This is a genomic window from Microbacterium nanhaiense, assembly GCF_014646015.1.
GTDB classification, from domain to species: Bacteria; Actinomycetota; Actinomycetes; order Actinomycetales; family Microbacteriaceae; genus Microbacterium; species Microbacterium nanhaiense.
The window spans coordinates 226,129-272,022 of sequence record NZ_BMMQ01000005.1 but is presented as its reverse complement, the minus strand read 5'-3'; the positions used below and the strand labels follow the sequence as shown (position 1 = coordinate 272,022).

Annotated in this window: 46 protein-coding genes (1 of these 46 only partly in view); 10 read left to right on the top strand and 36 right to left on the bottom strand. The window is 68.9% G+C overall.

All coding sequences use genetic code 11. The features are described from left to right. Window positions 1–202 precede the first annotated feature (202 nt). The 24 genes from IEX05_RS10155 to infC form a co-directional block, all read right to left on the bottom strand. Entirely contained in the window at window positions 203–964 is a 762-nt protein-coding gene (locus IEX05_RS10155; protein WP_188701474.1) for a hypothetical protein, read from the bottom strand. Window positions 965–1,011: 47 nt separating this feature from the next. Further along, the gene (gene tyrS / locus IEX05_RS10150) at window positions 1,012–2,313 is read right to left on the bottom strand and encodes a tyrosine--tRNA ligase (RefSeq protein WP_188701473.1); all 1,302 of its coding nucleotides are present in this window, start codon (window positions 2,311–2,313) and stop codon (window positions 1,012–1,014) included. Window positions 2,314–2,324: 11 nt separating this feature from the next. Then, window positions 2,325–3,770 (bottom strand): argininosuccinate lyase, encoded by a 1,446-nt coding sequence (gene argH / locus IEX05_RS10145; RefSeq protein ID WP_229661248.1) that lies wholly within the window; start codon window positions 3,768–3,770, stop codon window positions 2,325–2,327. Between the two features lie 59 nt (window positions 3,771–3,829). Further along, on the bottom strand, window positions 3,830–4,753 hold the full coding sequence (gene argF, locus IEX05_RS10140; protein WP_188701471.1) for an ornithine carbamoyltransferase: 924 nt from the start codon (window positions 4,751–4,753) through the stop codon (window positions 3,830–3,832). After that, window positions 4,750–5,946: an acetylornithine transaminase gene (locus IEX05_RS10135; RefSeq protein ID WP_188701470.1), complete on the bottom strand. Its 1,197-nt coding sequence runs from the start codon at window positions 5,944–5,946 to the stop codon at window positions 4,750–4,752. Before IEX05_RS10135 ends, argF begins: the two co-directional genes overlap by 4 nt. Continuing rightward, a complete protein-coding gene (argB, locus tag IEX05_RS10130) occupies window positions 5,943–6,848 on the bottom strand; it encodes an acetylglutamate kinase (RefSeq protein WP_188701469.1) in 906 nt (301 codons plus the stop codon). The genes IEX05_RS10135 and argB overlap by 4 nt, the downstream gene beginning before the upstream one ends. Continuing rightward, window positions 6,845–8,002 (bottom strand): bifunctional glutamate N-acetyltransferase/amino-acid acetyltransferase ArgJ, encoded by a 1,158-nt coding sequence (argJ, locus tag IEX05_RS10125; RefSeq protein ID WP_188701468.1) that lies wholly within the window; start codon window positions 8,000–8,002, stop codon window positions 6,845–6,847. Before argJ ends, argB begins: the two co-directional genes overlap by 4 nt. Beyond that, complete coding sequence (gene argC, locus IEX05_RS10120; protein ID WP_188701467.1) at window positions 7,999–9,042, bottom strand: N-acetyl-gamma-glutamyl-phosphate reductase; 1,044 nt, start codon at window positions 9,040–9,042, stop codon at window positions 7,999–8,001. Before argC ends, argJ begins: the two co-directional genes overlap by 4 nt. Before the next feature lie 207 nt (window positions 9,043–9,249). After that, complete coding sequence (locus tag IEX05_RS10115; RefSeq protein WP_188701466.1) at window positions 9,250–9,771, bottom strand: GNAT family N-acetyltransferase; 522 nt, start codon at window positions 9,769–9,771, stop codon at window positions 9,250–9,252. Window positions 9,772–9,949: 178 nt separating this feature from the next. Further along, window positions 9,950–10,297, bottom strand: a complete 348-nt coding sequence (locus tag IEX05_RS10110; protein WP_188701465.1) for a hypothetical protein — start codon at window positions 10,295–10,297, stop codon at window positions 9,950–9,952. 84 nt (window positions 10,298–10,381) lie between these two features. After that, a complete protein-coding gene (locus IEX05_RS10105) occupies window positions 10,382–10,645 on the bottom strand; it encodes a hypothetical protein (protein WP_188701464.1) in 264 nt (87 codons plus the stop codon). Between the two features lie 109 nt (window positions 10,646–10,754). After that, window positions 10,755–13,259, bottom strand: a complete 2,505-nt coding sequence (pheT, locus tag IEX05_RS10100) for a phenylalanine--tRNA ligase subunit beta (protein ID WP_188701463.1) — start codon at window positions 13,257–13,259, stop codon at window positions 10,755–10,757. Then, a complete protein-coding gene (gene pheS, locus IEX05_RS10095; protein WP_188701460.1) occupies window positions 13,259–14,299 on the bottom strand; it encodes a phenylalanine--tRNA ligase subunit alpha in 1,041 nt (346 codons plus the stop codon). Before pheS ends, pheT begins: the two co-directional genes overlap by 1 nt. A gap of 37 nt (window positions 14,300–14,336) precedes the next feature. Continuing rightward, window positions 14,337–15,722 carry a LasA N-terminal domain-containing protein gene (locus IEX05_RS10090; RefSeq protein WP_188701459.1) on the bottom strand — a complete coding sequence of 462 codons (1,386 nt, stop codon included), beginning with the start codon at window positions 15,720–15,722 and terminating at the stop codon, window positions 14,337–14,339. A 53-nt stretch (window positions 15,723–15,775) separates the two neighbouring features. Then, window positions 15,776–16,693 carry an amino acid ABC transporter permease gene (locus IEX05_RS10085; protein WP_188701457.1) on the bottom strand — a complete coding sequence of 306 codons (918 nt, stop codon included), beginning with the start codon at window positions 16,691–16,693 and terminating at the stop codon, window positions 15,776–15,778. Beyond that, window positions 16,690–17,346 (bottom strand): amino acid ABC transporter permease, encoded by a 657-nt coding sequence (locus IEX05_RS10080; RefSeq protein WP_188701455.1) that lies wholly within the window; start codon window positions 17,344–17,346, stop codon window positions 16,690–16,692. Before IEX05_RS10080 ends, IEX05_RS10085 begins: the two co-directional genes overlap by 4 nt. A 62-nt stretch (window positions 17,347–17,408) precedes the next feature. After that, complete coding sequence (locus IEX05_RS10075) at window positions 17,409–18,308, bottom strand: glutamate ABC transporter substrate-binding protein (RefSeq protein WP_188701452.1); 900 nt, start codon at window positions 18,306–18,308, stop codon at window positions 17,409–17,411. Window positions 18,309–18,367: 59 nt separating this feature from the next. Beyond that, entirely contained in the window at window positions 18,368–19,108 is a 741-nt protein-coding gene (locus tag IEX05_RS10070; RefSeq protein ID WP_188701450.1) for an amino acid ABC transporter ATP-binding protein, read from the bottom strand. A 129-nt stretch (window positions 19,109–19,237) separates the two neighbouring features. Next, window positions 19,238–20,050: a TrmH family RNA methyltransferase gene (locus IEX05_RS10065; protein WP_188701448.1), complete on the bottom strand. Its 813-nt coding sequence runs from the start codon at window positions 20,048–20,050 to the stop codon at window positions 19,238–19,240. Between the two features lie 4 nt (window positions 20,051–20,054). Beyond that, window positions 20,055–21,107 (bottom strand): lysylphosphatidylglycerol synthase transmembrane domain-containing protein, encoded by a 1,053-nt coding sequence (locus IEX05_RS10060; RefSeq protein WP_188701446.1) that lies wholly within the window; start codon window positions 21,105–21,107, stop codon window positions 20,055–20,057. Continuing rightward, window positions 21,104–21,856 (bottom strand): glycosyltransferase family 2 protein, encoded by a 753-nt coding sequence (locus IEX05_RS10055; protein ID WP_188701444.1) that lies wholly within the window; start codon window positions 21,854–21,856, stop codon window positions 21,104–21,106. Before IEX05_RS10055 ends, IEX05_RS10060 begins: the two co-directional genes overlap by 4 nt. A 112-nt stretch (window positions 21,857–21,968) precedes the next feature. Further along, a complete protein-coding gene (gene rplT, locus IEX05_RS10050; RefSeq protein ID WP_114117917.1) occupies window positions 21,969–22,352 on the bottom strand; it encodes a 50S ribosomal protein L20 in 384 nt (127 codons plus the stop codon). Window positions 22,353–22,389: 37 nt separating this feature from the next. Then, window positions 22,390–22,584: a 50S ribosomal protein L35 gene (rpmI, locus tag IEX05_RS10045; protein ID WP_114117918.1), complete on the bottom strand. Its 195-nt coding sequence runs from the start codon at window positions 22,582–22,584 to the stop codon at window positions 22,390–22,392. 82 nt (window positions 22,585–22,666) lie between these two features. Continuing rightward, window positions 22,667–23,239 (bottom strand): translation initiation factor IF-3, encoded by a 573-nt coding sequence (gene infC, locus IEX05_RS10040; RefSeq protein ID WP_229661247.1) that lies wholly within the window; start codon window positions 23,237–23,239, stop codon window positions 22,667–22,669. Window positions 23,240–23,542: 303 nt separating this feature from the next. Here infC and IEX05_RS10035 point away from each other — a divergent pair, with 303 nt between their 5' ends. Then, a complete protein-coding gene (locus IEX05_RS10035) occupies window positions 23,543–23,956 on the top strand; it encodes a DUF1844 domain-containing protein (RefSeq protein ID WP_188701442.1) in 414 nt (137 codons plus the stop codon). 55 nt (window positions 23,957–24,011) lie between these two features. Here the strand turns inward: IEX05_RS10035 and IEX05_RS10030 are convergent, their stop codons facing one another. From IEX05_RS10030 to IEX05_RS10005, 6 genes are all read right to left on the bottom strand, one after another. After that, window positions 24,012–24,815 carry an SseB family protein gene (locus IEX05_RS10030; protein ID WP_188701440.1) on the bottom strand — a complete coding sequence of 268 codons (804 nt, stop codon included), beginning with the start codon at window positions 24,813–24,815 and terminating at the stop codon, window positions 24,012–24,014. Then, window positions 24,799–25,545, bottom strand: a complete 747-nt coding sequence (gene priA, locus IEX05_RS10025) for a bifunctional 1-(5-phosphoribosyl)-5-((5-phosphoribosylamino)methylideneamino)imidazole-4-carboxamide isomerase/phosphoribosylanthranilate isomerase PriA (RefSeq protein ID WP_188701438.1) — start codon at window positions 25,543–25,545, stop codon at window positions 24,799–24,801. Before priA ends, IEX05_RS10030 begins: the two co-directional genes overlap by 17 nt. Before the next feature lie 91 nt (window positions 25,546–25,636). After that, entirely contained in the window at window positions 25,637–26,272 is a 636-nt protein-coding gene (hisH, locus tag IEX05_RS10020; protein WP_188701435.1) for an imidazole glycerol phosphate synthase subunit HisH, read from the bottom strand. Then, a complete protein-coding gene (gene hisB, locus IEX05_RS10015; RefSeq protein WP_188701434.1) occupies window positions 26,272–26,877 on the bottom strand; it encodes an imidazoleglycerol-phosphate dehydratase HisB in 606 nt (201 codons plus the stop codon). Before hisB ends, hisH begins: the two co-directional genes overlap by 1 nt. 9 nt (window positions 26,878–26,886) lie before the next feature. Further along, window positions 26,887–27,969, bottom strand: coding sequence for a histidinol-phosphate transaminase (locus IEX05_RS10010; protein WP_188701431.1), 1,083 nt, complete (start codon window positions 27,967–27,969; stop codon window positions 26,887–26,889). A gap of 25 nt (window positions 27,970–27,994) precedes the next feature. Continuing rightward, window positions 27,995–28,411 (bottom strand): LysM peptidoglycan-binding domain-containing protein, encoded by a 417-nt coding sequence (locus IEX05_RS10005; protein WP_188701429.1) that lies wholly within the window; start codon window positions 28,409–28,411, stop codon window positions 27,995–27,997. A 197-nt stretch (window positions 28,412–28,608) separates the two neighbouring features. On the opposite strand from IEX05_RS10005, the gene lexA reads away from it, so the two are divergent. The 3 genes from lexA to IEX05_RS09990 all read left to right on the top strand — a co-directional run bounded on the left by lexA (window position 28,609) and on the right by IEX05_RS09990 (window position 31,954). Continuing rightward, window positions 28,609–29,289, top strand: a complete 681-nt coding sequence (lexA, locus tag IEX05_RS10000) for a transcriptional repressor LexA (protein WP_188701427.1) — start codon at window positions 28,609–28,611, stop codon at window positions 29,287–29,289. A gap of 62 nt (window positions 29,290–29,351) precedes the next feature. After that, a complete protein-coding gene (locus IEX05_RS09995) occupies window positions 29,352–31,340 on the top strand; it encodes a S9 family peptidase (RefSeq protein ID WP_188701425.1) in 1,989 nt (662 codons plus the stop codon). Beyond that, on the top strand, window positions 31,337–31,954 hold the full coding sequence (locus tag IEX05_RS09990; RefSeq protein WP_188701423.1) for a 4'-phosphopantetheinyl transferase family protein: 618 nt from the start codon (window positions 31,337–31,339) through the stop codon (window positions 31,952–31,954). The genes IEX05_RS09995 and IEX05_RS09990 overlap by 4 nt, the downstream gene beginning before the upstream one ends. An 11-nt stretch (window positions 31,955–31,965) precedes the next feature. Here the strand turns inward: IEX05_RS09990 and IEX05_RS09985 are convergent, their stop codons facing one another. The 3 genes from IEX05_RS09985 to hflX form a co-directional block, all read right to left on the bottom strand. Continuing rightward, entirely contained in the window at window positions 31,966–33,324 is a 1,359-nt protein-coding gene (locus IEX05_RS09985; protein WP_188701421.1) for a M1 family metallopeptidase, read from the bottom strand. Then, on the bottom strand, window positions 33,321–37,214 hold the full coding sequence (locus IEX05_RS09980; RefSeq protein WP_188701419.1) for a Pls/PosA family non-ribosomal peptide synthetase: 3,894 nt from the start codon (window positions 37,212–37,214) through the stop codon (window positions 33,321–33,323). Before IEX05_RS09980 ends, IEX05_RS09985 begins: the two co-directional genes overlap by 4 nt. A 97-nt stretch (window positions 37,215–37,311) precedes the next feature. Beyond that, a complete protein-coding gene (gene hflX, locus IEX05_RS09975; RefSeq protein WP_188701418.1) occupies window positions 37,312–38,799 on the bottom strand; it encodes a GTPase HflX in 1,488 nt (495 codons plus the stop codon). A gap of 75 nt (window positions 38,800–38,874) precedes the next feature. Here hflX and IEX05_RS09970 point away from each other — a divergent pair, with 75 nt between their 5' ends. Further along, window positions 38,875–39,486, top strand: a complete 612-nt coding sequence (locus IEX05_RS09970) for a class I SAM-dependent methyltransferase (protein ID WP_188701416.1) — start codon at window positions 38,875–38,877, stop codon at window positions 39,484–39,486. 10 nt (window positions 39,487–39,496) lie between these two features. Here the strand turns inward: IEX05_RS09970 and IEX05_RS09965 are convergent, their stop codons facing one another. Then, the gene (locus tag IEX05_RS09965) at window positions 39,497–40,381 is read right to left on the bottom strand and encodes a LysR family transcriptional regulator ArgP (RefSeq protein WP_188701414.1); all 885 of its coding nucleotides are present in this window, start codon (window positions 40,379–40,381) and stop codon (window positions 39,497–39,499) included. 75 nt (window positions 40,382–40,456) lie between these two features. Here IEX05_RS09965 and IEX05_RS09960 point away from each other — a divergent pair, with 75 nt between their 5' ends. After that, window positions 40,457–41,149: a LysE/ArgO family amino acid transporter gene (locus IEX05_RS09960; protein WP_188701412.1), complete on the top strand. Its 693-nt coding sequence runs from the start codon at window positions 40,457–40,459 to the stop codon at window positions 41,147–41,149. Window positions 41,150–41,237: 88 nt separating this feature from the next. On the opposite strand, the gene dapF is transcribed toward IEX05_RS09960, so the two are convergent. Continuing rightward, window positions 41,238–42,077, bottom strand: coding sequence for a diaminopimelate epimerase (gene dapF, locus IEX05_RS09955; RefSeq protein ID WP_188701410.1), 840 nt, complete (start codon window positions 42,075–42,077; stop codon window positions 41,238–41,240). Between the two features lie 104 nt (window positions 42,078–42,181). Here dapF and IEX05_RS09950 point away from each other — a divergent pair, with 104 nt between their 5' ends. From IEX05_RS09950 to IEX05_RS09935, 4 genes are read left to right on the top strand one after another with little or no spacing between them, the layout of a single operon-like run. Further along, window positions 42,182–43,087 carry an ATP-binding cassette domain-containing protein gene (locus IEX05_RS09950; protein WP_188701408.1) on the top strand — a complete coding sequence of 302 codons (906 nt, stop codon included), beginning with the start codon at window positions 42,182–42,184 and terminating at the stop codon, window positions 43,085–43,087. A gap of 17 nt (window positions 43,088–43,104) precedes the next feature. Continuing rightward, window positions 43,105–43,944, top strand: a complete 840-nt coding sequence (locus IEX05_RS09945) for an ABC transporter permease subunit (RefSeq protein WP_188701406.1) — start codon at window positions 43,105–43,107, stop codon at window positions 43,942–43,944. Window positions 43,945–43,955: 11 nt separating this feature from the next. Then, complete coding sequence (locus IEX05_RS09940; RefSeq protein ID WP_188701404.1) at window positions 43,956–45,218, top strand: sensor histidine kinase; 1,263 nt, start codon at window positions 43,956–43,958, stop codon at window positions 45,216–45,218. Next, complete coding sequence (locus tag IEX05_RS09935; RefSeq protein ID WP_188701403.1) at window positions 45,215–45,865, top strand: response regulator; 651 nt, start codon at window positions 45,215–45,217, stop codon at window positions 45,863–45,865. Before IEX05_RS09940 ends, IEX05_RS09935 begins: the two co-directional genes overlap by 4 nt. A gap of 27 nt (window positions 45,866–45,892) precedes the next feature. On the opposite strand, the gene IEX05_RS09930 is transcribed toward IEX05_RS09935, so the two are convergent. Further along, window positions 45,893–45,894 carry a 2-nt sliver of a fumarylacetoacetate hydrolase family protein gene (locus IEX05_RS09930; RefSeq protein ID WP_188701401.1) on the bottom strand. Its footprint extends 1,171 nt past the window's final position, so only 2 of the gene's 1,173 nt are visible here; its start codon lies beyond the right edge, outside the window; the stop codon is cut by the window's right edge — 2 of its three bases fall inside, at window positions 45,893–45,894.

Here is a 45,894-nt window from a genome sequence, read left to right as displayed (position 1 = left end):
CCGGGGCAACTTCCCTACGCCACCACCACAATCTCTCGTTTAGGCGACAAGAGACAAACTTACCGGCCCATTCTGAATGAAACCTGAAGATCATCTCTTCCGAAACCCATCTCCTCTGAAGAGGATTTTGATTCCGTGTCGCCGTCTTGGGATGGGAGCCTGTCGGCTCAACCTCACCGCTTGGCGGCGACAAGGAATTACATTACGCGGATCCCGGGGGCCCAGCAAGCAGCCCCCACACCGGGCGTGTCGCGATCGCGTCGACCATCGCGGACGCGTCCCCTCCCCCGGCCTGGAACAGCCAGGACAGGATCGCGACCCCGCCGATCAGCACGAGCGCGAGCACCACGAGCAGGATGATCGCGCCGACGACGAGACCCTTGCCCGCCTTCTTGAGCGTGCCGGTCACCTTGTCGTTCTTGAGCAGCGAGCCGACGAGCTCTCGCCGATCGTCGATCGAAAGCGACCGGTCGTGGAGCCTCGCCATGAGGTTCTCGGCGTCGACGTTGCCGGCGTACTGCGCGAGAAGACTCTGCCTTCCCTCGCGCGTACGCAGGGCGCGCGACGATTCGAGCAGTTTCTGCGCCTCGGCGTCTTCGACGCCGTAGCGCTCCGCGAGACGCCCGGACATGTGCACGCCCAACTCCCGCATCGCGGCTCGTCGGCCGTCCTCGGTCGCGAGAGTCTGTGCGGATTCGACGACCTTGGCCGCTTCGGGATCGACCCCGTACTTCTGCGCGAGCTGAGCCGCCGCGCCGGCGCCCGCGTTCTCGAGCGTGCGCTGGCCTCCGTCCGCCGTGCCGACGTGCTCGGTGAACGTCTCGGGAATCTCGATCGCGACGCCGGCGTCGGCCGCCTTCTTCTCGAGACGGGCACGCATCGCTCGCGCCGCGCCGCGCCGCGGATCCTGTTCGGGTGCGCCGGCGGGTGCCGCCGGGCGCTGCGGTTGCTGGTTGTTGCTCATTCTCAGATCTCCCCTTCTTCCGCTCTCGCCCGGCGCAGCCGTGACGGTCAGCCGACGAACAGTCCCGCGAGCGCTTTCTTGCCGCGGCGCAGCACCGCGACACCGCCCGGCAGCGCGCCCTCGACCTGCGCCTCGTCTCCGGCGACCTTCTCGCCGTTGATCGTGACGCCGCCTTGCGCGATCGCACGCCGAGCCTCCGACACGGACTTCACGAGGCCCGTAGCCACCAGCGCATCGATCACCGAGGTACCGCTCGCGACATTCGCGTGCGGAAGCTCGCCCAGCGCCGACGCGAGCGTCGCCGCGTCGAGCGCGGCCAGCTCACCCTTGCCGAAGAGCGCCTCCGACGCCGCAATCGCCTTCTCCGTCGTCTCGAGACCGTGGACCGTCGCGGTGACCTCGAGCGCGAGGCGCTTCTGGGCGGCGCGACGGAACGGCTCCTCCTCGACCAGACGCGCGTACTCGGCGATCTCTTCACGGCTGAGGAAGGTGAACACCTTGAGGCGGTCGATCACGTCGCGGTCGTCCGTGTTCAGCCAGAACTGGTACATCGCGTACGGGCTGCACATCTCGGCGTCGAGCCAGATGGCGTTGCCCTCGCTCTTGCCGAACTTCGTGCCGTCGCTGTTCGTGATGAGGGGGGTTCCGAAGGCGTGAACGCTCGTTCCCTCGACGCGGTGGATGAGGTCCGTGCCGCTCGTCAGGTTGCCCCACTGGTCGCTGCCACCCGTCTGGAGCACGCAACCGTACTGGCGGTACAGCTCGAGGTAGTCCATGCCCTGCAGGATCTGGTAGCTGAACTCGGTGTAGCTGATGCCGGCGTCCGAGTTGAGCCGCGCGCTGACCGCGTCCTTCTTCAGCATCGTGCCGACTCGGAAGTGCTTGCCGATCTCGCGCAGGAAGTCGATGGCGCTCATCGGCGCCGTCCAGTCGAGGTTATTCACCATGCGTGCGGCGTTGTCGCCCTCGAAGCTGAGGAAGCGCTCGATCTGCGCGCGCAGCTTCGCGACCCACTCCGCCACCGTCTCGCGCGTGTTGAGCGTGCGTTCGGCGGTCGGGCGGGGGTCGCCGACGAGCCCCGTGGATCCGCCGACGAGGCCCAGCGGCCGGTGACCGGCCAGCTGGATGCGGCGCATCGTGAGGAGCTGGACGAGGTTGCCCAGGTGCAGGCTCGGCGCGGTCGGGTCGAAGCCGCAGTAGTAGACGATCGGCTCGCCCTCGAGGAGCTCCTTGAGCGCCTCGGCGTCGGTCGAGACGTGCACGAGGCCACGCCAGTTGAGTTCATCCCAGAGGGTGTCGAAGGAGTCGTCGAGCTTCTGTTCGGCCACGATCAGGTCGGAAGTCGTCATGGTGTCCGATCCTACTTTCCGGTGAGAGCGACGATCGCCTGCTGGGCGCGCTCGATGAGTTCGGCGCGCTGCTCGGCGACCCGGACGGGCGCGGTGCCGCCGGCGCCGGCGCGGCTCGCTACGGATCCCTCGATCGAGAGAACCTCGCGGACGCCGGGAGTGAGGTGCTCGGAGACGCTCGCCAACAGCTCGTCGTCGGCGTCCTCGAGACCGATCGAGCGCTCCTCGCAGGCGCGAACGAGGGATCCGGAGATCTCGTGCGCATCGCGGAACGGAACGCCCTGCTTCACGAGCCACTCGGCGACATCGGTCGCCAGCGAGAAGCCCTCGGGGGCGAGCTGCGCCATGCGCTCCGTGTTGAAGCGCAGCGTCGCGACCATGCCGGTGAATGCCGGAAGCACGAGCTCGAGAGTCTCGACCGAGTCGAAGATCGGTTCCTTGTCTTCCTGCAGATCGCGGTTGTAAGCCAGAGGCAGCGCCTTGATCGTCGCGAGCAGCCCCGTCAGGTTGCCGATCAGGCGACCCGCCTTGCCGCGCGCGAGTTCAGCGATGTCGGGGTTCTTCTTCTGCGGCATGATGCTCGAACCGGTGGAGTAGCCGTCTTCGAGCGTGACGAAGTCGAACTCTCGCGTGTTCCAGAGGATGATCTCCTCCGAGAGTCGCGACAGGTCGATGCCGATCTGCGCGGCGATGAAGGCGAACTCGGCGACGACATCGCGCGACGCCGTGGCGTCCATCGAGTTCTCGGCCGGCCGGTCGAGCCCGAGCTCGCGGGCGACGAGCGCCGGATCCAAGCCGAGCGTCGACCCCGCGAGGGCGCCGCCGCCGTATGGCGACACTCCCGCGCGCACGCGCCAGTCGCGCAACCGCTCGAGGTCGCGCACGAGCGGCCAGGCGTGCGCCTGAAGGTGGTGAGCGAGCAGCACCGGCTGGGCGTGCTGAAGGTGCGTGCGTCCGGGAAGGATCGCATCCCCGTGCGCCTCCGCCTGCGCCACGAGGGCGTCGATCAGCTGGAGCACGCCGTGCGCGATCACGCCCGCGTGGTCGATCAGGTACATGCGCACGAAGGTGGCGATCTGGTCGTTGCGGCTGCGGCCCGCGCGGAGGCGTCCGCCGAGCTCAGCCCCGACCTCGGCGAGGAGCGCCTGCTCCATCGCCCCGTGCACGTCCTCGTCACTTTCGCGCGGCAACAGCTCGCCCGAGCGCACCTTCTCCGCGAGACGGTCGAGGCCTTCGTGCATCTCGCGGGCGTCGTCGGTCGACAGATATCCGGCCGCCTCGAGCGCGCTGGCATGCGCGTGGGAGCCGCGGATGTCATACAGCGCGAGCTTCCAGTCGAAGTGGGTGGACTTGCTCAGCGCCTGAAGCGCGGGGCTCGGCCCCGATGCGAAACGGCCACCCCAGAGGGCGCCCTCGTTCGTGCCGTGCGGGGTCGATGCGGGATCCGTCGTACTCACGCGTTCCAGCCTATCCGGTACAACGCGTCGCGTCGGAGGCCGCATCGGCCCCGGCACCGTTACTGCTGGCGAAGCAGCCAGACGAGCAGCGCCTTCTGGGCGTGCAGGCGGTTCTCCGCCTCGTCCCAGATGACGCTCTGCTCGCCGTCGATGACGTCGGCGTCGACCTCGTATCCGCGATCGGCCGGGAGGCAGTGCATGAAGATCGCGTCGCTCGCGGCGCGCTTCATGAGGTCGGCCGTCACCTTGTAGGGTCCGAGGTCGGCGAGGCGGCGCGCCTTCTCCTCTTCCTTGCCCATCGACACCCACGTGTCGGTGATCATGACGTCGGAGCCCTCCGCCGCCGCGGCGATGTCGGAGGTGATCGTCACGGATCCGCCGGTCTGCTCGGCGATCGCCCGCGCGTCGGCGATGACGTCCGCGCGCGGCTGGTATCCCTCGGGGCTCGCGACGCGCACGTGCATGCCCGCCATCGCGCCCGCGAGAACGTACGAGTGGCCCATGTTCGACTCGCCGTCGCCGAAGAAGCTCATGGTGAGCCCCTGCGTCGAGCCCTTGTGCTCGCGGATCGTGAGCAGGTCGGCGAGCAGCTGGCAGGGGTGGAAGTCGTCGCTGAGCGCGTTCACGACCGGGACCCGCGAGTTGTCGGCCATCTGCTCGAGCCCGGACTGCGCGTAGGTGCGCCACACGATCGCCGACACCTGGCGCTCGAGAACGCGCGCCGTGTCGGCGGGCGTCTCCTTGCCGCCGAGCTGGCTCGACGCGGTGGTGATGATGAGAGGCGATCCGCCGAGGTCGGCGATTCCGACGGCGAACGAGACGCGCGTGCGGGTCGACGACTTGTCGAAGATCACGGCGACGGTCTGCGGACCTTCAAGTGGCTTCTCGCTGAAGCGATCCTTCTTCAGGCGCTCGGCGAGGTCGAGGATCTCGGCCTGCTCGGCCGGTGTGATCGAGTCGTCGCGGAGGAAGTGGCGGGTCATGAGGCGTTCTCCTGGCTGTGTGCGACGGCGTCGAGCGACGCGGCGAAGATGTCGAGGAATTCGGCGATCTCGTCGTCACCGATCGTGTACGCGGGTGCCAGACGAATGACGTCGGCGGCCGGTGCGTTGATGATGAGCCCGCGCTCGAACGCCGCCGCCGCGACCTCGGCCGCGACGGGGCCGTCGAGCACGATGCCGATCAGCAGGCCCGCGCCGCGCGTGTGCGACACGAGCGGCAGCTCCTGAACCTTCTCGCGGATCTCGGCCCCGCGCCGGGTCACGTTCTCGAGCAGCCCCGTGTCTTCGATGTGCTCCAGCACGGCGTTCGCGACGGCGCTCGCCAGCGGGTTACCGCCGAAGGTCGAGTTGTGCGTGCCCGGGTAGAACAGCGAACTCGCCTCGCCGAAGGTGATCAGGGCGCCGATCGGGAATCCGCCGCCCGCCGACTTCGCGATCGTGATCGCGTCGGGCGTGATTCCGAGCGCCTGGTGCGCGAACCACTCGCCGGTGCGACCGGATCCGGTCTGCACCTCGTCGAGGATGAGCAGCGCGTCGTGCTCCGTCGCGAGCTCGCGGGCGCGGGCCAGGAATCCGTCGGGAAGCGGAACGACGCCCGCCTCGCCCTGGATCGGCTCGGCAAAGATCGCTGCCACATCGTCCGTGAACGCGCGTTCCAGCGCCTCGATGGTCGGGTCGATCGCGACGACGCCCGGCAGGAGCGGGGCGAACGGATCCTGATACGCGGCCTTGGGCGTCAGCGCGAGCGCGCCCGTGGTGCGCCCGTGGAAGGCGCCGTTGAGGCACAGGATCGTGCCCTTGCCGCGCTTGTTGCCGTGCAGGCGCGCGAGCTTCAACGCGGTCTCGTTCGCCTCGGTGCCCGCGTTCGCGAGGAACACGCGGCCCTCGTCGCCGGTCTTCGCGAGGCGCTTGAGGCGCGCCGCGAGTTCGAGCTGCTGCGGCGTGGCGAAATAGTTCGACACGTGCGCGAGGCGCTGGGCCTGCTGCGTGACGGCCTCCACGAACACCGGGTGGGCGTGACCGAGGGCGTTCACGGCGATGCCGCCGAGGAAATCGAGGAAGCGATTGCCCTCGGTGTCCCATACGTGGGAGCCCTTGCCGCGTTCGAGGTTCGCGAGGCGTCCGCCGAGGCTCATGAGGTCGCGGGCGGCCTCGTCCTTCCAGTCGTGCGTCATGATGCCGAGACCTCCGTTCCGATTCCGTTGCTGGTGAAGAGTTCGACGAGGACCGAGTGCGGAACCCGACCGTCGATGATCGATGCCTTCTTCACGCCGTTCTGCACGGCGTCGAGGCAGGCCTGCATCTTCGGGATCATGCCCGATTCGAGACGCGGCATGAGTTCCGTCAGCTCGTCGGCCGTGAGGTGCGACACGAGAGAGTCGCGGTTCGGCCAGTCGGCGTACAGCCCCGGTACGTCCGTGAGGATGACGAGCTTCTTGGCGCCCAGCGCCCGCGCGAGCGCGCTCGCTGCGGCGTCGGCGTTGATGTTGAGCGTGTGCCCCGGGTTGTCGAGGTCGGGGGCGACGCCCGCGACGACGGGGATCCGGTCGGCGCGCAGGTGGTCGAGCACCGGCTTCGGGTCGACCTTGACGACGTTGCCGACGCGGCCGAGGCTCTCCTCGACGCCGTTGATCATCACGCCGCGGCGGCGGCCGCCGAACAACGCGGCGTCCTCACCGGAGATGCCGACCGCGAAGGGGCCGTGGGAGTTGATCTTCGACACGAGCTGCGGGTTGATCTGTCCCGTGAGCACCATGCGCACGACGCTGATCGCCTCGGTCGAGGTCACCCGATAGCCGCCCTTGAACTCGCTCGGAATCGCCAGGCGGTCGAGCATGTTCGAAATCTGCGGCCCACCGCCGTGCACGACGACGGGCTTGATGCCGACGTAGCGCAGATAGGCGATGTCGGCCGCAAAGGCGTCCTGAAGCTCCTCGGAGATCATCGCGTTGCCGCCGTACTTCACGACGACGATCTCGTCGCGGTACTGCTTGAGCCACGGGAGGGACTCGATCAGCGTCGAGGCCTTGAACTCCGCCTCTTCGGGGCTCGTCTTCTGAAGATCGATCGGTGTCATGAGGAATATGCGCTGTTCTCGTGGACGTAGGCGTGCGTGAGGTCGTTCGTCAGGATCGTCGCCGTCGCCTCGCCGACGAGGAGATCGATCACGACGTGCGTGTCCCGCGGGGTCAGGTCGACCTCCTCGCGCGGGCGGTCGGGGCCGCCCTGCGTGCACACCCGCACACCGTTCATGGTGACGTCGACGTTGTACGGGTCGAATTCCGCATCCGTCGTGCCGATCGCAGCGAGCACGCGGCCCCAGTTGGGATCGTTGCCGAAGATCGCCGTCTTGAACAGGTTGTTGCGGGCCACCGAGCGTGCAACCGTCAACGCGTCGTCTTCGTCGGCGGCGTGGCGCACCTCGATGCGGATGTTGTGGCTCGCGCCCTCGGCGTCGCCCATGAGTTGTTCGGCGAGGTCGAGGCAGAGCGCGGTCAGCTCCTCCTGGAAGGCGTCGAGGTCGGGCTCGATGCCCGTCGCGCCGCTCGCGAGTAGCGTGACCTGGTCGTTCGTCGACATCGCGCCGTCTGAGTCGAGCCGGTCGAAGCTCAGCGTCGTCGCGCCGCGGAGCGCGGCGTCCGACTGCTCGGCGGTGAGCACCGCGTCGGTCGTGATCACGACGAGCATCGTGGCGAGGCCCGGCGCGAGCATGCCCGCACCCTTCGCCATTCCGCCGATGGTCCAGCCGTCGCGCGTGCGCACGGCCTGCTTCGGGATCGTGTCGGTCGTCATGATCGCGTGCGCCGCGCGATCCCCGCCGTCATCTGAGAGTTCGGCTACCGCCGCGGCGGCGCCGTCGAGCACCTTCCCGCGGAAGACCTCGTCGCCCGTGCCGATGAGGCCGGTGGAGCACACCACGACATCGCCCGCCGAGACGCCCAGCGCCTCGCCGACCGTCTCCGCCGTGAGGTGCGCGGTCTGGAAGCCGAAGGACCCCGTGAAGCAGTTCGCCCCGCCCGAGTTGAGCACGACCGCCTCGATGACGCCGTCCTTCACGACCTGCTGCGACCACATGATCGGGTTCGCCTTCGCGCGGTTGGAGGTGAACACCGCCGCGCCGGTCTTCTGCGGACCACGGTTCACCACGAGCGCGACGTCGGGCTTGCCGGTTGACTTCAGGCCCGCGACGACACCGGCCGCCTCGAACCCCTGTGCTGCTGTCACACTCACGGCGCAACTCCGTTCACGGTCAGCGCCGTCGTCTCTTCGAGACCGAGCGCGATGTTCATCGACTGAATGGCGGCACCTGCGGTGCCCTTGGCGAGATTGTCGAGCGCCGTGGTGATCACGACACGATTCGCCGCGCGATCGATCGCCACGCTCATGAGCGCGGTGTTCGCCCCCACGACGTCCGAGATCCTCGGCTGAACGCCCGCGGGAAGGAGGTTCACGAAGACCTCGTCGCCGTATGCGCTCTCCCAGGCGTCCCGGATCTCGGCATCGCTCACGCCCTCCGCGATCTTTGCCGTCGTCGTCGCGAGGATGCCGCGCGCCATGGGCACGAGCACGGGTGTGAACGACACCCGCGGATCCACGGCGCCCGCGCCGCGGAGCGCCTGCTGGATCTCCGGGATGTGCCGGTGCGTGCCGCCCACGCCGTACGCGCTCGCGGATCCGAGCATCTCGCTTGCGAGAAGGTGCGGCTTGAGCGACTTGCCCGCCCCGGATGGGCCGACCGCGAGCACCGTGACGATATCGTCGGCGTCGATCACGCCGGCTGCGATGCCGGGCACGAGGCTCAACGACACGGTCGACGCGTTGCATCCGGGCGCCGCGATGCGGGTCGCACCCACCAGGTTCTCGCGTTGCTTCCAGCCGTCGACCAGGAGCTCCGGAACACCGTAGGCCCATGGCGTGTGGAATTCGCCGCCGTAGAACTGGTCCCAGGCGTCCTTGCTCGTGAGACGGTGGTCGGCGCCCGCGTCGACAACGAGGCCGACGTTCTCGAGCGCATCGGTGTACTGGCCCGACTGCCCGTGCGGGAGGGCCAGGAACACGATGTCGTGGCCGGCCAGCACCTCGGGGGTGGTGGGCTTCAGTTCCAGGTGCTTGAGAGAGCGGAGGTGCGGCTGATGCGCCGCCAGCGGATCCCCCGCATTGGAATGCGCCGTGACCGTGGTGATCTCGACATCGGGATGATTCGCGAGAAGCCGAAGAATCTCGCCGCCCGCATAACCAGAGGCGCCGGAAACGGCGACCGAATACGTCATGTTCTCTACCTTATTGCGCGATGAGCGGATGTCCGTGACGGCGGACCGCTCACGCGGCGCAGTCTATGCGCGCGCTGGCCGGCGGCCCGCCGAGATTCGGCGGCCGCGTCGGGTCTCGATGGCGCAGGACATGGGAGCGAGAATAGCACGGGGTGGGCGGTGAGGCGGGTGTGGACGCGCTCCGACTCCGACGTTTCGCTCCTCTTCTCAGAAAGTCGGCTGCGTGACGTACTTGAACCCAATGTGCGAGCCGACGAATCCGAGCCGAGTGTAAAAGCGGTGGGCGTCCTCGCGCGCGGCATCGGACGTGAGTTGGACGAGCGTCGCCTCGAGATCGATCGCGGCCTCCTCGACCACCCAGCGCGTCATTGCCGAGCCGATCCCGGATCCGCGCTCGGCGCTCGCGACACGGACGGCCTCGACGAGCAGTCTCGTGCTTCCGCGCCGAGCCATGCCCGGGATGAGCGTCAGCTGGAGCGTGCCGACGATCGCACCATCCGCCTTCGTCGCCACGATGAGTTCGTTGCCCGGGTCCTGCAGGACCCGACCGAGAGCGGCGGCGTAGGCCGGTTCGTCGGCGTCGAGGGCGAGGTCTCCACGCCCGGCGCTGATCGGATCGTCCGCGAGCAGGCGCATGAGGTCGCGCAAGTCGTCGAGCGTTGCCCGGCGGATCGTCACCTCGGCGTCGCGAACAGCTACGGATACCGGAAGGTTCAAGAGTTCGAGCACGGTTCATTGTCTCCTGCCGGGATCAGACGTACGGCTTCGTTTGCCGCAGATCGTGGAACGGCGGTCCGGCGCACGGCATTTACTCCCGTGGTCGAATTTTCGGCTCGCGTCGTCGCATTGGATGTGCTGCCCCAAGAATGGCGGCGACGATAACGACCGCGTGGATCGATGATCATCGCTAGACAAGGCTTCGAGGGACCGTCGACAGCACGATCGTCAGCCCTGTCAGCACGAGTATGGTGCTCAGCCCTGCGCTGATCCAAACCACCGCCCGCCGCGCACGCCTGGGTCTGCCTCCCCTGATCCCGACGATCACGGCCGCCACGATCAGGAGGAACCAGATAGTCAATTCAATGAGTCCCACGACGATGCCGCTCGATCTCTCGAAGTCATCCGAATCCGGGTACTCGATGACCATGAGGCCGGGCCCCGCCAAGGTAAGCCCCGACAGACCGAGCGACATGACGCCGAACAACCCGGCAAGCGTCGCGATGATCGCGAGGATGATGACTCCGAGTGACCTCACCCACTAATCATGACAGAGGGGGTAAGAGTGGCGGGCATACAGGCATGCCAACCGCCGCGCGCGGGAATACCCTCTCGCCCGGCTCTACGACGGGCTTCTGTTCTCGGATGCCTCGTCCGTATCGTCGGCCCGCCGAGGCGAAATCCGCGGCATCACCAATCCGACCGACGCCGACGCAAAGCCGAGACCTGCAACGACTATTGCCGGGATGACGTTGCCTCCCCGCATCTGCGCATCTGCCGCGTAGCCCTCGATAATGGCAGTGACTCCAGCGATAACAACAAGCAACGCGCCGGCGCACAGGAGCAGGGTCTGCAGATAACGCGGATGTCTTCTCTTCGTCGTCATGCGTCTTATCGTTACTCAACGGCCGACGTGTGTCATCGTTCGGGAGATGTACACCCGGAGGGGGCGAGGGATCCGTGGATCCCTCGCCCCCTCCGGGCAAAACGCGAGCTCAGTCGCGGATGTGCGCGCCGAAACGCTCCTCCGCGACGGCGACGCCTGCGAGCTTCGCCTCGGTCGCCTCGGCCGCCGTCAAGGTGCGGTCGGTCGCACGGAAGCGGAGGGCGAAGGTCAGCGACTTTTGGCCCTCCTCCAGGCCTTGGCCGCGGTAGTCGTCGACGAGGCGGGTGCTTTCGAGGAGCTCCCCCGCGCCCTCCACCAGCGCCGCGCGGACCTCGGCGGCCGGAACGGCCCGGTCGACGACCAGGGAGACGTCCTGCGTCGCCGCCGGGTAGGTCGACAGGCTCGCGACCGTCACACGCTCGCCCGCGAGGGCGATGACGCGATCGAGGTCGAGCTCGGCGACCGTCACGCGGCCGAACAGGTCGGCGTCCTTCGACACGTCCGGGTGGAGCTCACCGACGTAGCCGACCTCGACGCCGGCCGCGACGAGCGCGCCCGCACGACCGGGGTGCAGGGCAGCGCGCTGGGTCTGAACGACGTCGATCGCGATACCCGCGGCTTCACCGACGGTGCGCACGGCGTCGAGCGCGGCGTCGAGCCCCGCCGCCTCCGCGGCACGGCCCGGCTGCTTCGGCGCGATGTCGCCCGCAAAGAGCATCGCCACATGACGCGGCTGCGGCGGGATCGACGCATGGATCTCCGCGATCTCGGCGTCCGACGGGCGCTGCGCGCGCGGGTAGTTCGTGTCGGTGCCGTAGCTGATGCCCCCCTCGGGGAGGAAGACGCTGCCCATCTCGAACAGCGACAGATCGGTCGTGCCGCGCGACAGGTTGCGGTGCGCCGTGGCGACGAGGCCGGGGATCAGCGAGCGGCGCATGTACGGCGCCGTCTGGTCGAGCGCGTTCGCGAGGCGGACCATCGCGACCTTGTGCCCCGATGCGGATCCATAGAGGGTGTTGGCGTCCTCGGACACGAACGGGAAGGCAATCGTCTCCACGAGCCCGGCGGCGGCGAGGGCGTCGGCGACGCGGCGCCGCGCCGACTGCTCGCGCGTGTATCCCCGGCCGGCCGGGGCGGTCGGCAGGATCGACGGCACCTTGTCGAGGCCGTCGACGCGCGCGATCTCCTCGACCAGCGTCCACTTGTCGGTGAGGTCGGGGCGCCACGACGGGGTTACGACGCGGAAGCCGCCGTCGATGCGCGTGACGGCGCAGCCGATCTTCTCGAGAATCTCCTGCTGGCGCGTGGTGTCGTACTCGACGCCCACGAGACCGCCCGCGAAGCCCTCGGGCAGGTCGATCGTCTCGCCCTGGAACTCGTAGTCGAGCTCGGCACCGACGGTGCCCGCGGTGCCGCCCGCGAGTTCGACCATCAGGTCGACGACGCGCTGCGCGGCCGCGTGCGCGATCAGCGGATCCACACCGCGCTCGAACCGCTTGCTCGCCTCGCTCGGCAGCTTGTGCCGACGAGCAGTGCGGGCGATCGACACGGACTCGAAGGCCGCGGCCTCGATGACGACGTTCGTCGTCTCGTCGTTCAACTCGGTCGAGGCGCCACCCATGACTCCCGCGAGGCCGATGGGGCCCGATGCGTCCGTGATGAGCAGGTCCTCGTCGCTGAGCGTGCGCTCGGCGCCGTCGAGGGTCGTGAGCTTCTCACCCTGCTCCGCGCGGCGCACGGTGATGCCGCCCGTGAGGCGGTCGGCGTCGTAGCCGTGGATCGGGTTACCGAGCTCGATCATCACGTAGTTGGTGATGTCGATGAGCAGGCCGAGCGAGCGCACACCCGCGAGCTGCAGGCGCGAGCGCATCCACGGCGGCGTCGGACGCGACGCGTCCACGCCGTTGACCGTGCGCACGACGAACTGCTTGACGCCCTGGTTGCCGCGGATCGGGCGCCGATCGTCGATCACGAGGGGGAACCCCTCGCCCGCGGCGACCTCCGAGGCCGGGCGTGCCGCGGGATCCGTGAACGATGCGCCGGTGGCGAGCGCGTACTCGCGCGCCATGCCGCGGATCGACAGCGCGTATCCGCGGTCGGGCGTGACGTTGACGTCGACCGCCTCGCCATCAAGACCGAGCAGCGCGATCGCGTCGGTGCCGACCTCCGGGTCGAGTCCCCACTCGACGAGACGGATGATGCCGTCGTGATCGTCACCGAGGCCGAGCTCCTTCGCGGAGGCGATCATGCCGTCCGAGGTGTGGCCGTAGGTCTTGCGCGCCGAGATCGGGAAGGGACCGGGGAGCACCGCGCCGGGGAGGGACACGACGACCTTGTCGCCGGGGTGGAAGTTCTGGGCGCCGCAGATGATGCCGCGGACGCCGCCGTTCGCCTCACCGACGTCGACCTGGCACCAGCGGATGTTCTTGCCGTTCTTCTGCGGCTCGACCTCGAACGAGACCACCTGTCCGACGACGACGGGCCCCGTCACGTCGAAGCCCAGGGCCTCCTCCTCTTCGAAGCCGACCGAGACCAGGGACGCGAAGACGTCATCCGTCGTCGCCTCGTCGCTCATCTCGACGTACTCGCGAAGCCACGAAAGCGGAACGCGCATCAGACCACCATCCCGAACTGCTCGCTGAAACGGACATCGCCTTCGGCCATGTCACGCATGTCCTGTACATCGCTGCGGAACATCAGTGCCCGCTCGATGCCGATCCCGAACGCGAAGCCGCTGTAGACCTCGGGGTCGATTCCCGCCGCGCGCAGCACGTTGGGATTGACCATGCCGCAGCCGCCCCATTCGATCCAGCGCGCGCCGCCCTTGAACGTGGGGTGCCACAGGTCGAACTCGGCACTCGGCTCGGTGAACGGGAAGTGGTTCGTGCGCAGACGCGTCTTTGCCTCCGCGCCGAAGAGCTGCTTCGCGATGTGGTCCAACGTGCCCTTCAGGTGCGCCATCGTGATGCCCTTATCGACGACGAGGCCCTCGGCCTGCGTGAAGACGGGCAGGTGCGTCGCGTCGAACTCGTCGGTGCGCGCGACCTTTCCGGGCGAGAGCACATAGATCGGCACCTCGCGCTCGAGCATCGTGCGCATCTGGACGGGACTCGTCTGCGTGCGCAGCACGAGGTGTCGGTTCGCGGGCTCGACGTAGAAGGTGTCCTGCTCCTGGCGCGCCGGGTGATCCTCGTCGAGGTTCAGCGAGTCAAAGTTGAACCACTCGTGCTCGAGTTCCGGGCCCTCCGCGATCTCCCACCCCATGCCGACGAAGAGGTCCGAGATGGCCTCCTGCATCAGGGCGACGGGGTGGCGCGCTCCCGCGCGCGTGCGGCTCGCGACGGCCGTGATGTCGAGGCGCTCGGCCTCGAGCCTCGCGGCGTCCTCGATCGCCTTCAGCTCTTCCTCACGCGCCGCGAACGCCTGGTTCACGCGCCCGCGCGCGGCGCCGACGAGCTTGCCCGCCTCGGCCTTCTTCTCCTTGGCGACGTGGCGCATCTGCGCATTCAGCGTCGCGAGCGGACTGCCCTCGCCCTGGTGGGCGGCGCGGGCCTGTTTCAGGGCGGCGGTATCGGAGGCCGCGGCGACCGCGGCAAGCGCGTCGGCGACGGCGGCCTCGACCGCTTCTGGGGTGATCTCGGGTACGTCAGACACGAGGCCCCATCCTACTGGCCGAGCCTGGGCGGCCGACCTACTTCGGCGCGTAGAGGGCGATGCCCTCGTAGGTCCAGTTGCGGTCGTTCTCGCGCAGGTTCTTCGACTCCGCCGCGTTTGCGGTGTAGAAGTGCTTGCCGAACCTCTCCGACCAGAAGCGGTACACCGGAACCGTGCTCGACGATGCGCTCTTCGCCGTGCAGAAGGCCGTTCCCTCATACGACCAGTTCTTGTCGGTGTCGCGCACGGTGCGCATCTCGGCCTGGTTGGTCGTGTAGAAGTGCGATTCGAACCGCGCCGACCAGAAACGGTAGACGGGAGTCGTCCCCGCACGGCAGGATCCGCCGCTCACCGGCCAGACCCGGAAGTCGGTGCCCTCGTATGCCCAGTTGCTGTCGTTGTTGCGGATATTGCGCGCCTCGGCGTCATTGACCGTGTAGAAGTGCGCGTTATCGAACTTCGACGACCAGAAGCGGTGCACGGGCTTGGCATCGTTCGCGTTCGGCGCCGGCGAGGTTCCGCCGGATCCACCCGACCCGAACCAATCGGTGTAGTAGTTCACGAAGTTGCGGTTGCCGTACGACGAGCACGCGTCGCCCGTGCCGTAGCCCGCGGCGAGCGCCGCACGGTTCGGCTGGTAGGGCGTGTAGTAGTAGAGCGCCGCCGTGGCCTTGTTCTGGATCGTCACGGGCGAGGTGCCGCAGGCGGCGTTCGGGTGATACCTGATCTGGCTCGTCTTGCCGACGGGGTACCAGTTGAAGCTGGGATCCATCGAGTAGCGGCGGAGCTGCTTGGCGGCCATGTAGACCTGGTTCTGGAAGCCCAAGAACTGCGGGTCGCACGCCGCGTTATCCGGGCATGCGAAGCCCATCGCCTTGTCATAGCGGAAGTCGCTCGGCCACGTGTGCGTGACGAGCCCCTGCTCCTTCTGCAGGATCACGAGAAGAACCTTCTCGCTGATCCCGCACGCCTTCGCCGACTTCGAGATGATCGACGCGGCCGACTCCCTCGATGAGCCGGTGTACGTGCCGCTGCAGTAGGTGTTGGGCTGCTTCGTCGCCGTCTTCTGCGTGAAATCCTTCAGGCAGGTATAGCCGCGCTGGCAGGACGGAACCTTCGCGTCGAGGAAGGCCTGGATCTGCGACGTCGACATCGTGCCCGAGGTGTACATCAGCTTGTCGGAGATGAGGTTCCCAGCCGAGAAGTTCCTCAGGGTGATCGCCTCGGTCCCGGCGGTGGCCGATCCCCCGCCCGGATCCGCCTCGTCGACCGTGGTGGACCCGAGATAGTCGCCGACCTCCGGGCTCGGGATGTCCACGCTGCCATCGGCGACCGCCGCGCTGGGCGCGAGGGCACCCGCGGCCAGGGCAAGCGCGCCGAGCGCGAGCGCGAGCTTCGAGCGAAGTGAGGTCAGACGAGGCATGGTCTTTAGTGTGCCAGAAGAGGCCGCACGGATATTCTCCGTGCGGCCTCCAGTCAGTGGTCGGTCTTCGCGTCGCGAATTCGGGTACCGGTGCTGACCTGCATGGAGATGACCTCCGTGAGGGTTGCTTCATCGTCGGCTGCCGGTTCGTGTGGCCCGGCGACGGGATTCTTCGGCGAGCGGCGACCGCGCTTCTCGATCCAGTGGGCGAGCCACGACAGCAGGAGGCACATCACGATGTAGATGCCACCGATGACGAACGCCGCCTGAAGAATCGGACGCCCCGGCTGGGTTGCGAGGAGCTTCGCGTAGTAGAGCAGCTCGTGATAGGTGATGAGGAAGCCGAGCGCCGTATCCTTCATCGTCACCACGAGCTGGGCGATAATCACCGGCAGCATCGCCCGGATCGCCTGCGGCAGGAGGATGAGCGTCATCACGCCGCTCTTTCGAAGGCCGATCGCGAACCCCGCCTCGCGCTGTCCGCGAGGAAGAGATTCGACGCCGGCGCGCAGCGCCTCGGCGAGCACGGATCCGTTGTACACCATGAGCGCGATCACGACCGCCCAGTACGGCTCCATCTTGATGCCGAGCGACGGGAGACCGTAATAGAGGATCATCATCATGACGAGCACCGGAACCGCGCGGAAGGCCTCGGTGACGACCGTCGCGGGAATTCGCACCCACGCGTGGTCGGACAGCCGGCCGATCGCCAGCACGAAGCCAAGTACGAGGCTCAGCACGGCGGCGGCCGCAAACGCCTTGAGCGTGTTCAGCAGCATCGTGCCGATCTGCGCCCACACGGTCGTATAGGTGAACACGCTCCACTTGGAGGCCGCGAACTGCCCGGTGAGGGTCAGCCGCCACAGCACGAAGCCGACGACCGCGGCCACCACTACCACGGTGGCGATCGCTAGAACAAGGTTACGACGACGGGCCCGCGGCCCCGGAACGTCGTACAGCACTGAGGTCATCGTGCGATCCTCCACTTGTTCTCGAGCGTCCGCTGCAGCCACGTGAGCAGGAGCACCAGTACGACGAACACGGCGGCCGCCCAGAGAAGCACTTCCATGGGCGTTCCGGGACGATTATGCGAGTTCGAGACGGTCGACTGCAGCGCCGGCAGCACGGCAACCGAGAATCCGGCCGCAACCGTCGTGTTCTTGAGCAACGCGATCAGTACGCTCATCAGCGGGGGAACGACCGAACGGAATGCCTGCGGCAGAACAACCTGCGTCATGACCTGACCAAACGGAAGCCCAATCGCACGCGCGGCCTCGGCCTGACCGACAGGCACGGTGTTGATGCCCGCGCGAAGCGTTTCTGCCACGTAGGTCGCGGTGTAGACGCCGATCGCGAGGATGCCAAGCACCGTGTTCGACAGGTTCGGGAGCGCGAGCGCGCTGTATCCGAACACGAAGAAGAAGAACACGAGAGTCAGCGGCGTGTTCCGCACCAGGTTGACGTACAGCGCGCCCACGGCGCGGGCAATCGGCACGGGCGAAACGCGCATCGCGCCGACGATCGTCCCCAAGACGATGGCGATGATGCCGCCGAAAAAGAACACTAACAGGGTGAGTGAGATGCCCTCGGTCCAGAGGTCGAGGTTCTCGAAGATGACGTCCACGCGTCGTCCTCTCTGAGTATGGGGCGGTGAGGGGCGCGTTCACGCGCGCCCCTCACGCGGGTTCAGCCGACCGGATCAACCGCCGGCTGTTCCACCGTGATGCCCGACTGACCGAGAGTGGCGTCGAAGATCTTCTGCCACTCGTCGCCGCCCTCGGTGAAGAGAGTATTGATGTGCTCCTGCAGAACGGTGTCGCCCTTCGGGAGGCCAACGCCGTAGCGTTCCTCCGTGAACAGGCCGTCCAGGACCTTCAGCTCATCCGGGTTCTGCGCGGCGTATCCGATGAGGATCGCCGCGTCGGTCGTCACCGCGTCGACCTTGCCGGAGAGCAGGTCCTCGACGCACTGCGAGTAGATGTCGTACTCGGTGGTTTCGATCTCGGGGTAGTTCTCCTTGATGTTCTGGATCGGCGTCGATCCCGTGGCCGAACAGACGCGCATGCCGTTGAAATCGGACACGTCAGTCACCTCGGTCATCTCGCTGTCGGCGGAGACGAGGAAGCCCTGGCCGGTCTCGAAGTACGGGCCGGCGAAGTCGATCTGCTCCTTGCGGTTGTCGGTGATCGAGTACGTGCCGACGTAGTAGTCGATGTCGCCGTTCACGAGCGCCTGCTCGCGGTTCGCGGACGCGATCGGCTCGTAGGTGATCTGGTCCTCGGAGAAGCCGAGGGACGCGGCGATCCACCGCGCGATCTCGATGTCGAAGCCACTGCGCTCCTGCGTAGTCACGTCGAGGTAGCCGAGGTTGGGCTGGTCTTCCTTCACGCCGATCGTCGGCCCGCCGTTTTCGACCATGCGGTCGTAGGTCGGGCTTCCCTCGAGCGCGACGTCCTCGGCCACGTCGGGCTCTGGCGCGTCGCCACCGCCCGCGGGGTCGCTGGGAGAGCCGCTGTTGCACGCCGTCAGCGCGAGGAGCGCTCCCGCCGCGATCGTCGCTGCGGCGATGTTCCGAAACTTTCGCATGATGTCCTCCTTGTGGGAACCGAGCGGCGCCCGCGGTGTCGCGGACGCGCCTGGGGGATCTATTTGGTCAACAGCTTCGACAGGAAGTCTTGTGCGCGCGTCGACTGCGGATTCGTGAAGAACGATTCCGGATCTGCCTGTTCGACGACCTCGCCGTCTGCCATGAATACGACGCGGTCGGCGGCCTTGCGCGCGAAGCCCATTTCGTGGGTCACGACGACCATCGTCATGCCGTCCTTCGCGAGATCGACCATGACGTCGAGCACCTCATTGATCATCTCGGGGTCGAGCGCGCTCGTCGGCTCATCGAAGAGCATGATCTTGGGGTGCATCGCCAATGCCCGTGCGATCGCGACGCGCTGCTGCTGGCCGCCAGAGAGCTGGGCGGGGAGCTTGTCGGCCTGGTGGCCGATGCCGACGCGATCCAGCAACCGGCGCGCCTCGGCCTCCGCGTCGACCTTCGACTGCTTCTTCACCTTGATCGGCCCGAGCGTCACATTCTGCAGGATCGTCAGGTGGCTAAACAGGTTGAACGACTGGAACACCATGCCGACGTCGGCGCGCAACGCCGCCAGCTCCTTGCCCTCGCTCGGGAGTTCCTTGCCGTCGATCGAGATCGAACCGCTCGTGATCGTCTCGAGCCGGTTGATCGTGCGGCACAGCGTCGACTTACCGGATCCCGATGGCCCGATCACGACGACGACCTCGCCGCGATCGACGGTCAGGTTGATGTCCTTCAGGGCATGAAAATCGCCATAGTGCTTCTGCACGTGGTCGATGACTACTAACGGCTCTGCCATGCCCGAACTCTAGTCACAGCCTTTACACGGCCGCTAGTGAGTTGTGCCTAACGTTCAATGCCGTTATCGAACGCTTATGTTGTGAGCGCGACGCTTCTCACCGACTGGGACGGCTGGCGGAGCTCGCGGTCACGCGCTGCGCTGGGCGAATGCGGTCTCGTAGAGGCACACGCTCGCGGCGGTCGCCAGGTTGAGCGACTCGGCGTGCCCGTAGATCGGCAACCGCACGGCGCGGTCGACGAGGCCGAGCGCCTCATCCGTGAGCCCGCGCGCCTCGTTGCCGAACACCCAGGCGGTGGGCGCCGCGAGACCGTCACGGACGGCGAGGATGTCGTCTCCCTTGACGTCGGCGGCCAGCACCTGCACTCCGGCGCCGCGCGCGCGGCCGATCACGTCGCCGAGGTCGGCATCGACCGCGAACGGCACGTGGAAGAGCGAGCCGGTCGTCGAACGGACGACCTTCGGGTTGAAGGGATCCACCGTTCGGCCGGTGAGCACGACGGCGTCGGCACCGGCCGCGTCCGCGGCGCGGATGATCGTGCCGAGGTTGCCGGGATCGCGCACCTCTTCGCAGACGACGACGAGCTTCGGCTCGTTCGCGAAGATGTCCTTCAGCGCCGTCGGGTTCTGCCGTGCGACCGCGACGAAGCCCTGGGGCGTCACCGTGTCCGCCATCGCGTCGATGACGGCCTCGTCGGCGTAGTCCCACTCGAGGTCGGGGTTCTGCGCCTGCGCGTCGGTGATGAGCGTGCGGATGTCGCCGTGCTTCTCGAGCGCGGTCGGCGTGGCGAAGAGCTGCTCGACGAGCTCCGGCCGGTAAGTCAGCGCCTCGCGCACGGCCTGCGGGCCCTCGAGCAGGAAGCGCCCCGTGTCGCGGCGCTCATTCCGCTGAGACAGCTTGCGGATCGTCTTGACGCGGGCGGCGCGGGGGTTATCGAGCATGCCCCTAGGCTACTGTGCCCCGCCGGGAAAGACCCGGGGCCTTCGCCGTCATCACGCTGTGCTGATAGAAGCCCCAGCCGAACACGATCGTTCCGAGCAGGAGCACCGCGCGCGCGAGCACGATCGCGGCGATCGTCACCGAGGGGTCGAGGCCGCCCGCGACGAAGGTGGCGACCATGACAACCTCGTAGGCGCCGACGCCGTTCGGCGTGACGATGATCATGCTCGCCACCGTCGCGACGCCGTACGCGACGAAGACGAGCGCCGGATCCGGGTACACGCCGAACGCCGCGAGCGCCGTCCAGAAGAGGGCCGCGTCACACGCGTTGATCACGAAGGACCACAGGAAGGGCGCGAGCAGGCTCCGCGGGCTCGCGAGGAGTTCTCGCACCTCCAGGTGGAGGCCGTCGACGAAGCGCACGAGCGGCACGGCATCCAGCGTCTTACGGATCCGCAGCACCCGCATGCCCCAGCGGGCAACGCGCAGCACGACACCGGCGACGCGATGCAGGAGGCGGCGCCGCTTCAGCAGCCACACACCCACGACCACGCCGACGAGGGCGGCGATGCCGATCCCGGCCGCCGCCCACAGCACGCTGGCGCTACCGTGCCCCGACACGATGAGCTGCACGCCGGCCGCCGCGAGCAGGATGCTGAACGAGACGAAGGTCACCCCGAACTTCGCCAATTGGGCGATCGTCCCCCGGCTCGGGGGGATGCCCAGGGTGGAGAGCTTCCACGACGTGTAGGCGATTCCCGCCGCGCCGCCCGACGGGAGCATGTGATTGGCGAAGTTGAACTCGAGCGCCATCCGCATTGCGGTCAGCGGGCGCATGCCGCGAAGCTCGCCCCGCGACCGCAGGAACGAGAACAGCGCCTCTCCGGTCGCGGCGTAGCTCGCGAGCTGGATCGGCAGCAGCAGCGCAAAGATCCAGAGGTTCACCTCGCTGAGGCTGTGCCACGCGTCAACGACGTTCGGCCAGGCCTGCCAGATGATGACGGCGACGAGGAGCGCCGTGACGATGCTGACCCAGGTCTTGAAGGAGGGCCACCTCATGCGCCGTTCTCTATCCAGCGCGTGCGGCGCCCGAAGCGGTGACGCGCGAGGGTCGTGCCGTCGGTGCGGTAATAACGCGAGAGCTTCTCACGCTCGATCGAGCGGAACAGCTTCGCGCGGACCCGGATCCGCGGGTCGAAACGGAGGCGGTGCCCCGTGCGCAAGAGCGCGATCGTGACGTCGACGTCGTCGCTGACCAGTTCGTCATCGGTCGCGACGAGCGTCCGCGCGCGCTCCCACGCCTCGCGCCGCATCGCCGAGTTGAATCCATAAAGCATCGGACGAACGCCAATGCTCCGTTCGTGCCAGAACCGGAAACCGCGGTACCACCACCCGAACCAGCAGAGGTTCGCGGGCGAGAGCTCCGCGATTCCCGCGCCGCCGCCGATCGCATCGAGGTCGGCGCAGTCGAACGCCGCGCGCAGGCGATGGATCCAATCGGCCTCGACGAGCGAGTCCGCGTCGATCCGCGCGATGACGTCGCCGCGCGCGGCATCGAAGCCCGCTGAGCGGGCGTAGGTCACGCCCGCTCGCGGCTCGGAGACCACCCTCACCCCCTCGAAACGGGACGCGACGGCGGCGGTGTCGTCGGTCGACGCGTTGTCGACCACGATGATCTCGTCGGCGGGGTCGCTCTGCGACAGGAGCGCTCGCAGACACCGCCCGAGCACGTGCGCCTCGTTGTAGGCAGGAATGACGACGGATATCGTCGGCCGAGAGTCGGCGCGCGCAGGAAGCGTGTGGGCCACGTGTCCAGCAAACACTCTCGAGGTGAACGACACAAGTCTCGGGCGTGGATCCCGCGGAAATGCGAGAAAGCGGGTGCCCCTCTCGGGACACCCGCTTTCTTCGAGAACCTGCTTACGCAGCCTTCGGCGCGTTGACGTCGGCGGGCAGAGCGCCCTTCGCGACCTCGATCAGCGTCGCGAACGTCGCGGGCTCGTTCACCGCGAGCTCCGCGAGCATGCGACGGTCAACCGTCACGCCGGCCAGGTTGAGGCCCTGGATGAAGCGGTTGTAGGTCAGGCCGTTGGCGCGGGCGCCAGCGTTGATGCGCTGGATCCACAGGCGGCGGAAGTCGCCCTTGCGCTTGCGGCGGTCGCGGTACGCGTAGACCAGCGAGTGGGTGACCTGCTCCTTGGCCTTGCGGTAGAGGCGCGAACGCTGGCCGCGGTAACCCGAGGCGCGGTCGAGGATTGTGCGACGCTTCTTGTGGGCGTTTACTGCCCGCTTTACTCGTGCCATGAGTGTGTTTCCTTAGAGATTCGAGAGGTCGGGTCGCTCAGCGACCGAGCAGCTTCTTGACGGTCTTCATGTCGTTGCCCGACACCAGCTGGTCCTGGTTCAGACGACGCGTGCGACGGCTCGACTTCACCTCGAGGTTGTGGCGCATGCCCGACTGCTGCTTCTTGATCTTGCCGCTGCCGGTGATCTTGAAGCGCTTCTTGGCGCCCGAGTGGGTCTTCTGCTTCGGCATTGTTCTTTCCTTGACGTGTGCGCCCGCGAGGGGCGACATGGGTGCTACCCGTCCGTCGGACGGGAAGTGATTCAGTTACCGACTACTCGGCGGCAGGCTCTTTGCTCGCGTTCTTCGCCTCGCGAGCGGCCTGCTTCGTGGCCGCGCGCTGAGCGTTCTGCTCCGCCTTGGCCTCAGACTTGTTCTTCACCGGCGCAATGATCATCACCATGTTGCGTCCGTCGATCTTCGGCCGCGACTCGACCGAACCGAGCTCCGCGACCTCTTCGGCGAACTTCATCAGCAGGCGGACACCCATCTCGGGACGCTGCTGCTCGCGCCCGCGGAACAGGATCATCGCCTTGACCTTGTCTCCGGCCTTGAGGAAGCCCTCAGCACGCTTGCGCTTGGTGTCGTAGTCGTGCTGGTCGATCTTCAAGCGGAAGCGAACCTCCTTGAGCACCGTGTTGGCCTGGTTGCGGCGTGCTTCCTTGGCCTTCTGCGCGGTCTCGTACTTGAACTTGCCGTAGTCCATGATCTTGGCTACGGGCGGACGCGAGTCGGGAGCAACCTCGACGAGGTCGAGGTCCTGCTCCTGTGCGAGGCGAAGTGCAACCTCGCTGCGGACAACACCGATCTGTTCGCCGCCGGGGCCGATGAGACGGACCTCGGGCACGCGAATGCGCTCGTTGATGCGGGGATCGCTGATGCGGAACTCCTAGTGGTGCGGTAGTCGATAAGCCACCGCGACGCGAGGTTCGCGACGCGGGCGGGAGAATCTTCAACATCCGCACGTGTCACGCATGAACAATCGCGTGTCACCACCCGATGAGCGAACCTGCGTCCGCTCCTACCCCCTTTTCGGAGGGCGGAGTGTGCTTGACCCGGTAGCCTGGAGCGGCAAGCGCGGGTGGGATGAAAATCCTCTTTCGTCCGAGCCAATGCCCGGAGCCCGACACAGTCTAGCAGAAAGTTGCTCATGAGCACCACTTCGTCAGATCACGCCCACTCGTTCGACTCCGAGCGTCACGCCAAGTGGGAGGAACAGGAACGGGCCTCGGCGGCAACCGACGCGACCCGCGACATCGCAGACGTCGGTGCCGTCGAAGTCATCGCGACCGCCTGCGTGCACCTCATGAGCGCTGCCGCCGTGAAGCTCGGCCTCGGCGAGGGCTCCGACGCCGACGAGCTGACCGACCTCGACGAGGCCCGCAAGCTCATCAACGCGCTCGCCGGCCTCGTCACCGCGGCCGCGCCCGAGATCAGCGACATGCACGCGCGCCCGATCCGCGACGGGCTCCGCTCGCTTCAGCTGCGCTTCCGGGAGATCTCCTCGATCCCGGACGCGCCCGGCAAGGGCCCCGGTGAGAAGTACACCGGCCCCGTCATCTGACGCTCCCAGCGAAGAGCGCCGACCGGCAGGCTCCGGTCGGCGCTCTTCGTGGTTCTCAGCGCAGTCTGAGCTGCATGCTGTCGACGAGCACGGCGATGCGGTCGTCCGCCGCCCAGCGCCGCGCCAACCGTCCCAGCACGGTGTCGAGCTCGTCGCGCTCGAGCCCCTGCGTCAGGGTGAGGATCACCGTGAGTTCCGGCCCCTGCAGCCGCGCGGCCGGGTCGCCCGCCGCGAGACGAACGTCCTGCACCGCGAGCTCCGAGCCGATCGACTCGTGGAACGCGGTCGCCACCTCGGGGCTCAGCCACGACGGCATCCAGGCCTGCTCCTGGGCGATCGCCCACACGGCCGGCCGGCGCACGACGAACTCGGTGGGGCTCGTCGGGTCGACGACCACGAGGTCGGTATCCTCTCCCGCCGCTGCGAGGGCCGCCCGCGTACCCGCGACCGGAATGGGCCGGGCGAGGGGGTTCCACGCCTGCAATGTCTCGACGCAGGAGAACACGGGGAGCACCCTGCGCCCGTCCGGCGCCGCGACTGTCACGATCGACAGCTCCTGCGTCTTGTCGACGGCCATGCCCGTAGGCCCCACGCCCTCGTCGCCCTTTTCGGCGACCAAGGGCGCCAACACGCGCGCACGACGGAGCGCGTCGACGACCGCGACCGGGTCGCCCTCCCCCGTGCGGAAACGTGTGAGGGCGTCCCAGAGCACCGGATCCGCGGATCCGTCGTCGCCGGCTGCGGGGTTGGGCCGGAAGGTACGCCCCTCCCAGGCCTGACCCGCGGAGTCCGCCACGTTGCCCGCGAGATGCGCGGGCAACGAGCGGGCGGATCCGTCGGGATCAGATTGCGGCGACATCCAGCGCCTCGGCGAGCGTGAAGGCACCCGCGTAGAGCGCCTTGCCCACGATCGCGCCCTCGATGCCGAGCGGCACGAGCTCGCGGAGGGCCGCGATGTCGTCGAGGCTCGACACGCCGCCGGACGCCACGATCGGGCGGTCCGTGCGGTCGGCCATCTGGCGCAGCAGGTCGAGGTTCGGCCCCTTGAGCGTGCCGTCCTTGGTGACGTCGGTCACGACGTAGCGGGCGCAGCCCGCCTTCTCCAGGCGCGCGAGAACGTCCCAGAGGTCTCCGCCGTCCTGCGTCCACCCGCGCGCCGAGAGCGTCGTGCCGCGCACGTCCAGGCCCACCGCGATGGCCTCGCCGTAGCGAGCGATCACGGCCTCGGTCCAGTCGGGGTTCTCCAGAGCCGCCGTGCCGAGGTTCACGCGCGTCGCGCCCGATTCGAGCGCGGCCTCGAGCGACGCGTCGTCGCGGATGCCGCCCGAGATCTCGACGTTCACGCCCTTCATGTGCTTGATGACCTTGCGCATCACCGTCGTGTTCTGACCACGGCCGAATGCGGCGTCGAGGTCCACCAGGTGCAGCCACTCGGCGCCCTGGTCGCGCCACTGCTCCGCGGCCTCGATGGGGTCGCCGTAACTGGTCTCACTGCCGGCCTCACCCTGCGTGAGGCGCACGGCCTTGCCGCCCGCGACGTCCACTGCGGGAAGAAGGGTCAGACGGGGTGTCGATGCGAAGTCGTTCATCTCTCCAGACGTGGCCGCGGGACCCTCCCACGAGGCGCACAAGCGACAAGGCTAGACCGGATCCGCTCCGGTGCCAATTCCTGCCGATCGCTCAGAGCGTTCCGAGCCAATTGCGCAGCAGCGCGATGCCGGCCTCGCCGGATTTTTCGGGGTGGAACTGCGTGGCCGAGAGCGGGCCGTTCTCGACCGCCGCGATGAATCGGCTGCCGTGGCTGGACCAGGTCACCGCGGGCTCACGGAAGGGACGGTCGACCTCGAGCGTCCAATCCTGTGCGGCGAAGGAGTGCACAAAGTAAAAGCGCTCGTCTTCGAGGCCGGCGAAGAGGCGCGAGCCCGCCCCGACCTCCACGGTGCTCCACCCCATGTGCGGCACGACGGGTGCCTCGAGTTCGCGGACGGTGCCGCGCCATTCGCCGAGGCCCGGGACGTCCGTGCCGCGCTCGACACCGCGCTCGAACATGACCTGCATGCCGACGCAGATGCCCAGCACCGGGCGGCCCCCGGCGAGTCGGCGCTCGATCAGCTCGCCCCCGCGGATCGCGTTCAGCTGCTCCATCACGGCGCCGAATGCGCCGACGCCCGGCACCAGCAGACCGTCGGCGTCCGCCACGACCCCCCGGTCGCGGGTCAGCGCCACCTTGGCACCCGCCTGCTCGAGGGCCTTCACGGCCGAGTGGACGTTGCCCGAACCGTAGTCGAGCACCGCGACGAGCGGCTTCTCGGCCATCAGAGCGCGCCCTTGGTCGACGGGATGCCGACGACCAGCGGATCGAGTGCCTTCGCCTGGCGGAACGCGCGGGCGAGCGCCTTGAACTCCGCCTCCGCGATGTGGTGGGGGTCTCGGCCCGCGAGCACATTGACGTGCACCGTCAGGCCTGCGTGGAACGTCAACGCCTCGAACGCGTGCCGCACCATCGAACCCGTGAAGTGGCCGCCGATCAGGTGCATCTCGAAGCCCGCGGGCTCGCCCGTGTGCACGAGGTAGGGCCGACCCGAGATGTCGACGACCGCCTGGGCGAGCGCCTCGTCGAGCGGAACGAGGGCGTCTCCGTACCGGGAGATGCCTGCCTTGTCGCCGAGCGCCTCGCGAATCGCCTGACCGAGCACGATCGCCGTGTCTTCCACGGTGTGGTGAACATCGATGTGCGTGTCGCCCGTCGACACGACCGTGAGGTCGGTGAGCGAGTGCTTCGCGAAGGCGGTCAGCATGTGGTCGAAGAACGGAACCGAGGTCGAGATGCTGCTCTCTCCGGTGCCGTCGAGGTTGATCGACAGGTCGATCGTCGACTCGCTCGTGGTGCGGGTGCGGGACGCCGTGCGCGCGGTGCTCATAGAGCAATCCTATTCGTCGCGGATGCGCGCGAGCGCGTCCAGGAAGGCGGTCGTCTCTTCTTCCGTCCCCGCGGACACGCGCAGGTGACCCGGAATGCCGACATCGCGGATGAGGACGCCCTCGTCGCAGAGCCGGCGCCAGGTGGCCTGCGGATCCGCGACCCCGCCGAAGAGGACGAAGTTGCTCCCCGACTCATACGGGTCGTAGCCGAGCGCCGCGAGCGTCGCCGAGATGCGATCGCGCTGCTCCACGATGTCGGCCACCGTGCGCAGCATCGTCTCGCTGTGGCGGAGCGCCGCAACGGCGGCGGCCTGCGTGACCGCGCTCAGGTGATACGGCAGCCGGACGAGGCGCAGCGCGTCGATCACAGCCGGGTCCGCGGCGAGATAGCCGACGCGGGCACCGGCGAAGGCAAACGCCTTGCTCATGGTGCGCGAGACGACCAGGCGCTCGCGACCGTCAAGAAGGGTCAGCGCGGACGGTGTATCGGCCGACGCGAACTCATGGTACGCCTCGTCGACGATGACGATGCCGCGGCTCGCCTCGTACACGGCCTCGACGACGTCGAGGGAGACGGGGGTGCCCGTCGGGTTGTTGGGCGAGCAGAGGAAGACCACATCGGGGTCGGCCCCGCGCACCTGGCGCGCCGCGTCTTCGGGAGAGAGCTCGAAGCGCGAGCCTCGCGTTCCCGCGATCCACGTCGAGCCCACGCCCCGCACCAGCAGGGAGTACATCGAGTAGGTCGGCGCGAAGCCGAACGCCGTGCGGCCCGGGCCGGCGAAGGCCTGGAGGATGTGCTGCAGGACCTCGTTCGAGCCGTTCGCGGCCCAGATCTGATCGGCGCTCAGGCCGTGGCCCAGATACTCCGCGAACGACTCCCGGAGTTCGGTGAACTCCCGGTCGGGATAGCGGTTGAGGTCGGTGATCACCCGAGCGACCGAGTCGGCGATGTCTTCCGCGACCTCGGCGGGAATCGGATGAGTGTTCTCATTGACGTTGAGGGCGATCGGAAGCGGTACCTGCGGCGCCCCGTAGGGCTTCTGGCCGCGCAGGTCGTCGCGAATGGGCAGATCCTCGAGTGTCACGGTCACGCCCCCATGCTACCGATCGTCGGTCTCAAGACCCCGAAGAGTACGCAATCGGGAGAAACAGGCGCTGCCCGGTGTCGAGCACGGAGGACGACAAGCGGTTGAGGTCGGAAATCGCGTCGACGACCTCGCGCGGGTCCTCTTCGGGCGCGACCTCCTCCGCGATCGACCACAGCGTCTCCCCCGGCATCACGGTGACCGCATCGAACGCCTCGGCCGAGACGCCCGTGTCGTTCGAGCCGAGCGCGGCGCCGCCGTTGATGATCACGAAGGCCGTCGCCGCAACCAACGGCGTGGCCGCCAGCATCGCGACGACCCGACGACCGCGACGGGTGATCCGCAGTCGGGTTCGCACCGCGCGATCGTCGTCGATCGAAACGTCGCCGGTCGAAACGTCGCCGGTCGAAACCCTGTGCGATGAGACCGCGGAAGTGGTGGTGTTCATCACGATACCTTCTCTCGTAGTGATGTTCCGAATGTATCTTCGAATCTTCGAAGGTGTCAAGACTCATTTCGAAGTTCTTTCTGAATCAGCCTCGACACCCTCGAACAAATCTCCCGAAAATCCGCGGACGTCCGGTAGCGTTGTTCGAGACGCTGATCACTCCATCAGCAACCACTGACATTCGAAGGAGCGAGCGGATGAGCGCCACGTCGTCACAGCCGACCCCGAAGAACCGCCGACGCAAGAGCCTGAGCGAGAAGCAGCTCGCGATCCTCGAGGTCATCCAGCGCTCCATTCAGGTCAACGGATACCCGCCGAGCATGCGCGAGATCGGCGACGCCGTCGGGCTCAAATCGCTCTCGAGCGTCACGCACCAGCTCGGGCAGCTCGAGCTGAGCGGGTATCTGCGGCGCGACCCGGGCAAGACTCGCGCCATGGAAGTGCTCGTCGACCTGCCCAGCATGTCCACGGAGAATCCGTCCGATTCCGCGCCGCTCGTCGGGGACGCGGCCATGGTCCCCCTCGTCGGGCGTATCGCCGCCGGCGTCCCCATCACGGCGGAACAGCAGGTCGAGGAGATCTTCCCTCTCCCGCGTCAGCTCGTCGGCGGCGGAGAGCTGTTCATGCTCAAGGTGGTCGGCGACTCGATGATCGATGCGGCGATCTGCGACGGCGACTGGGTGGTCGTGCGCACGCAGCACACCGCCGAGAACGGCGAGATCGTGGCCGCGATGCTCGACGGCGAGGCGACCGTCAAGACCTTCCGGCAGCGCGACAACCACGTGTGGCTGCTCCCCCGCAACACGGCGTTCGAGCCGATCCTCGGCGACGAGGCGGTCATCCTCGGCCGCGTGGTCGCCGTGATGCGCGCCGTCTGACGCGCGATCGAGTAGCCCGCCCTGGGTGACGGGCGCCCGCGGTCTGGCATAGCGTGGGAGACATGAGCACCGACGACCGCCTCCCTTACGGCTCCTGGCCCTCGCCGATCAGTCCCGCCGACATGCCCACCGGTTCTCTCCGGCTCGGGCGCGCGCAGTATGTGGGCGGCGAGGTGTGGTGGGCCGAGTCGGTCCCCGCCGAGCGCGGCCGCACGGCGATCATGCGCGATGCGTCGGACACACCCGTTCTCCCGGCACCATGGAGCGCCCGCTCGCGGGTGCACGAATACGGCGGCGGATCGTGGGTCGCTCTCGACGGGGATGCGTTCGCGTTCGTCGAGCAGCGCGATCAGCGCGTTTACCGCAGCGAACCGGGCGCCGAGCCCCGGCCGCTGACGCCGGAGGATCCGCGCCTCGCGCACGGCGACCTCGTGTGGGCGGAGGGCGCGCTCTGGGCGGTGCGGGAGACGCACCTCGCGGAGCACGGCACGCCCCTGCGGGAGATCGTCCGGATTCCCGTCGACGGATCCGGTGCGGAGGATCCTGCGGCTGTGACGGTCGTCGTCGCCGGCAGCGATTTTCTCGCCTACCCGTCGCCCTGCCGGGGCCGCATCGCATGGATCGCGTGGGACCACCCCGACATGCCCTGGGACGCCGCGGAGCTCCGCGTGGGCGCGCTCGGCCCCGACGGCGTGGTGTCCGAGTGGACGCGCGTCGCCGGCGGGCGGCGGGCCTCGCGCGGCCAGAACGTGTCCGCGCTCCAGCCGGAGTGGCTGAGCGAGGACGAACTCCTGTTCGCGCAGGATCCGCCTTCCGCGGCCGCTCGCGCGGACCGATCGTGGACCTCACGCTGGAATCTCCACCGGATCCGCTTCGACGACGGCCTCGCCCACGCCGCCGCCGAGCCGATCCACGCCGTCGACGCCGACAGCGGCGGTCCGCTCTGGAGCCTCGGCTCGCGCTGGTACGCCCCGCTCGACGATGGGAACATCATCGCCGTCGTCACGAACGGGCGCGCGCGGCTCATGCTCATCGATCCCGTGTCCGGCGCCGTTGCGGAGCTCGAGACACCGCTGACCGGCGACGTGCAGGTGCACGACGTGCGAGGACGGCGCGCCCTGCTCACCGGGGCGGGCGCGACCGTGCCGGGTGGCCTCTGGGAGCTCGACGTCTCCGCACGCTCGCTCCGCCCGCTCCGCGGGGGCGAGGTCGACCTGTCGGAGGGCGTGCACTCGATCGCCGAGCCGAAGACCTACGCGGGCTCGCTCGGGCCGGTTCATTCCTTCTACTACCCGCCCCAGAACGGCGCGCTGCGCGGCCTCGAGGGCGAGCTTCCGCCCGTTCTCGTGCTCGTCCACGGGGGACCGACAGGGCATTCGACGGGCGACCTCTCGCAGAACGCGGCGTTCTTCACCAGCCGCGGCATCGGCGTTCTCGATGTCAACTACGGCGGTTCCTCCGGCTATGGCCGTGCTTACCGCGAACGCCTCGCGGGCGGGTGGGGAATCGTGGATGTGCAGGACGTCGCGTCCGCCGTGCACGGGCTCATCGCGGAGGGTCTCGCGGATCCTCGGCGCATCGCGATCAAGGGCGGGTCGGCGGGCGGCTGGACCGTGCTCTGCGCGCTCGCCGACACGGATGTCTTCGCCGCCGGCATCAGCCGATACGGCGTGGCGGACCTTCGCCTGCTACTCGCCGAGACCCACGATTTTGAGGCCCGGTACCTCGACTCGCTCGTCGGAGAGCTGCCCGAGGCAGAGCCGGACTACATCGAACGATCGCCCCTCACCCACCCGGAACGGCTGCAGACGCCCCTCCTCATCCTGCAGGGCGCGGACGATCCCGTCGTGCCGCCCTCGCAGTCCGAGGCGCTTCGCGACGCCCTCGCCGCGAACGGAGTTCCGCACGCCTACCTGCTGTTCGACGGAGAGAGCCACGGGTTCCGCCAGGCGGACACGATCGTCCGCTCCTTCGAAAGTGAGTTGTCGTTCCTCGGCCAGGTGCTGGGGTTCGAGACGCCGGGAGTGCCGCGCCTCGAGCTCGCCCGATGATCGAGATCGGTCCCGCCCTCGTCGCGTATTCTCGCGTCGCGCCCGGGCGTCGCGCGACGATCGGCGAGACGCCGTGGCTCTCGGGCCCGGAGCGAGAACGCGCGCGGCGCTGGGGGCCGGGGCCGCGCGCCGACGGATTCGTCGAGGGCCGCCGTCTCCTCCGCGAGCTGACGCTGCGGCTCGCTCCCGGCGTAGACCCCGCGGTCGAGGCGCGCTGCGGCCGCTGCGGGCGCACGGACCACGGACCGGTGCGCGCGACCCACGCCCCGGTGGTCCTGAGTCTCAGCTACAGCGAGCCGTTCGTCGTGGCGGCAGGGGCGACGCTCGACTGTACCGCCGCGCTCGGCATCGATCTCGAGCGCGGCGACCCGGATACGGTCCTGCAGGAGCTTGCGCCCCTCTTCTCCCCCGCGGATCCGCCGACGCTGCGCCGCTGGACCGCGATCGAGGCGGCGACGAAGGCCGACGGGCGCGGCCTGCGGCTGCCGCCGGACCGGATCTGTATCGCCGGCGACCGCGCGCAACTACCGGGCTCAGACGCCTCGTTCCGGCTGCTCGACGCCGGTGCCCCCGAGGGCTTCACGGCGACGCTCGCGCTCATCGACGCGGGCTGACCGCCGCAGCCTCAGACCTCGACCCCGAGGTCGGACGCCGGCGTATCGGGAAGGTCCGTGGCCGGCAGCTCCGGCAGCCGCTCCTGCGATAGCCACGCCTCGAAGAACTCGCCGAGGTTCTGTCCGGACACCTCCTCGGCCAACCTGACGAAGTCGGCGGTCGTCGCGGTGCCGTTGCCGTGCCGCGACGTCCATGCGCGCAGCAGCTCGAAGAAGGCCTCGTCACCGATCGTCAGCCGGAGGGCGTGGAGCGCGAGCGCACCGCGCTTGTAGACGCGGTCGTCGAACATGCGCTCCGCCCCCGGATCCGCGAGCACCAGATCCTGGTCCTTCTCCGCGAGCCGCGCGTAATGGGCCAATGCGAGCGCATGCGCCGTATCGCCTCCCGAGGCCTCCGACCAGATCCACTCCGCGTAGCAGGCCGGGCCCTCGTTCAACCAGATATCACGCCACGCGGCGAGGCCCACGGCGTTACCGAACCACTGGTGCGCCAGCTCGTGAGCCACGAGGCGCTCGTAGGTGCCCTTGCCGTCAACCAGGTTCGCGCCGAAGACCGCGCTCCCCTGCGCCTCGAGCGGAATCTCCAGCTCGTCCGCGGTGATCACCACGGTGTAGTCGGCAAACGGGTACGGGCCGTACGACGACTGGAAGAGAGCCATCATCTCGGAGAGCCTCCGGAAGTCGTGGCGCACCCGAGACGCGATCATCGGCGGATAGTGCAGCTCCGCCGGCACGGAATCGAGCGTCACGGACTCGCTCGTGTAGCGGCCGATCTGCAGCGGCACCAGGTAGGCGGCGGTCGGCTGATCGAGCCGGAACGTCCACGCCCGCGTGCCCCCGCGCGGGCGGTTCTCGGTGCGTCGACCGGCGACGACGTCGTAAAGCGTCTCCGTCTGGATCCGGATCGTGTAGCTCGCCTTGTCCCGCGGGTGGTCGTTGCAGGGGAACCACGTCGAGGCGCCGTTGGGCTGCGACGCCACGGTGGCGCCGTCCTCGAGCTCTTCCCACCCCAGCGTCCCCCACGGCGAGCGCCGCGGCTTGGGTGAGCCCGCGTAGTCGATCGTGACGACGAACTCATCGCCCGGCGCGAGCTCGCGGGAGAACATCACCTCGAGCCGGCCGTGACGATGCTCGAAACGCGCACGCTTGTCGCCGGCGACCCTCACGCTGCTCGCCTTCAGATGCGTGAGGTCGAAGGCGATCGACGCCGTCGCCTCGCGCGCCTCACCCGTGATCTCCGCGCGGCCGGAGAGCCGGTTGTTCGCGACCTTGTAGGCGAGGTCGAGCTCGACGTGCCGGGTCTGGTAGCGCGTGTCTCCCGTGTCGGGCGTGTAGTCGTCCCCGCCCCAGCGGCGCGCGCGGGACCTCATTCGGCGTCCTCCTGATAGGCGCGGACCTTGACGGCGCGCCAGGGACCGATCGGGTTTCCGCTCCACCGGCTGCCGACGGGCACGGATTCGCCGCGCATGACGAGCGACGCGGGGCCCACGGTCGCGTCCGCCCCGATCGTGGCGGCCGGCAGGATGACGCTGTGCGGGCCGAGCGTCGCGCCCTTTTCGAGGACCACGGTATCGATACTCATCACTCGATCATGGAACAAATGCGTCTGAACCACACATCCGCGGTTCACCGTCGCCCCGTCGCCGAGCGTGACGAGATCCGGTTCGGGCAACCAGTAGCTGTCGGTCCAGACGCCCTTTCCGATCTTCGCGCCGAGCGACCGCAGCCACATCGCGAGGGCGGGGGTTCCGGCCGCCGCGTTGGCGAACCAGGGGGCCGCGACCATCTCGGTGAAGACGTCGGAGACCTCCGTGCGCCACACGAAGCTCGACCAGAGCGGATGCTCGCCCGCGCGGATCCGGCCCACGAACGCCCATTTCGCGATGGTCGCGATCGCGGCGGCCACGGCGCCCGCCGCGATCATGACGACGCCCGAGAGGAGACAAGCGGCGAGGACACCCCACGCGTCGATCATCGCGGTCAGCACCCCCATCACCGCGATCCCGAGCGCGCACGTCACAAGAACGGGAACGATGCGGCACAGCTCCCACAGCGTGCGCGCAACGCGCAGCCCGCGTCGTGGCCGGTAGGTGCGTTCCAGATCCGCCTCGTTCACGACCCGGCGCAACCGCACCGCGGGCGAGCCGAGCCAACTGGATCCGGACTTCGCCTTGTCGGGCGCGACCGAGAGCACGGCGACGAGCGAGTTCTTCGGCACGGTGTGGCCGGCCGCGGCAAGCCCCGAGTTGCCGAGGAAGGCGCGCTTGCCGATCCGCGCCTTCGCGACGTACATCCAGCCGCCCCGCAGCTCGTACGTGGCGACCATCGTGTCGTCGGCGAGGAATGCGCCGTCGTCGATCCGCGTGAGCGACGGGATCAGCAGCACCGTCGAGGCCTCCACATCGCGCCCCACGCGGGCACCCAGGAGGCGCAGCCACGTCGCGGTGAAGAGGCTCGAGTAGATCGGGAACAGTAGCGTGCGCGAGGAGTCGAGCAGCCGCTCGGTCGTCCACGCCTGCCACGCGACGCGGCTGCGCACCGGATAGGTGCCGGGCGCGAGCCCGATCGCGAGGAGCCGCACGAGCGCGACCACGAGCGCCGCGAACACCGCGCCGGTGACGAGCACCGCCGGCACGAGCCACGCGAGCGCCGCGGGGATCGCGTCGACGAGGCCATCCGCGCCGCGGATCCGCGCGGCAAGCACGAGCCCGCCGGCGGCGAAGGCGATGAACGGCAACAGCCCGAGCACAACCGACGACGCCCCGTACGCCCACAGCCACCGCGTGGGCGCGGGAGGGCGCGGTGCCTCCTCGGCGGCCGCGCCCACGCGCACGGCCGGCGAACCCGCCCAGCGCTGCCCGGCCTTCACGCGGCCGAACACGGCCGATCCGGGCGCCACCTCCGCGCCGCGACCGATCTTCGCTCCGGGGGCGAGCGTGCTCCGCGACCCCACGGTCGCGCCGGCGCCGATCTGGATCCCGCCGACGCGCACCGTGTCGCCGTCGATCCAGATGCCCGACAGGTCGACCTCCGGCTCGATCGACGCGCCGTCGCGCACGTCGAGGAAGCCCGTGACGGGCGGGAGCGTGTGCAGGTTCACGTCGCGGCCGATCGTCGCGCCGAGCGCGCGGGCGTAGTACGACACCCAGGGCGCGCCGACGAGCCCGACGGGGTCGACCTGGTGCGCGATCTGCTCCGCCAGCCAGAGACGCAGATGGACGGCGCCGCCGCGCGGGTAGTCGCCCGGTCGCACGCCGGCGAGCAGGATCCGCGCGGCGAGCGCCGAGATGCCCATCCGGCCGAACGGGGTGACGAAGAGCACCAGGCCCGCGACGACGACCCATCCGGGCGCCGCCGGCAGCAGCTCGAAGCCCGGCACGCGGTGCAGGATCCAGCTCGCCGTGAGGAGCCACGTCATCCAGCGGGCTCCGGTGAGAATGAACAGCGGAACCCCGAGGATCGTCTGCACCCACTGCATTCGCCGCGGGGTGGGGTTCGACGAGTGGTAGTTGATCTCGCCGGACGCGCCCTCCTCCTCGCCGATCGCCTCCGCCATCTTCCCGAGCCTCGGGAGGTCGTAGACGTCGGCCATCGTGAACTCGGCGGCGCGGGCACGGATCCGGGACACGAGCTGCGCGGCCGCGAGCGATCCGCCGCCGAGCTCGAAGAAGTCGGCCTTTTCGTCGTGCGGACGGATCCCCAACACGGCCGCCCACTGCTCGGCGAGCCAGGCGGCTGTGCCGGACAGCGTCGATGCCTCTTCGCCCGTGTCGGGGAGTGGCCATGGCAGCGCGGCCTTGTCGACCTTGCCGGAGGTGCGCACCGGCAGCTCGTCCATGACGGCGAGTACGGGGATCAGCGGGGCCGGGAGCGACTCGGCGAGCTCCGCGCGGGCCGCGCCCCGGTCGAAGGCGTCGCCGGAGGGAACGACGTAGCCGACGAGCATCGGCGTGCCGCCGGCGGAGTGCCGCACCGCGACCGTGGCGGCCGTCACGGCCGAGAGGTTCTGCAGCGCCGCCTCGACCTCGCCCAGTTCGATGCGGCGCCCGCCGATCTTCACCTGGTCGTCGGCGCGGCCCTGAAAGACGAGCCCTGCCTCTTCGAGGCGCACGAGGTCGCCGGAACGGTAGGCGCGAGACCACCCGAGCGAGGGCATCGGGGCGTACTTCTCGGCGTCCTTCGCGGGGTCGAGATAGCGGGCGAGGCCGACGCCGCCGATGATCAGCTCTCCGACCTCGCCCTCGGCGACCCGGTTGCCGTCGGCATCGACGACCGCGAGCTCCCACCCGTCCAGGGGAAGGCCGATGCGGATCGGCGCGGTGCCGTCCATCTTCGCCGCGCACGCGACGACCGTCGCCTCCGTCGGGCCGTAGGTGTTCCAGACCTCGCGCTCCGCGCCGATCAGGCGATTGGACAGCTCCGGAGGCAGCGCCTCGCCGCCGAAGATCAGCAGGCGCAGGTTCTCGATTGCGTCCTCGGGCCAGAGCGCCGCGAGCGTCGGCACCGTCGAGACGACCGTGATCCCGTGGCCCACGAGCCAGGGCCCGAGGTCTTCGCCCGAGCGCACGAGCGCGCGCGGGGCGGGCACCAGGCAGGCGGAGTGCCGCCATGCGAGCCACATCTCTTCACAGGACGCGTCGAACGCGACGGACAGACCGGCGAGCACGCGGTCGCCGGGCCCGAGCGGCGCGTCCTGGAGGAACATGCGAGCCTCCGCGTCGACGAAGGCCGCGGCCGAACGGTGCGCCACGGCGACGCCCTTCGGCACGCCGGTCGATCCCGAGGTGAAGATGATCCACGCGTCGTCGGAGGGCGTGGGCTCGTCGGCGACGGCCGACGGCGCCTCCTCGGCGAACAGGTCTCCCGCGACGGCGTCCCCGTGCGGGACGAAGAGCCCGCCGTCGCGGATGACACCGCGCACGCCCGCCTCGCCGAACACGAGGTCGGCGCGCTCCTGCGGGTCGTCGGCGTCAACGGGCACGTACGCCGCGCCGGCCGCCATGACGCCGAGGATCGCGAGGTACAGCTCGCGCTCGCCGGAGGGCATGCGCACGCCCACCCGGTCGCCCCGCCGCACACCGAGCGCCGTGAGACGGCTGGCGGTCTGTTCGACGAGCGCGACCAGCTCCTCATAGCTCAGCGCTCCCCGTTCGTCCTCGAGCGCCGACGCCGACGGGTGCGCACGCGCCGACGCGCGGAGGATGTCGAGAAGGGTACGCGGTTCGGGTGCGGCGTGCGAACGGTCGAAGGTGTGCTGCATCGTGGGCTGAGTCCTCAGGTGCCGGGGAGGCGGCCCGCTCGGCCGCACGGCCGTACACTCTAGCCGAGCGTGGGAAACGGCCGGAGAACTCCCCCGCTCAGGCCGGGTAGGACCGCAGTTCCGCCGCGAGTCGCGCGTGCACGCGGGCGTGCACGAAGGTGCCGCCCGCCTCGTGACGCTGCTCGAGGAACTGCCCCTCCTCGTGGATCTGAGAAATCAGGTCGCCGCGGCTGTAGGGCACGAGCGCCGTGATCTCCTCGTCGGGCACCGGCAGCGCGTCCTCGACGATTCGCCGCAGTTCCGCGATGCCCTCGCCGGTGCGGCTCGAGACGAAGACGGCCTTCGGCGCGAGCCCCGCGAGCACGAGACGGTCGTCGTCGGAGACGAGATCCATCTTGTTGAACACGATGATCTCGGGAATCGCGCGCGCCTCGACCTCGCCGAGCACATCTCGCACCGTCTGGATCTGACCGGCGGGGTCGGGGTGACTGCCGTCGACGACGTGCACGATCAGGTCGGCCGAGGCGACCTCCTCGAGGGTCGAGCGGAACGCCTCCACGAGCTGGTGCGGCAGGTTGCGCACGAAGCCGACGGTGTCCGCGAGCGTGAACACGCGTCCGTCCGCCGTCTCGGTGCGCCGCACCGTCGAGTCGAGGGTCGCGAAGAGCGCGTTCTCGACGAGCACGCCCGCGTTCGTGAGCCGGTTGAGCAGACTCGACTTGCCCGCGTTCGTGTAACCGGCGATCGCGACGGACGGGATCTTGTTGCGGCTGCGCTCGGCACGCTTGGCGTCCCGCGCGGGCGCGAAACTGCGGATCTGACGGCGGAGCATCGCCATCCGGTCGCGGATGCGGCGGCGGTCGAGCTCGATCTTGGTCTCACCCGGCCCGCGGGATCCCATACCGGCGCCCGCGGCACCGACCTGTCCGCCCGCCTGACGGCTCATCGAGTCACCCCATCCGCGCAGACGCGGGAGGAGGTACTCGAGCTGGGCGAGCTCGACCTGCGCCTTGCCCTCGCGGGTCTTCGCGTGCTGCGCGAAGATGTCGAGAATCACGGCCGTGCGGTCGATGACCTTGACCTTGATGACGTCCTCGAGCGCGCGCCGCTGGCTGGGCGCGAGCTCGGTGTCGGCGATGACGGTGTCGGCGCCGACGGAGTCGACGATCTGCTTGAGTTCTTCCGCCTTTCCGCGACCGATGTAGGTCGCGGGATCCGGGTTCGGGCGCCGCTGCAGCACGCCGTCGAGCACGACGGATCCGGCTGTCTCGGCGAGCGCCGCGAGCTCCTGCAGCGAGTTCTCCGCGTCCTCGAGCGTGCCGGCGCGGTAGACGCCGACGAGGACGACGTTCTCCATGCGCACCTGGCGGTACTCGACCTCGGTGATGTCTTCGAGCTCGGTCGAGAGGCCCACGACGCGGCGCAGCGAGTGGCGATCCTCGAGATCCCACTGCTGGCCGTCGTCGTAGACGGTAGAGGTGTCCTGCAATGCCTGCGCCGTGCCGAACACGCGCGAGTTGCTGTGTGCTTCGTCTCGGGCGATGATCCGGTCGACGGCGTCGTCGGTGCCTGTGGTTTCGGGCAAGTGATGCCTTTCGTAGGTCTAGCCTTCCATTTTATCCCTTATGCCTCCCAGGGGGCTCCGCTAAACTCGCGGCTCATGGCGGACCACTATTTCAGTGCCCAGCCCTCGAGCCCGGAAGAACTCCGTCGGATCCGCGTCGTCCTTGCCGGACGCGAGGTCGACGTCACGACCGCAAGCGGCGTGTTCAGCCCCGGTCACCTCGATAAGGGCACCGAGGTGCTTCTGGCGAACTCTCCCGCGGCACCCCCGGGTGGCGACTTCCTCGATGTCGGATGCGGCTGGGGAGCGATCTCGCTGGACCTCGCGATGCAGTCGCCGCATGCGAGAGTGTGGGCCCTCGATGTCAACGAGCGCGCGCTCGACCTCGTTCGCCGGAACGCCGAAGAGCTCGGTCTCGACAACGTCCACGCTGTGACGGCCGACCAGATCCCGTCCGACATCGCCTTCCGGACGATCCGCTCGAACCCGCCCATCCGCATCGGCAAGCCGGCGCTGCACGGGCTTCTCGAGGCGTGGCTCCCGCGTCTCGACGTGCACGGCGACGCCTACATGGTCGTGCAGAAGAACCTCGGCAGCGATTCGCTGCAGCGCTGGATCGACGACACGCTCCCCGATGAGTTCTCCACCCACCGTCACGCGATGAGCAAGGGCTTCCGCGTGCTGAAGGTGCGCCGCCACGCGGCGTAGCGCCGCCGTGTCACGCCGCGAGCGCGGCCCTCGCGTGACTCACCACCTGCTCGCGGATCGCGAGCAGGACAGAGGAATCGATGTTCCACTGCTGCCAGTACAGCGGCTCCCTGACGTCGTGGCCGCCGATTCGTGTCAGGGTGCCCCGCTCGAGCGATGCCTGCGCCTGCGCGGGCGGCAGCATGCCCCATCCCATGCTGAGGCGCACCGCCGCCGCGTAGTCCTCCGAGGCGGGAACATAGTGGCGCGGTGCGAGCGCGGGATCCACGCCGAGCGCGCGCAGCCAATTGGACTGCACGTCGTCCGATCGGTCGAACTCGATCGCGGGCGCCGCGGCGAGCGCGTCCCGCGTGATCCCGTTCGGGAACCAGCGGGCCACGAAGGCGGGCGTGGCCACGGCGATGTACTCCGTGAAGCCGAGCGCCGTCACCGAGCACCCCGCAATCGGCCGTCGCTCCGACGTGATCGCCGCGAGAGCGGATCCGGATTCCAGTAGCGTCGCCGTTCGCGCCTCGTCCTCGCGGAGCAGTTCGAAGGTCACGTCGTGCTCGCGCGTGACGGCCTCGAGCGCCGGCAGCAGCCAGGTCGCGAGCGAGTCGGCGTTCACCGCGATCGGCACGTGCATGCGCTCCTGCCGCTCGAGGCCGAGCGACACCCCCGCCTCGTGCGCGACCGCGGCGTATTGGCGCGCGAGGCGCACCACCGTCGCGCCGTCGGTCGTCGCTCGGATGGGGCGTGAGCGGATGATGAGGACGCGACCGAGTTGCGACTCGAGCGTCCGCAGGCGCTGACTCACCGCCGACGGCGAGATGCGCAGGCGCTTCGCCGCCTGTTCGAAGGATCCCTCGTCGACGATCGTCGCTACCGTCTCGGCCAGCTCCGGCGAAATCCACATAAGCGTTCCTTCACGAGGTTTCGTTCATCCTCATTTGCTTTTGATCATCGCACGTCGACGAGCACGATGGAAGCCATGCTCACTGCCCTGCTCGCCGGTATCGGACTCTGCCTCTCGCTCATCGTCGCACCCGGCGCGCAGAACGTTTTCCTCCTCCGCGAGGGCATCAAGCACTCGCAGGGCGGCCGATCCCACGTGGTCATCCTCGCCGCCGTGTGCCTCGCGAGCGACGTCATCCTCATCTCCGCCGGCGTCGGCGGCTTCGGCGTCGTCATCGAACAGGTGCCGTGGCTCTTCGACGTCGCCCGCTGGGCGGGCGTTGCGTTCCTGAGCGGATACGGTCTGCTCGCCGCAATCCGCGTCTTCCGAGGCGGATCCGCGATCGACGCGGGCGCGGCGCCGGCCGCACCGGCGCCCGCTCCGGCACCCGGCGGATCCGGGACCGCGACGCTCGTCGCTCCCGCCGCCACGAGGACGCGCACGGCGCTCGTCCCGGCCGTGCTGACCTGCATCGCGATCACCTGGCTCAACCCGCACACCTACCTCGACACGGTGCTGCTGCTCGGATCCATCTCGACGAACTACGGCGACGCCCGGTGGTTCTTCGCGGTCGGCGCGATCCTCGGCAGCGCGATCTGGTTCGCGTTCCTCACCTTCGCCGCCCGCTACGCGGCCCGCTGGTTGCGCTCGCCGAGGTCCTGGCGCGTGCTCGACGCGGTCATCGCGGTCATGATGTTCGCGCTCGCCGGAGTGCTCGCCTTCGACTGATCCGCTCCGAGACTCTGACGATGTCGTGAGATTCTGAAGATTTTTGGCATTACCGCCGATTCTCGCGGAATCTTCAGAATCTCGCGCCCTAGGCGAGGGCGACCTGGCCCGAGTACACCAGGGTGGCGGGGCCCGAGAGGGACACGTGCTCGCCGTCGTCCGCCGGGAACATCGTCACGCCGAGGGTCCCGCCGGGCACGTCCACGCGCCACGAGTCGATCTTGCCGCCCGCCCAGGCGCGCACCGCGAGGGCGGCCGCGACCGTGCCGGTCCCGCAGGAGAGCGTCTCGCCCACTCCGCGTTCGAAAACCCGCATGCGGATGTGGCCCACGCCGTTCTGCACGGGCGCCGGAACGACGAACTCGACGTTCGCTCCGTGCGCGGGTTCGGGAGTGATCTGCGGGATCACGGTCAGGTCGAGGGACTCCAGCTCGGCCTCGCTCGCGAGCGCGACGACCGTGTGGGGGTTTCCGAGATCGATGTTCATCCCCGGTCGCGGCACATCCAGGCCCCGCGCACGCACGAGAGGCTCGCCGCCGTCGCTCGCCCAGAGGCCGAGGTCGATGCGGAAGCCGTCGTCGCTGCGCGTGACGGTCTTCGTGCCGGCGCGCGTACCGATCGGAAGGGGCTCGTCGATCGCCGCGAGGCCCGTGTCGACCAGGTAGCGGGCGAACACGCGCACGCCGTTGCCGCACATCTCGGCGATGGATCCGTCGGCGTTGCGGTAGTCCATGAACCACTCGGCGTCCGAGTCGAAGCCGCCCGCGGACGAGCGCACGACGCGCAGCAGACCGTCGGCGCCGATCCCGAAGTGCCGGTCGCAGAGCGCCGCCACCTGATCCGCTGAGAGGTCGAGCTGCCCATCCGGGTCCGCGATGATCACGAAGTCGTTGCCGGTGCCGTGGCCTTTTGTGAACGAGATGGGCATGTATTCGAGTCTACGGCGATGTCATCCCCTGGTATGACGTCGCGGGCGGAAGGATCCGCCCATCCTCCGATGTGCGAATCCGGCGCGCTCGAAAGGATGGAGTCATGATCACAGCAGAGAACCTCACGAAGCGCTTCGGCGCGCACACGGCGGTCGACAACGTGTCGTTCGTCGCGCGCCCCGGCCAGGTCACGGGCTTCCTCGGCCCGAACGGCGCCGGCAAGTCGACGACGATGCGCATGATCATGGGGCTCGATCGCCCGACGAGCGGCCACACGACCGTCAACGGAAAGCCTTTCGCAAGCCACCGCGACCCCATGACCCAGGCGGGAGCCCTGCTCGACGCCAAGGCGGCCCACCCGGGTCGCCGCGCCGTCGACCACCTGCGCCTGCTCGCCGCCACCAACAGCATCCCGGACCGGCGCGTCGCCGAGGTGCTCGAGCTGACCGGGCTCACCGACGTCGCTCGGCGCCGCATCGGCGGCTTCTCGCTCGGTATGCACCAGCGCCTCGGCATCGCCGCGACCATGCTCGGGGACCCCCAGGTGCTGATCTTCGACGAGCCCGTCAACGGCCTCGACCCGGAGGGCGTGCACTGGGTGCGCGGTTTCGCGCGCGCCCGCGCCGCCGAGGGCCGCACCGTCTTCATCTCCTCGCACCTCATGAGCGAGATGGCGCAGACCGCCGACCACATCATCGTGCTCGGCAAGGGACGCGTGCTCGCCGATGCGCCCCTGAAGGACTTCCTCCGCGCCGCGGAGAACCCCACCGTCCGCGTGCGCGTGTCGGATGCGACGGTCCTCGGATCCCTGCTCTCCGCCGACGGCGTCACGATCACGCAGACCGCGGCGGATTCCCTCGAGGTCGCGGGGATGCCCTCGCACCTCATCGCCCGCACGGCCGCGCACGAGGGCCTCGAGTTGCACGAGCTCACCCCGCTCAGCGTCTCCCTCGAGGAGGCCTACCTCGCCCTCACGGACGAGGCCACCGAATACCGCAGCGCCGCCTGAGTCACGAGGAAGAGAAGATGACCACCACCCTCGCCGCCCCTGCGGCACGCACCACCACCGTCACCGCCCGCACCGGTTTCGCCAGCATGATGAAGGCCGAATGGATCAGCCTGATGAGCCTGCGCGGCAACACGATCTCGCTCATCGTCGGCGCGCTGCTCGTCATCGCACCCGCCGCCGGTTTCGCGTTCCTCTACGGCAAGGACCTTCAGGACGCCGGCGGCGACCTCACCGCCGTTCCCTGGGTGCCCACGATCGCCCAACTCTCCGGCCAGGGCATCATGTTCGCGATCGCCGTCGCGGCCCTCGTGGGTGCCGCCTCGGTCGCGAAGGAGCACTCGACCGGTTCGCTGCGCACACAGCTCACCGCCGCGCCGCGCCGCTTCACGCTGATCGCCGCGAAGGCGACGGTCGTCGCCGCGACCGTCTTCGTCTCCGCCGTCGTGCTCCTCGGTCTCGCGTTCCTCGCGGCCTTCGCCGTCGGATCGATCTACGGGCTCGAGACGGGGATCGACAACCCCTTCTTCGGTCTGATCCTGCCCATCCTCGGTGGCGGCGTCTTCTCCGCCGCGGTCGCGGTCTTCGCTCTCGGGCTCGGCGCCATGCTCCGCTCGGAAACCTGGGCGGTCACGCTCTCGCTCGTCGTGCTCTACGTGCTGCCGGTGCTCATCATGACGGTGCCGTGGCCGTGGGCGCACGACGTCTACGACGCGCTGCTGTTCAACACGGGAGCCTCGATCGCATCGCCGATCGACTCCTTCACGGGCGACTACGTCGTCGACCTCGTCATCACGCTCGCCTGGGCGGGAGTCGCGTTCTTCGGCGGCGCTGCGGTGATGAACCGCAAGGACGCGTAGATTCGTACCCGATGAGCACCTCCAGCGCAGCGCCCGGATCCGCGACGGATCCGGGCGCTGCGCTGGCTCTCCCCCGCCCGCCGGGGATCCTGCGGCGCTTCATCGATCGTCATCCGCGCGCGGTAGACACGCTTATTGCCGTCGCGTCGGCGGGACTGCCGGCCCTCGTCTTCCTCGTGATGGCGACGGTCGGGCAGCCGTGGTACGTGGCGGTCGCGGCGGTCGGTGCGGCGATCTGCTTCGTCCTCACCCTTTTCCGGCGCACGCATCCCTTCGTCCTCCTCGTCTTCTCCTCGATCCTCGGCATGCTCCCCGACCTCGGGATGACGAGCGGGATCCTGTCGACCTGGGTGGCGCTGTACTCGATCGCGGTGATCCGATCGACCCGTGCCGCGTGGGTCGGCTTCGCCATCGCCACCGCGCTGTGGTTCATGAGCTTCCAGCTCGACCTGATCTACCCCGGCAGCGATGCGAACAACCCCCTCATTCCGAGCATCGCCGGAAACATCGCCCAGACCGCGGTCCTCCTCCTCATCCCGACGCTCATCGGCATCTCGGTCGGTGGCCGGCGCCGATACGAGCGCGCCCTCATCGCCCGCGCCGCCGACCTCGCTCGGGAGCGCGACCAGCGCGCCCGGCTCGCGGTGAGCGATGAACGCACCCGCATCGCGCGCGAGATGCACGACATCGTCTCCCACAGCCTCACGGTGATGATCACCCTCAGCGAGGGCGCGGCGGCGCAGGCAGAGGCGGGATCCGACCTCGCGCCCGACGCGATGCGTCGCGTCGCGGAGACGGGCAGGGAATCGCTCGCCGAGATGCGCCGGCTCCTCGGCGTCCTCCGCACGCCCGGCGACGCGGCGGAGCTCGCCCCGCAACCGGGCGCCGACAGCATCGGATCCCTCATCGATCAGTTCCGCGACGCGGGCCTTCCCGTCGCGTGGCGCCACGAGGGCGCCGCGATCCCGCGCGGCGGCGTGGGCCTCGCCGCCTACCGGATCGTGCAGGAATCGCTCACCAATGTCCTCCGTCACGCGCCCGGCAGCCGCGTCGTCGACGTCGCGACGCGGAACGACGGATCCGTCGTCGCGCTCACGATCGACAACGAAACGACCCACGACCCGATGCCGTCCGACGGCGCGGGGCGCGGCCTCGTCGGCATGCGAGAGCGCGCCGCGATGCACGCGGGATCCGTCACCGCAGGCCCGCGCGCCGACGGGCGCTGGCGGGTGACCGCGACCCTGACCCTCCACCCTTCTGCAGGAGCATCATGACCGACATCCGCGTTGCCATCGTCGACGATCAGGAGCTGGTGCGCATGGGGCTGCGCATGGTGCTCGACGCACAGCCCGACGTCTCGGTCGTCGCGGAGGCGTCCGACGGCCGCGAGGCGATTGCCCTCGCTGCGGCCGGCGGCATCGACGTGATGCTCATGGATGTGCGCATGCCGGGTCTCGACGGGATCGCCGCGACGGAGCGCATCGCGTCCGCGGGCGGCACCCCGCGGATCCTCGTCCTCACGACCTTCGACCTCGACGAGTACGCCTTCGCGGCGCTCCGCGCGGGCGCGAGCGGCTTCCTCCTCAAGGACGCCCGCCCGGCGGAGCTGCTCGGCGCCATCCGTGCCGTGCACTCCGGCGACGCGGCGCTCGCTCCCCGCGTCACGGCCCGGATGATCGCGACCTTCGTCGACGGCCCCGCCCCCGCGGACGATTCCCGCCTCGACGTGCTCACGCCCCGCGAGCGCGAGATCCTCGTCGCCATCGGAGAGGGTCTGACGAACGACGAGCTCGCCGCGCGGTTCTTTCTCTCGATCTCGACGGTCAAGACCCATATCTCGAGGCTCCTGCAGAAGCTCGACGCCCGCGATCGCGTGCAGCTCGTGATCATCGCCTATGAGGCCGGCCTCGTGGGGCGATAGGAGCGGTGGGTCGCCGGGAGACGCGGACT

Bases quoted from the DNA above. Each gene is read 5' to 3' on its own strand.
- IEX05_RS10155 (WP_188701474.1), bottom strand. From the start codon at position 964: ATGAGCAACAACCAGCAACCGCAGCGCCCGGCGGCACCCGCCGGCGCA.
- tyrS (WP_188701473.1), bottom strand. From the start codon at position 2,313: ATGACGACTTCCGACCTGATCGTGGCCGAACAGAAGCTCGACGACTCC.
- argF (WP_188701471.1), bottom strand. From the start codon at position 4,753: ATGACCCGCCACTTCCTCCGCGACGACTCGATCACACCGGCCGAGCAG.
- IEX05_RS10135 (WP_188701470.1), bottom strand. From the start codon at position 5,946: ATGACGCACGACTGGAAGGACGAGGCCGCCCGCGACCTCATGAGCCTC.
- argB (WP_188701469.1), bottom strand. From the start codon at position 6,848: ATGACACCGATCGATCTTCAGAAGACGAGCCCCGAAGAGGCGGAGTTC.
- argC (WP_188701467.1), bottom strand. From the start codon at position 9,042: ATGACGTATTCGGTCGCCGTTTCCGGCGCCTCTGGTTATGCGGGCGGC.
- IEX05_RS10105 (WP_188701464.1), bottom strand. From the start codon at position 10,645: ATGACGACGAAGAGAAGACATCCGCGTTATCTGCAGACCCTGCTCCTG.
- pheT (WP_188701463.1), bottom strand. From the start codon at position 13,259: ATGCGCGTTCCGCTTTCGTGGCTTCGCGAGTACGTCGAGATGAGCGAC.
- IEX05_RS10090 (WP_188701459.1), bottom strand. From the start codon at position 15,722: ATGCCTCGTCTGACCTCACTTCGCTCGAAGCTCGCGCTCGCGCTCGGC.
- IEX05_RS10085 (WP_188701457.1), bottom strand. From the start codon at position 16,693: ATGACCTCAGTGCTGTACGACGTTCCGGGGCCGCGGGCCCGTCGTCGT.
- IEX05_RS10075 (WP_188701452.1), bottom strand. From the start codon at position 18,308: ATGCGAAAGTTTCGGAACATCGCCGCAGCGACGATCGCGGCGGGAGCG.
- IEX05_RS10070 (WP_188701450.1), bottom strand. From the start codon at position 19,108: ATGGCAGAGCCGTTAGTAGTCATCGACCACGTGCAGAAGCACTATGGC.
- IEX05_RS10065 (WP_188701448.1), bottom strand. From the start codon at position 20,050: ATGCTCGATAACCCCCGCGCCGCCCGCGTCAAGACGATCCGCAAGCTG.
- IEX05_RS10060 (WP_188701446.1), bottom strand. From the start codon at position 21,107: ATGAGGTGGCCCTCCTTCAAGACCTGGGTCAGCATCGTCACGGCGCTC.
- rplT (WP_114117917.1), bottom strand. From the start codon at position 22,352: ATGGCACGAGTAAAGCGGGCAGTAAACGCCCACAAGAAGCGTCGCACA.
- rpmI (WP_114117918.1), bottom strand. From the start codon at position 22,584: ATGCCGAAGCAGAAGACCCACTCGGGCGCCAAGAAGCGCTTCAAGATC.
- IEX05_RS10035 (WP_188701442.1), top strand. From the start codon at position 23,543: ATGAGCACCACTTCGTCAGATCACGCCCACTCGTTCGACTCCGAGCGT.
- IEX05_RS10030 (WP_188701440.1), bottom strand. From the start codon at position 24,815: ATGTCGCCGCAATCTGATCCCGACGGATCCGCCCGCTCGTTGCCCGCG.
- priA (WP_188701438.1), bottom strand. From the start codon at position 25,545: ATGAACGACTTCGCATCGACACCCCGTCTGACCCTTCTTCCCGCAGTG.
- hisH (WP_188701435.1), bottom strand. From the start codon at position 26,272: ATGGCCGAGAAGCCGCTCGTCGCGGTGCTCGACTACGGTTCGGGCAAC.
- hisB (WP_188701434.1), bottom strand. From the start codon at position 26,877: ATGAGCACCGCGCGCACGGCGTCCCGCACCCGCACCACGAGCGAGTCG.
- IEX05_RS10005 (WP_188701429.1), bottom strand. From the start codon at position 28,411: ATGAACACCACCACTTCCGCGGTCTCATCGCACAGGGTTTCGACCGGC.
- lexA (WP_188701427.1), top strand. From the start codon at position 28,609: ATGAGCGCCACGTCGTCACAGCCGACCCCGAAGAACCGCCGACGCAAG.
- IEX05_RS09995 (WP_188701425.1), top strand. From the start codon at position 29,352: ATGAGCACCGACGACCGCCTCCCTTACGGCTCCTGGCCCTCGCCGATC.
- IEX05_RS09990 (WP_188701423.1), top strand. From the start codon at position 31,337: ATGATCGAGATCGGTCCCGCCCTCGTCGCGTATTCTCGCGTCGCGCCC.
- IEX05_RS09985 (WP_188701421.1), bottom strand. From the start codon at position 33,324: ATGAGGTCCCGCGCGCGCCGCTGGGGCGGGGACGACTACACGCCCGAC.
- IEX05_RS09980 (WP_188701419.1), bottom strand. From the start codon at position 37,214: ATGCAGCACACCTTCGACCGTTCGCACGCCGCACCCGAACCGCGTACC.
- IEX05_RS09970 (WP_188701416.1), top strand. From the start codon at position 38,875: ATGGCGGACCACTATTTCAGTGCCCAGCCCTCGAGCCCGGAAGAACTC.
- IEX05_RS09965 (WP_188701414.1), bottom strand. From the start codon at position 40,381: ATGTGGATTTCGCCGGAGCTGGCCGAGACGGTAGCGACGATCGTCGAC.
- IEX05_RS09960 (WP_188701412.1), top strand. From the start codon at position 40,457: ATGCTCACTGCCCTGCTCGCCGGTATCGGACTCTGCCTCTCGCTCATC.
- dapF (WP_188701410.1), bottom strand. From the start codon at position 42,077: ATGCCCATCTCGTTCACAAAAGGCCACGGCACCGGCAACGACTTCGTG.
- IEX05_RS09950 (WP_188701408.1), top strand. From the start codon at position 42,182: ATGATCACAGCAGAGAACCTCACGAAGCGCTTCGGCGCGCACACGGCG.
- IEX05_RS09945 (WP_188701406.1), top strand. From the start codon at position 43,105: ATGACCACCACCCTCGCCGCCCCTGCGGCACGCACCACCACCGTCACC.
- IEX05_RS09940 (WP_188701404.1), top strand. From the start codon at position 43,956: ATGAGCACCTCCAGCGCAGCGCCCGGATCCGCGACGGATCCGGGCGCT.
- IEX05_RS09935 (WP_188701403.1), top strand. From the start codon at position 45,215: ATGACCGACATCCGCGTTGCCATCGTCGACGATCAGGAGCTGGTGCGC.